Source organism: Meiothermus sp., assembly GCF_025060375.1.
In the GTDB taxonomy this organism is placed as follows: domain Bacteria; phylum Deinococcota; class Deinococci; order Deinococcales; family Thermaceae; genus Meiothermus.
The window spans coordinates 1-55,126 of sequence record NZ_JANXCG010000015.1 but is presented as its reverse complement, the minus strand read 5'-3'; the positions used below and the strand labels follow the sequence as shown (position 1 = coordinate 55,126).

The following is a 55,126-nucleotide window of genomic DNA, read 5'->3' as shown; positions in this document are numbered from 1 at the left end:
GCCCACCGTAGTCCACCCGGTGATCCGGGAGAGGGGGGGGCTCCTCGGGTTCTAGCCAGCCCTTGGCGAAGAAAAGCCTGGGGTCTACCAGGTAGGGGTTCCCCGCGAAGGCCGAGAAGGACTGGTAGGGGGAGTCGCCATAGCCGGTGGGCCCCAGGGGCAGCACCTGCCACCACCGCGCGCCCGCGGCGGCCATCCAGTCCACAAACCTCCGCGCTTCTTCTCCCAGGGTGCCAATGCCCCAAGGGCCAGGAAGGCTGGTGGGGTGAAGGAGCACCCCGAACGAGCGGGGAAGCCGCATAGCAGGGGTAGTCTACCCCAGGCGCCTCCCTTTTGGAAACGCTTCTTTGGCCTTCAGTCGGCCGCGGCGCGGGCCACCCCCAGCATCTGGTCCACCTCCTCGAGAGCTTCCTCGATAATGTCCAGGCCGTACTTGAGCTCCTCCCGGTTGATGACCAAGGGGGGGCAGATCCAGAGCATGTGAAAGCGGGTCATGACGTAGATGTGCTTGGACTTGAGGTAGGCGGCCAGCCTCTGCATCTCGGGTGAGGTGCCGTTGTAGGGGGCGAGGGGCTCCTTGGTGGCCTTGTCCCTTACCAGCTCAATCACGCTGAAGAGGCCTTTGTACCGCACATCCCCCACGCAGGCGTACTTTCTCATGGCCTCGAGCCGCTCGGCCAGGTAGCGCCCTTGGACTTCGGTGTTCTCGAAGATGCGTTCCTCCTCGTAGACCTCCAGGTTGGCCAGGGCCGCGGCACAGGAGACCGGGTGGCCGGAGTAGGTGAGCCCACCCCAGAGCATGTTCCTCTCGAAAAACTCAGCGATCGGGGCAGAAACGATAACCGCCCCTAAAGGCATGTAGCCGCTGGTCAGACCCTTGGCGCAGGTCACGATGTCGGGCTTGATACCGTAGTGTTGGGTGGAAAGCCACTTGCCGGTGCGGCCGAAGCCGCTCATTACCTCATCGGTGATGAGCAGGATGCCGTACTTGTCGCAAAGCGCCCGCAATCTGGGGTAGTAGTCGTCGGGAGGCACCAGCACCCCGTTGGAGCCGGTGATGCCCTCTACCATGATGGCGGCGATGGTGTGGGGCCCCTCGAGCTCAATGACCTCCTCAATGTGGCTTACGCACTCCCGCCTGCAGCTGTCCACCGTTTTGCCGAAGGGGCAGCGGTAGCAGTAGGGGTCAAAAACCCGGACAATACCCGGTATACCGGGTTCCACCGGCCAGCGCCGGGGGTCGCCAGAGGCGGTCATGGCCCCCATGGTGGCCCCGTGGTAGCTGCGGTAGCGGGTAATGATCTTGTCCCGGCCGGTGTACAGCCGAGCAATCTTCATGGCGTTTTCATTGGCCTCGGCCCCGCCCAGCGTGAAGAAGCTCTTGGCCAGGCCGGTTACCTCGGCCAACCGCTTCCCGAGCCGACCCCGCGGCTCGGTGGCGAAGCCGGGGCCGGCAAAGCAGAGCTCGTCTACCTGCTTCTTTATGGCCTCCAGCACCTTGGGGTGCTGGTGTCCCACGTTCATGTTGATGAGCTGGGCGTTGAGGTCAAGCCACTTGTTGCCGTCCCCGTCCCAGAACCATACCCCCTGGGCGCGGGTCATGTGGATGGGGTTTGCGGTGCTCTGCACTGACCAGGAAAACAGCGTGTAATCGCGGTTCTCCTGCACGACTTCCCTGGACGAACGCTCCATAGGGCCTCCTCCCCGCAGGTTTGGCTCAATGTTAGACCCTTTGCCTTCGCCAGGGCAATGGACAAAGTGTCAAAGTGTTGCTGGACGGAAACCCTTTCTGCCCCTATCCGCTGCGCAGAGGGTTAGGGGTGAGCCTAAGCTCCACCCGGAAGGTCTGGTTGCCCCGACGTATGGTGAGGGTGACGCTGTCGCCCACTTCCTTGCTGCGGATGTAACGTTGTAGCGAGGTTACGTCGTTGAAGGGGCGGCCGTCGGCCTCTAGGATTACGTCGAACTCGTAGAACTCCCGGCCGTTCTCCCGCCGCACCGTGAGCCCCCTCAGCCCGGCCCGCTCGGCGGCCCCGCCCCGGAGCAGGCCCCGGATTAGCACGCCTTGCTTGGGGATTCCGAGGAGCGCGGCGGTCTCGTCGTCAATCTGGGAGAGCTGCACCCCAATGTAGGGCACGTCCCGCTTGCGCCCAGCCTGGAGCTGGGTGAGGAGCTCATCCAGGCCCAGCAGCGGCGAGAGGAAGCTCTCAAAGACCCCGTTGGGCTGGCCGATGGCCACCACCACCGCCACCACCCGCCCCGCCTGGTTGAGCACCGGGCCGCCCGAGTCGCCCGGGGCCAGGGGGATGTTGGTGGAGATGGCGATGGAGTTGAAGAAGGGAAAGATATCGCGCTCCACGGTGTTGACCAGGCCGTAGCGGGGAGCGATGAACTCACCGCGGGAGTTGCCAATGGCCAGCAGGGGTTCCCCTGGACGGGGGCTGGTGGCGGTTTCTAGGGGCAGAGAGGGAACTGTTCCCCTCACCTGGGCCCGTAGGACAGCCAGGTCGCGAAACTCGTCGTATCCCACCAGCTCCGCTGGGAAGCTTTCCCGCAAGGCGTTGACCACCCGCAGGCTGCGGCTGCCCTCCACCACGTGGTAGGCGGTCAGCACCAAGCCGCCTGTGCTGATGAAAAAGCCGGAGCCGGTGCCCTCGGGAGTGGTTTCGATGCGCAAGGCGGCCGGAAGGGCCCGATTGTAGACGGGCTCGAGCGCGGCCCGAATCTCCGCGGGTCTGAGAGGTTGGGCCTGGATGACCGCGGCCAGAGCAACCAGCGGTGCTGCAATCCACATCCATCTGCGCCGCATCTTTCCCCCCTCGTATGCTTCAGCCTACGCCGATGAGGGTTGGGGTTGAATGCTGGGAAGCACAATTTTGGGGGAGCCGTTTACGCTGTGGTCATTCCCCAGGTGTATAATGTGCGAGGGAAGCGCTTCTGGGCGCTTTTTTTGTGCGGCTTGAGGAGAGTGGAATGTCCCAAATTCTTCCCGTTGAGATTACCGACGAGGTCAAGCAGAGTTTCATCAACTACGCCATGTCGGTCATCGTGGATCGGGCTTTGCCTGACGTGCGCGATGGCCTGAAGCCGGTTCAGCGCCGCATTTTGTATGGGGCTTACCAGGATGGGGTGTTGCCTAACCGCAAGCACGTGAAGTGCGCCAAGATCGTGGGTGAGGTGATGGGTAAGTTCCACCCCCACGGGGACGCGGCCATCTACGAGACGCTGGTGCGGATGGCCCAGCCGTGGAACCTGCGCTACCCCCTGATTGACGGCCAGGGTAACTTTGGCTCCTTGGACGGCGACCCTCCGGCCGCCCAGCGCTACACCGAGGCTCGGCTTTCGGCGGTGGGCCTCGAGCTGCTCCAGGACCTAGACAAGGAGACCGTACCCTTTGTGCCCAACTACGACGGTACCCAGGAACAGCCCGAGGTGTTGCCCGCGGCACTGCCCAACCTGCTGGTGAACGGTTCAGCGGGCATCGCGGTAGGCATGGCCACCAGCCTGCCCCCCCACAACCTGGGGGAGGTGGTGGACGCGCTGGTGCTGATGATCGAAAACCCGGGGGTTTCGCTGGAAGAGGTGATGAAGGTGCTTCCTGGCCCCGACTTCCCCACTGGGGCCAAGCTGTCACGGCGGGGCATAAAAGAGGCCTACGCCACCGGCCGCGGTAGCCTAAAGGTGCGCGCCCGCGTGCGCAACGAGGAGAAGAACGGGCGGGCCATGCTGGTCTTTACCGAGATTCCCTACCAGGTCAACAAGGCCGACCTTATCGCTCAGATAGCTGGCCTGGTCCGCAACAAGGTTTTGGACGAGATAGCTGCCTTGCGCGACGAGTCCGACCGGCAGGGTCTGCGCATCGTGGTGGAGCTAAAGCGGGGGGCCAACCCACAGGTGGTGCTCAACAAGCTCTACAAGCACACCCGCTTGCAGACCAGCTTTACCGTGAACCTTCTGGCCATTGTGAAAGGCGAGCCCCGGGTGCTTACCCTGCTGGAGATGATGCGCCACTACCTTGACCACCGCGGCGAGGTGGTGCGGAGGCGCACCGAGTTTGACCTGCGCAAGGCCAAGGAGCGGGCCCACATCCTGGAGGGCCTTCTCATAGCCCTTGACCACATCGACGAGGTGATAGCGCTGATCCGGGGCTCCCAGGACGCCGCTGAAGCCCGCTTGGGGCTGATGGGCCGTTTTGGTCTGACCGAGATTCAGGCCCAGGCCATTTTGGATATGCGCCTTCAACGCCTGGTGGGTCTGGAGCGGGAGAAGCTGCAGGAGGAGTACCGGGAGCTGATGGAGGAAATCGGTCGGCTCGAAGCCATCCTAGGGAACGAGGGGCGGCTTTGGCAGGTGGTGAAGGAAGAGCTCCTGGAAGTCAAGCGCAAGTACGCTGACCCGCGCCGTACGCTGATTACCGAGTTTGAGGAGGGCTTCAGTCTAGAGGACCTCATAGAGGACGAGCCCATGGTCATTACCCTCACCGCCCAGGGCTTCATCAAGCGCACCCCGCTCGAGGCCTACCGGGCCCAAGGCCGGGGCGGGGTGGGGGCCCAGGCCGGAAAGCCCAGGGAGGAGGACGAGGCCATCTCGGTTTTCGTGGCCTCCATGCACGATACCCTCCTGGTCTTCACCAACCGGGGCCGGGTCTACGCCGAGAAGGTGCATGGGCTTCCCGAGGCCAGCCGTCAGGCCCGGGGCACCCGCGTGGTGAGCCTGCTGCCGCTGCAGGAAGGTGAGGAGGTGGCGGCCTTGCTCAACGTGCGTGACCTTGGTCAGGAGGGATACTTCGTCTTTGCTACCCGGAACGGCCTGGTCAAGAGGACCCCCATACGGGAGTACCAGAACCTTTCCAGCGCTGGTCTCATCGCCATCAATCTCCTGGAAAACGACGCCCTGGTGGGTGTGGCCATCGCCCAGGAGGGCGACCAGGCCATGTTGGCTACCCGCACCGGCCAGGCCATCCGCTTTGAGCTTTCCGACGTGCGGGTTACCGGTCGGGCCAGCCAAGGTGTCACCGGAATCCGCTTCAAGGAGGGGCGCGAAGACCAGGTGGTGTCCTTGGTCATCCTTCCCAAGGGCGAGGAGGGGGAGGTGTTGGCGGTGGGCACCCATGGTTACGGCAAGCGCACCCCGGTGAGGGAATACCCCCTGCAGGGCCGGGGTGGGATGGGGGTCATCACCTTCAACACCAACGAGAAGGTGGGCCATTTGGCGGCCCTTTTGCGAGTGCAGGGCAACGAGGACCTGCTGGTGCTGTCCAAAAAGGGCATTGCCATTCGCACCAAGGTGGCTGAGATCGCTCAGTATGGCCGGGCCACCAGCGGGGTCAGGATCATGAATCTAGGTGAGGGCGATGAGCTGGCCTCGGCCTTTGTGGTAGCGCCTCAGGACTGAGAATGAAGCGCGTGGTCATCGCCTTTGGTACCCGTCCGGAGGCCATCAAGATGGCCCCGGTGATTTTCGCCATGCGGCGCTGGCCCTCCATACACAGCATCCTCCTCTCCACGGGCCAGCATCGTACCCAGCTCGAGGACGCCCTGCGGGTTTTTGGGCTGGTTCCCGATACCGATTTGCAGGTAATGACCGAGCGGCAGACCCTACCCGACCTGATGGGTCGCATTGTCCCGGCCGCTGCCTCCCGGCTCAGGGAGCTGGAGGCCGACTACGTGATGGTGCACGGGGATACCCTGACCACCTTCGCGGTTACCTTAGCGGCCTTCTTTGAGGGGATTCCGGTGGCTCATGTGGAGGCGGGGTTGCGCAGTTTCAACCTCAAGGAGCCCTTTCCTGAGGAGGCCAACCGTCGGCTAACCGATGTGCTAACCGACCTTGACCTGCCCCCTACCCCGACTTCCAAGGCCAACCTCCTGCGTGAGGGAAAGCCCGAGGAGACCATCATCGTGACCGGGCAGACCGAGGTGGATGCGGTCTTGTATGCCAGCGCGCGGGGGGTTCCTCCACCCCTTCCCTCGGACAAGCGGGTGGTCACGGTGACCATGCACCGCCGGGAGAACCTGCCCGTCATGCGCGACCTGGCCCTGGCGTTGGCCCGGGTGGCCCAGGCCCATCCGGAGTGCCACTTCGTCTACCCTGTGCACCTGAACCCGGCGGTGCGCGAGGCCGTCTATCCGGTGCTGGAGGGGTTGGCCAACTTCAGCCTGCTCGAGCCCCTGGATTTCGGCACCATGGCGGCCCTAATGAAGCGTTCGGTCCTGCTGGTGACCGACTCGGGTGGTGTGCAGGAGAGTGGGGCCACGCTTGGGGTGCCGGTGGTGGTGTTGCGGAACGTTACCGAGCGCCCGGAGGGGCTGGCGGTGGGGGCTTTGAAGCTGGCCGGAACCGACCCGGAGCAGGTCTTCGCCACGGTGCATGGCCTGCTTCGTGACGAGGAGGCCCTGGCCGCCATGCGCAACCGCCCCAACCCCTACGGCGACGGGCGGGCGGCGGAGCGCTGTGCCCAGGGGGTGGCCTGGCGGCTGGGCTTTTGCGAGCGGCCGGCGGACTGGGAGGGGGGGCCGCTGGTCTAGGCAGGAAGCCGCGGGGTGTGTTAGACTCATGGGCGGTTTGCCTCGAGGCTGCACAGGGTGCAGCCCTGGCCTTTTGAGTTTGGAGAGCTATGGCACAGAAAAAGACCGCACGCAACCCTTCGGCCATGAAGCGCCACCGCCAGTCGCTCAAGCGGCGGGCCCGCAACAGGTCCAAGATGTCGGCCATTAAGACCGTGAGCAAAAAAGCGGTGGCCTTGGCGCAGCAGGGCAACGCCGAAGAGGCCCTGCGGGTCATGCGCTACGCCGAGAGCCTGATTGACAAGGCGGCCAAGGGTTCAACCCTGCACAAAAATGCGGCCAGCCGGCGCAAGTCCCGTCTGATGAGCAAGGTTCACCAGCTCCTACAAGGAGCCAAAGCCTAAGGAGCTAAGTATGGGTAAAGGGGATCGTCGTACCCGTCGGGGCAAGATCTTCCGGGGTTCGTACGGTAAGTACCGCCCTCGCAAGAAGCAGTGAGAACCCGCCGCCGAAGGTTTCCCTTCGGCGGCCTTGTTCTAGCGGTTGGGCTCGAGCCGCTCCTTGCCGAAGTAGGGTTGTAGCGCCTTGGGCACGTTTACCGTTCCGTCCTCGTTCTGGTGGTTTTCCAAGAGCATCACCAGGATGCGAGGGGTCGCCAGCGCGGTGTTGTTGAGGGTGTAGGCATGGTGCACCCTGCCGCGCTCGTCCCGGTAGCGCAGGCTGGCCCGCCGCGCCTGCCAGTCCAGCAGGGCTGAGCAGGAATGGGTTTCGCGGTAGCGGTTTTGGCTGGGAACCCAGGCCTCGAGGTCAACCTGGCGGTACTTGCCCAGGCCCATGTCTCCGGTGGAGACCTCCACCACCCGGTAGGGAAGCTCCAGCGCTTGGAGGATTCCCTCAGAGATGGAGAGCAGGGTCTCAAACCATCGGTTGGATTCCTCCAGGTCGGCCCGGCAGAGGACGTACTGCTCGACCTTGTTGAACTGGTGTACCCGCATCAAGCCGCGGACATCCTTCCCCGCTGAGCCGGCCTCGCTGCGGAAGCAAGGGGAGAGAGCGCAGTAGGTCTTGGGTAGCTCCTCTTCGGGCAGAATCTCCCCGGCGTGCAGGTAGTTGAGCAGCACCTCAGCGGTGCCCGCCAGGTAGGCCTCCCCGCCGTTGACCTCGTAGACCTGGTCGCGGCCGGTAGGAAACTGCCCGTGCCCATAGAGGGCTTCTTCTTTGGTCAAGCTGGGTACCGAGAGGGGAGTGAAGCCGGCCTCTATCATCCGGTCCAGGGCGAAACGCAGAAGGGCCAGCTCGTAGAGCATCAGGTCGCCCCGCAGGATGTAGGAGCGCGAACCCGAAACCTTGGCGGCTCGCTCGAAGTCGCCCCAGCCGTTTTTCTCCACCAAGGCCACGTGATCGAGAGGCTCAAACAGGAACACCCGGGGGTTACCGTGAACCCGGGTTTCCACGTTGAAGGAGTCGTCGGGGCCCACCGGGGCCCCCTCCCAAGGGGGGGTAGGGGTGAGGTAGAGCAGCTCCTTGAGCTCGGCCTCCATCTCGCGGAGCCTCGGCTCGAGCCGGGCCAGCTCCGCTCCAATGGCCCGCCCCTTTTCCACCAGGGCTGCTCGCTCCTCGGGCCGGGCCCGGGCCACCGCTTTGGCGTTGGCGTTGCGCTCCGCTTGAAGTTGCTCAATTTGGCGCTTTAGCGCCAGCACCTGCTGGTCTAGGGCCAGGAGCCGCTCCAGGTCGAGCGGCGCATTTTTCAACTCAATGGCCCGCCGGACCTGCTCGGGGTGTTCGCGGATAAACTTTAGGTCTAGCATGGCTACTCGATAACCCGGGGCACCTTGAACTGCCCGTCCTCTTCCTCTATGGCCACTGAAAGGGCTTCCTGCTGCGCTAAGGAAGGCTGCACCTGGTCGGGGCGAAGGCGGTTGGTCAGGCCAATCGGACGGGCCATCTCCGGCAGGCCTTGGGTGTCCAGCTCCTGCAGCTGCTCAAAGAAATTCACAATCGAGCGAAGCTCTCCCTCAAGCTTTCTGGCCTCCTCTGGCTCGAGGGAGAGCCGGGCTAGCCTGCTCAGGCGCTCTAGGAGTTCGGGCGTAATCTCCACGGGCGTCATTCTACTGGCAAGGGCAGGGGTTTGTGGCCCTTGTGCGGGAAATGGGTATGATTCGGGTATGTCGCCCGAGGAGTTCAAGCGGCTGGGCTATGCCCTGGTCGACTTCGTTGCCGAGTACCGCGAGCGGATGGAGGCTTTTCCAGTGATGGCCCAGGTGGAACCGGGAGCGGTGCGGGCCCTTTTCCCCTCTGCACCGCCCCAGCAGGGCGGAGGGCTTTGGGGGGTGGTAGAGGAGTTGAAAAAGCTCTTGCCGGGCCTGACCCACTGGCAAAGCCCCCGCTTTTTCGCCTGGTTTCCCTCCAACGCACCCCTCTCTTCGGTTCTGGCCGACCTGGTGGCCACCGGCCTGGGCCAGACCGGGATTACCTGGCTGGCCAGCCCGGCCCTCACCGAGCTGGAAGAGGTAACCACCGACTGGTTGCGCCAGATGTTCGGTCTGCCCGAGGTCTTCCAGGGGGTTATCCAGGACACCGCCTCCACCGGTACCCTGGTGGCCCTGCTGGCTGCCCGGGAGTGGGCCACGAACTTCTCCCAGGAGCGCGGAGGGCTTCAGGCCGAGGAGCGCCCCCTCACCGTCTACGCCTCGGATCAGGTCCACAGCTCGGTACCCAAAGCGGCCCTGCTTGCGGGGTTTGGCCGGGAGAACCTGCGGCTCGTAGAGACCGATGCGGACCACGCCTTGAGGCCGGAGGCGCTCGAGGCAGCCATTGTGGAAGACCTGGCGCGGGGAAGGAGGCCCTGTGCGGTGGTGGCAGCGGCGGGCACCACCGCCACCCTGGCCTTTGACCCGCTGACCGAGGTTGCCAAGGTGTGCCGGCGGTACGGGCTTTGGCTTCACGTGGACGCGGCCATGGCCGGCTCGGCCCTAATCCTTCCCGAATGCCGGCCGCTTTTTGCGGGCATCCAAGAGGCCCATTCCATCGCCATCAACCCCCACAAGTGGCTGGGGGTGGCCTTTGACTGCTCCCTTCTATACGTGCGCGAACCCGAGGTTCTGGTGCGGGCCATGTCCACCCAGCCCTCCTATCTGAGCTCTGCGGTGGATGGTCGGGTGCGGCAGTACAAGGACTGGGGCATCCCTTTGGGACGGCGCTTCCGGGCCCTCAAGCTGTGGTTTGCCCTGCTGGACGAGGGGGTGGAGGGCTTGCAGGCCCGGTTGCGGCGGGATATTGCCAACGCCCGGTGGTTGGCCGAGCAGGTGCGGCGCACCCCAGGCTGGGCGCTGCTGGCTCCGCTTACCCTGCAGACCCTGGCCCTGCGCTACGACCCTGGGGGGTTGAGCCCTGAGGCTCTGGACCGCCATACCCAAGACTGGGTCCAGCGGGTCAACCGCACCGGCCAGGCCTTCCTGACCCCAGCCCTGCTCAAAGGGCGCTGGATGGTGCGAGTTTCAATCGGCGCGGAGAGGACAGAACGGGCCCACGTGGAGGCCTTGTGGGCCCTCATGCAGCGGGAAGCCCAGCGGGTGGAAATTGAGGCCTGAGCTTCTGATTACCCAGGATGGCTCGCCCACCCTGGTGCACCCTCACTTCCAGGAGGCCTACAGCTCCCGCTATGGGGCCTGGACCCAGGCCAACGCGCTCTACCTGCGCCTTACCCGTACCCACGAACACCCCTCTCCACGGATTCTCGAGGTGGGCTTCGGTCTGGGGATGAACTTCCGCGCGGCGCTGGACAGCTGCCTCCGCCGTGGGGTGCCCCTGGATTACCTGGGCTACGAGGCCTTTCCGGTGGAGGCTGAGGTGCTCGGATGGGTGGAGGCTCCACTGACGGGAGGGGCAGCCCGGGTCTGGGCGGAGGTTCGGGCCGCTTGGGCAGCCGGGCCTCGCCCTTTGGTGCTGGAGGGGGGTTGGGGGCGGCTCGAGGTGCGCTTTGAGGACGTGACCCAGGCCGCCTTTCCCCGGGAATGGGCCAGCGCCATCTACCTGGACCCCTTTAGCCCGGCGGTCAACCCTGAGCCTTGGGGGCTGCCCGTTCTGCGCTCGCTTTACGCTGCGGCCACACCCGGGGCCTACCTGGCCACCTACTCGGTGGCAGGAAGGCTGCGCCGCGCCCTTGCGGCGGTGGGGTTTGAGGTCGAAAAGGTGCCTGGGGTGGGCAAGAAGGCCTGGACGCGGGCTTGGCGGCCCCTCTGAGGAGCCAAAAGGCCTAGGTGGGGTTTCCCTCCTCGGCTTCCTCTACCAGGTTAAGCCCCAAAGCCCGTTCGGCCAGCCGCTCCCCTGCCTCGGCGAAGGGGCGAGAGATGAGGGTGACCCCGGCTGCTTGTAGCTGTGGGTCCTCCTCGCGGTGGTAGCTGGTGGCGGCCACGATGCCCTCAAAGCCACGCCGCTTTAGCCCTTCAGCGGCCCGGAGCTTGGCCTCAAGATCGGGGAGGGTGAGCAGAACCCCTTTTAGACCGGCGAGGTCTAGGCGCTCCCAAAGCTCGGGGTCCTCGGCATCGCCGTAACGGACGTTGCGGCCTTTGGCTTGGTGAAACTCGAGCTTGCCCTCGTCGGCATCGAGTCCCAACACCTTGTGCCCCTTTCCAGCCAGCATCTTGTAGGCGGCCCCGCCGGTGCGGCCCATACCCACCACCAGCCATTCGGCCCCTTCCAGGCTGGTGGGCTCATCGTCGGCGTGGCGGCCTTTGCGCTCAAAGCGGAGCAACAAGGGTTCGTAGCGCTGGTACAGCCGGTGCACGGCCCGGTTGAGGGGGGCGGCCAGGGCCAGCGACAGGGCCACCGCCAGGCTTATGGTCTGGCTCGAGGAGGCCGGCAGCAGCTGGCTCTCCACCGCCGCTACGCTGGTGATAAGGGCGAACTCGCTGTAGCTGGTCAGGGAGATGCTGGATACGAAAGCGGTGCGGGCCCGCAGTCCGAAGCTCACAAAGAGGAGGAAGAAGAGCCCTGCCTTCAGCGGCAGCAGCAGGATTAGCCCGGCGGCCAGAGGTAGCTGCTGGCTGCTGGGCAGGCCCATCGCCCCGATTTGCAGGAAGAAAGCCACCAGGAAGGCTTCCCGCAAGCCCCATAGGGTGCGGGAAAGCTCGGCGGTCTGAGGGTGTCCAGCCAGCGCCGCCCCCATGAGCAGGGCCCCAAGCTCGGGGGAGACCCCCAGGCTTTGCGCTAGGCTGCCCCCCCCCAGGGCTAAGCCCAGTCCATAGAGCAGCAGGAGTTCTTCGTGCCCGCTTTTCTCCAGGACAAAGCCCACCAAGGGGCGCAGCAAGGGCAGGGCCAGCAGCAGGAGGGCCCAGGGGGTGGGATTCTTGACGCCGGCGTAGGCCATTAGCCCGATGGCCACCAGGTCCTGCAGGATTAGGATGCCCACCGCAATGCGGCCGTGAAAGGTGCTCAGCTCGCTCCGGTCGTCCAGGAGCTTTACAGCCAGGACGGTGCTGGAGAAGGCCAGCCCAATGCCCATGAAGAGGGCGGCCTGGCTCGAGAGGCCGGTGCCCAGAACTAGCAGCCCTACCAGCAGGGCAAAGGCGATGAGGTGCAGCCCCCCTACCCCCAGTACCTCCCGGCGCACCAGGCTGGCGAAGCGCAGCTTGAGGCCAACGGTAAAGAGCAGGAGCAGAACCCCGATTTCGGCCAGGTTTTCCAGCAAAGGGCCGGTTTTTTGCCCCAGCCCCCAGAGGACGAACCCTGCCCCCAGGTAGCCCACCAGCGGGGGCCAGCCCAGGCGGTTGGCTAGCCAGCCCAGGCCAAAAGCCGCCCCTATCCAGAACCACTCCATGGGGTTCATCATAAGGCCAGGCTTCAGCTCCTCTTTCTGGTCAGCAGGCCAAAGGGCGGACGGCCAAAGCGGTGGGCCAGCCGGGGCATAACCACCAGGTCCTTGTTTTGCATCCAGAGCGCGTCCAGCAGGGCCTGCGCCAGCTGCTGGGCGTTGGCGTAGCGCCGCAGGGGTACTCGGATGGCCTCCCGTCCTTGGCCCAGGAGCACTACCTGCCACCCCCCACCCAGGATGTCCCGCAGGCCATCGGCGGCATCAAGCCCCTTCAGGGTATACTCGCTCCATCGGCCAAAGCTTCGCACGCGCAGGGTGGTGGGGGTGACCTCGAGCCCCGAGAGCCATCCCTCGTCTACCCCCAGGGCAGCTGTGTAGAGCCCCAGCAGACCGAAGAGCACCACCGACCAGCGCGGTTCTACCCCCTGAAACCAAGCCCAAAGGCACACGGCTGTGAGGGCCAGACCCATCAGAATGAGGCCCAGCGCCAACGCGTAGGTGGTTGGGCTGGGTTTTGAGGTGATGCGCCTGCCTTCCATAGGCTACTTTCCCACGCAGAAGTTGCGGAAAACCCGCTCGATGACCTCCTCCGAGACATTTTTGCCCAAAATTTCCGAGAGGGCCTCCAGGGCCATCTCAATTGAGAGCCCGGCCAGGTCTAGAGGGGCTTCCAGAGCTGCCTGAAGGTGGGCCTCGGCCCGTCGCAGGGCTTCAACGTGGCGTTCGTTGCTAATCCAGATTTCGCCCTGAGGGGCTTCTCCCAGCAGCCGGCGGTGTACCTCTTGGCGCAGCGCCTCGAGGCCCATTCCGGTGAGGCTCGAGACCGGTAAAAACGCCTCATCCTGCCAGGCCGGGGGCAGGTCGGCCTTGGTGGCCACCCTGAGGGTGCGGGGCCAGGGCAGGGGCGGGGGCGGGGGCTTGGGCTGGCTCTGGTCGGCCAGATAGAGCACCAGATCAGCTTCCTGGGCAATCTGCAGCGCTCGTTCCACCCCGCTTCTCTCCACCGGATCGTCGGTCTCTCGCACCCCCGCAGTGTCTATCGCCGTCACCGGTACCCCGCCGACCTCCAACGGGGCCTCGAGGTAGTCGCGGGTGGTCCCAGGTATGGGGGTTACGATGGCCCGTTCGTAGCCCAAAAGGGCGTTGAGTAGACTTGACTTGCCGGCGTTGGGGGCGCCCACCAGGGCTACCCGGGCCCCCCTGCTGGCGATACGACCCGCAGGGGCAGTGGCAAGGAGCCGGCGCACCTCGGTTAGAACCGGCTCGAGCCGGACGGCCACCTCCACCGGCTCCACTCCCTCCTCAGGGTAGTCCAGCCAGGCCTGGATGTGCGCCAGAAGGTCAAACAGCCCCTCGGAGAGGGCCCTTATCCTTTTGGAGAGGCCTGCACTGAGCCCCCGCAAGGCTTGCCGCCGGGCCGCTTCCGACTCGGCCTCTACCAGGCTAAGCACCGCCTCAGCCTGGGCTAGGTCCATCCGGCCGTTCAGGTAGGCGCGCAGGGTGAACTCCCCGGGTTGCGCTGGGCGGGCCCCGTTTTGGAAGAGCACCTGTAAAACCCGCCGCAGCACTGCGGGTGAGCCATGGGTTTGGAGCTCGGCGCTGTCCTGGCCGGTGTAGGAGTGAGGGGCACGAAAGACCAGAAGCAAAGCCTCGTCCACAACCTCCCCACTCCTGGGGTCGCAGACCTTACCAAAGGTGAAGCGCCCACCCGGAAGCCGGCTGGGGTCCTTTCCCTGCCAGAGCTTTCCAACGAGTTCCAGGCTGCCTGGGCCCGATACCCGCACGACGCCTACTGCTCCCCGGCCTGGAGGGGTGGCGATGGCGGCGATGATGTCCTGCAAGGAAGGTAGGCCCATAGCCCCTAAGTCTAAAGGGTTTCCCACGGGGCTGGGTAAGCGTTCGCGTAAGGTTTCGCCGCTTTGCCGCTTCCCGAATCCCAACGCTTTCCCGTAGGGGCTCCCTCAGTTGGGGGGATGGGGGGGGTAGCGGCGGTGCAGGGCCTCAGCCAGAATCCAGGCCCCCTTTTTGTCCAGGTGTTGGTTGCCATTGCCGCACTTTGGGGAGAGGATGCAGCGCGGACAGCCCGCCTCACATGGGCAGCTTTGCAGCAGGTCGCGGGCGGCCTGAACCCAGCGGGCAAAATGGCGCGCTGCGGTTCGGGCGTAGCCCACTCCACCGGGGTAGCCGTCGTAGATGAAGATGGTGGGCCCGCCAGCGGAGGGAAGGGGGCGGGGATAGAAGGGGTAGGAAACTCCGCCCACATCCTGGCGCTCGGCTAGCACAAAAAGGGGAAGCAGGCCTATCAGGGCGTGCTCGAGGGCGTGCAGGGCGCTGGGTATCAGGGCCTCAGTGAAGCCGTTCGGGGCTTCCTTGGGCACCGCAACCCCCTCGCAGGGGTGAAACCAGATCGCCTCGGTCTGGAAGGTGAGCTCGGGCATGCACAGGGGCACCTCTTCCAGCACAGCTTCGCTGTAGTAGCGTTTTTTGACATACCCCACCACCCGCTCCCGCAGGCCCACCGCCCCGACCCAGACCCCTGGCAGCACCTCCTCTCCACCCAACACTTCCAGCTCGGTCTGGGCCCGGGGCTCGGTGTAGTAGTCTTCCAGGCTTGGCAGTAGCACCACCTCCCGCCTCTCGGGGTCGAGGTTGCGCACCAGATAGCTTTCCCCCTGGTGTAGGTAGACCGCCCCGGGGTGGGCCTCCCAGTAGGCCTGCCGCTCGTCCAGGGTGCCCAGGAGTTTCCCCTTGGCATCGCGCAGGCTGTAGTTCTGCCCCAGCCCGCGCAAAGCTAGCTCGCGGTGGGGGTTGCGCTTAGGAGAGTAGAGCCGGCCGTTCCTTTCTACCAGCGGAGGTACCGCGGAGGATGCGCGGTGGAAGGGATCGGAGGGGGAGCGGAGGGGGATGGGTAGCTCGAGCGCGGCGCAGTGGGCGTGAAGGGGGTAAAGCACGGGGTTTTCGGGGTCGGCGACGGCTGCTTCGGGTGGGCTTTCCAGCAGAAGCTCCGGGTGAGCCTCAAAAAAAGCGTCCAGCGGGTCTTCCCGGGGTATCCAGAGCAAAAGCGCCCGCCGACCAGCCCGGCCAGCCCGGCCGGCTCGCTGCCAGAAGGAGCTGAGCGAGCCGGGGTAGCCCAGCAGCACCGCCGCGTCCAGCTCTCCGATGTCTACCCCCAGCTCCAGGGCGCTGGTGCTGACCAAGACCCGCAGATCGCCCTCCCGCAGGGCCTTTTCTAGGCGCCGGCGCTGGGGTGCGGTGTAGCCTGCCCGGTAGGGGCGCACCCGGTCGTCCCCGGCGTAGCGGGCCACCAGCTCGGCGGTGCGGCGAGCGTTGGTGAAGATGAGGGCCCGGAGGCCTTGTTGGGCGATGGAACGGGCCAGGAGGGCTGCTTCCAGATTGGGGCTACGGCGGATTTTCCCCTCCCGGTCCAGCGCCTTGGGCACCCACACCCCAAACTCCAGCTCCGCCCTGCGCGGGTGGGCCACCACGGCCTGGAAGGGCAGGCCGGTGAGGCCCAGGGCATGCTCGGCTGGGTTGGCAATGGTGGCACTGGCCGCGACAACCTGGGGCTGGGCGCCGTAGTGCCAGGCTAGCCGCAGAAGCCGGCGCAGGATGAGCGCAGCGTGGCTACCAAACACCCCTCGGTAGGCGTGGAGCTCGTCCAGAACTATGTAGCGCAGCCGGCCTAAAAACTGCGCCCACTCGCCGTGCCGGGGCAGCAGGCCGAAGTGAAGCATGTCCGGATTGGTGAGCAGGGCCTGGCCTTCTTCCAAGGCCTTCCTGCGGGCCTTGGCGGGGGTGTCGCCGTCGTAGGGGTGGATGCGCTCAGCAACTCCCAGGACCTCCCCCATCCTGCGCAGCCGCTCGAGCTGGTCGTGGGCCAGGGCCTTGGTGGGGTAGAGCAGAATTGCGGTTTCACCCTCCATCAGGGCCTTGAGCACCGGTACCTGGAAGACCAGGCTTTTGCCCGAGGCGGTGGAGGTGGCCAGCACCACATGCCGCCCCCTTTCCAGCAGGGCGAAAGCCTCGGCCTGATGGGGGTAGGGCCTCAGCCCTAAAGCCGCCAGCAGGCCGGCAAAAACCCCTTGGTAGTCCACAAACGCGGGCGGGTTGGGGGGGAGAAGCCGGACAAAGCGAAGCTGCCCGGCGTAGCCTTCCAGGCTGCGCAGCCAGTCGCCGTAGGAGGGGTAGGGGGCAAGTTCCTTGGGTAGCACACCAAGACCAATCTCAGGCCCTGGGCGCCCAGCGTCAAGGCTGAAATACCCCTGGGGCAACCTCCCTCAGGCGGTAGACCAGGGGCAGCGGGAGCAGGGCCAGGAGTGCACCGAAGTAGCCCAAGGTGGGTAGTCCAAGGGTCTCCACCACCAGCCCCCCCAGAATAGGCAGGATCATTCCCGAAAGGTTGGCCCACGCCTCCAGGACCCCCGTGGCCCGCCCGCGTTCGGCGGGGGGGGTAACATCGGCCAGCGCGGTGTTGGCCGCAAGGAAGGCCCCCGACCACCCTAGCCCTACCAGAAAGGTCCCTGCGGTGATGGCCCCGTAGCCCTGGCCCAGCCCCACCAGAAGGGCCCCCAGGGCGGCCACTGCGAGGCCGCCCCCCATCACCGGTTTGCGCCCTATCCGGTCGGCAAGGCGCCCGATGGGCCAGGAGAAGGCGAACATGCCCATCACGTGCAGCGCCACAGAGAGGGATATCTGGGCCAGGCTGCACTCCAGGGCCTTCAGGGCTAGGGCGGTCATGGCCATCATCATGACCATCTGGCCTTGCGCGGCCACCGCAGAGGAGAGAGCGGCGATCCGCGGCTGGACCTGGCGCTCCCCTCTCGGGGTAGGGTCGGGGCCGGTCTGGAGGTCTTCTGGGCGGTAGTAGGCTTCCAGGTGCTGGGCTATCCGCTTCGGGTCGGGCCGGATGCCCCTCACCATCAGAAAGCCCGGGAGCACCAGAAGCGGCACCAGCAGCCAGGCCAGGGCAATTTCGCTGAACCCAAGCCTCCGCCCCAGCCACTCCGCCAGTGTTACCAGCATAGGGGAGAGCCCAGCGCCCAGGAGCGAACCCATGGCCACCAGGCTCAGCCCTTCCCCCCGCCGGCTGGGCGGGTACATGTCGGCTGCGGCCACCCGCATCTGCTGTACCGCCCCCACCCCGGTGCCAAAGACGAGAATGCCCAGGGCAAAGAGGGCCAGGGAGCCTGCCAGGGTTGCCCCGCCGATGAGCAGCGCCCCCATCAGGGTGAGCCACAAGCCCAGGTACAGGGTGGGCTTGCGGCCCCAAAGGTCGGAAAACTGCCCGATGCTGTAGGCGGTCAGGGCGCGGGACAGCCCCATCAGGCTGGTGGCTAGGCCGGCGAAGACCGCGCTACCCAGAAGGGTGACCACCTGGATGGCCCCGAAGGTGGGCACGAGCTGGATTCCAGCTCCGTTTATGGCCTGGACCATGGCCAGCAGGAGGGTATTCCTCCTGACGGAAGGGGGTATGGGAGGGGGGCCAGACACAGGGGAGAGTATACGCTCCCACCCCTGCCAGCCTGCTAAACTGGCGTTGTGGAGAAGATACCTACAGGCCTCTCCCCCAGCTTGCGGCTGGGGTTGGTGGGCTTGATTGTGGGAGGGCTGGTGGCCCTGGCCCTTCTCCCGGCCCCTCACCGGGGGCTGGCTGGCGACCTCCCCCAGGCTACCTTGGTCCGGCTGGACGGCACCCCGGTGCGTCTTCAGAGCGGCAAGCCCACCGTGCTCACGGTGTGGGCCACCTGGTGCGGCTACTGCCAGCGCCAGCTTCCGGAATTTGAGGCGGTGGCTCGAGCCCACCCGGAGGTGCGCTTTGTGTTCGTCAACGATGGCGAGCCTGCCGCTCTGGTACGCCAGTTCCACGATGCCCGGGGCTTCACCCACGCCGAGGTCTATCAGGACGCCCTGCGAGCGGTGGCCCAGGCCCTTCGGGTAAACGGCTACCCCTCCAACTTTTTCTACAACGCTCGCGGCGAGCGGGTGGGGGAGGTGCGGGGCTACATGAGCCCAGAGCAGCTTCGGGCTGCCCTTGCCCAGCTCAGGTGAGGCCCAACGCGGTCAGCTCTCCCTACGCTAAGCTCAGCGCCTGCTCCTCAAAGGCGATGCCGCCCTCCTTTAGGGTTACGTAGAGGGTGCGGCCGGGCCGCGAGAGGAGCTCGAGGGAGAGGGGATCCTCGATTTTCTCGCGGATGAGGTTGCGCAGAACGCGGGTGCTGCCCTGCTTGGGGGCCTGCTCCACCAGCCAGCCGGCTACAGAGGGGTCGAAGCGCACGATTTTCTCGCGCGACTCCAGCTCTTTGCTGATGTCCTGGAGCATGATTTGGGCCACCTGCACCAGCTCGGCTGGCTCGAGCGGGCGGAAGCGGATCACCTCGTCTAGGCGGTCCAGGAACTCCGGGGTGAAGAGGGCTTTGAGGGGGGACTCGGTGTCCACCTCCCGGCTGGTGAAGCCGATGGCTGGCCCTACGTTGTAGCCGGTGTTGGAGGTCATGATGAGGATGACCCGCCGGAAGTCCACCGTGCGCCCCAGCCCGTCCGTAAGGCGGCCCTCATCCATCACCTGAAGGAAGGTGTTGTAAATGTCCGGGTGGGCCTTTTCTATCTCGTCCAGGAGCACCACACTGAAGGGTTGGCGGCGCACCGCCTCGGTCAGTCGCCCCCCTTGCTCGTAGCCCACGTAGCCGGGCGGGGCCCCGATCAGCTTGGAGATCGAGTGGGGCTCCTGGAACTCGGACATGTCAAAGCGAATGAGGGCCCGCTCTGAGCCGAAAAGCACCTCAGCCAGGGCCTTGGCCAGATGGGTCTTGCCCACCCCCGAGGGCCCCACGAAGAGGAAGCTGGCGGAGACCCGGGTGCGCCCACCCAGGCCCACCCGGCTTCTTCTTAGGGCTGCAGCCAGGGCCTGGATGGCCTCTTTCTGACCGATTACCCGCTTGCTCAGCTCCTCTTCTAGGTGGAAGAGCTTGCTGTCGTCCTTGTCGTCGATGTAGACCCCGCCCCAGGAGTCCACCACGCTCTCGATGTCCTCTCGGGCCACCAGGGGGGTGCCGTCCTCGTCCACCGCCACCGGCAGGCCCAGGGAGTCGTTCAAGCGCACCCGGCTGGCCGCTTCGTCGATGAGGTCGATGGCCTTGTCGGGAAAGTTGCGCCCAGGGAGACTGCGGATCCCGATTTTAACCGAAAGGGAGAGGATTTCATCGGGGATGACCACCCCGTGGTGCGCCTCGTAGCGCGGGCGCAGGCCCTTCAGAATCTCCAGGGTTTCCTCGGGGGTAGGCTCGAGCACAATTACCGGCTGGAAGCGGCGTTCCAGGGCGGCGTCTTTTTCAATGTAGCGGTGGTACTCCCCGGTGGTGGTGGCCCCGATGACCTGGATCTCCCCCCGGCTCAGGGGTGGCTTCAGGATGTTGGCCGCGTCCAGGGTGCCCTCGGCCCCGCCGGCGCCGATCAGGGTGTGCAGCTCGTCAATAAACGCCACCACCTTGGCGTTTTTGAGCTCCTCGATGATCTGGCGCAGCCGCTCCTCAAACTCACCACGGTATTTGGTGCCGGCCACCACCCCGGCCAGGTCGATGGAGACGATACGGGCTCCCCGCAGCACTGGGGGAACCCGCCCCTCCACGATGGCCTGGGCCAGCCCCTCCACGATGGCGGTCTTGCCTACCCCGGGGTCGCCCACCAGCACCGGGTTGTTTTTGGTACGCCGGGCTAAGATCTGGATTACCCGGTTGATCTCCTCAGTACGGCCGATGACGGGGTCGAGCTTGCCCTCACGGGCCTCCTTGGTTAGGTCGCGACCGTACTCGTCCAGGAAGGGGGTGGCCACGGTTTTCTCCTTGGTCTCCCCAGCTTGGGAAAGGATGCGCCAGCGGATGGTGTCCACATCCTTGGCGTAGTGGGTCAAGATGCGGTAAGCAATTCCGTCCCCCTCGCGGATGATGCCCAGCAGGATGTGCTCCGTGCCGATGACCTGGCTTGACATGTTGCGGGCTTCGGCTCCGGCCAGCTCCATAACCCGCCGGGCCCTGGGGGTGATGGCGGGGGGCTCGCCGGTGCGGCTGCCCTCACCGCGGCCCACCAGCTCCTCTACCATGCGCCGCATGGCCTCGAGGCTCGCGCCATACTCCATAAGGATGCGGGCGGCCGTGCCCCCTTCGCGCATCAGGCCCAGAAGCAGGTGCTCGGGCCCGATCATGCTATGACCTAGCCGGCTACCCTCTTCTCTGGCGTAGTGGAAAACCAACCTGGCGCGGTCGTCGTACCTGTTCAAGGGCGAACCTCCTGGTGTGTCGGACGAGTCAACATGGCGCGGCGATCTTCCCTACCCCAATGATACAGTATGGCGGGTCTGTCCTGGGTGTTTGCGCCGCACGTTACGAAGCGTTGCTGAGGGCCTCGGGCCCTTCCGTTGGGTTTGGCCTTGCTCGTCGGGGTGATTTGTGTTAGCTTTTCCCTTGCGCTGAACCGCAGGAGTAGCCTGGTTCCAGCCGCAGCGAGCCCGGGAGGGTGGAAGCCGGGTGGCCAAGGGCCGGGTGAAGGGCGGCGGTGTTTGCCACAAGGCCAGCGCACCGAGAGGTGCCCGGGAAAGCCCGGGAACTGGGGTGGAACCGCGGAAGTGTACCTTTCGTCCCCAGGCCGGCATGGCCGGGGATTTTTACATGAGGTGCGCCTCGCCTTTCTTGGAGGAGAACCATGCCTGCTGAAACGCTGGAGGAACTGGTCAGCCTGTGCAAACGGAGGGGCTTCATCTTTCCTGGCTCGGACATCTACGGGGGTTTGCAGGGTACCTACGACTACGGCCCTCTTGGGGTTGAGCTCAAGAACAACCTCAAGGCGGCTTGGTGGAAGGCCATGGTCTATGAGCGGGACGATATGGAGGGGCTCGACTCGAGCATCCTCACTCACCGCTTGGTGTTGCATTACTCAGGCCACGAGGCCACCTTCTCCGACCCTTTGGTGGATAACCGCATCTCCAAAAAGCGCTACCGCCTGGACCACCTGCTCAAGGAGCAGACCCCTGCAGTGCTAGAGGCGGTGGCTAGGGCTATGGGCCTCCCTGAGGCGAGCCTGGCCGCCCTGGTGGCCCAGATGCTGGCTGAGCCCGAACGGGCCGCCTCGGCCATGAACGCGGCCGGCGTAGTGGACCCTGCTGATGGGGCTAAGGGCGACTGGACGCCCCCTAGGCCCTTCAACATGATGTTCAAGACCCAGATTGGCCCGGTGGCTGATGAGGAGTCGTTCGGCTACCTGCGGCCCGAGACCGCCCAAGGGATTTTCATCAACTTCAAAAACATACTGGACGCTACCTCCCGCCGCCTGCCCTTTGGTGTGGCCCAGATTGGCAAGGCCTTCCGCAACGAGATTACCCCCCGCAACTTCATCTTCCGGGTGCGTGAGTTTGAGCAGATGGAGATCGAGTACTTCGTCAAGCCCGGCACCGATGAGGAATGGCACCAGCGCTGGCTGGAGATAAGGCTCGCTTGGTGGGAGGCGCAGGGGATTCCCCGCGAGCAGATTCGGGTTTTGGATGTTCCCAAGGAAGACCTCTCCCACTACTCCAAGCGCACCTTTGATCTGATGTATAACTTTCCCACCTTGGGGTTTGAGGAAATCGAGGGCATCGCCAATCGCAGCGATTACGACCTGGGCAGCCATACCCGGGGCCAGTCGGAGCTCAGGATTCAGGCCAGGGTGATGGAAAACCGCCACTCCACCGCCCGGCTGGCAGTGCAGGACCCCGAGACCAAGGAGTGGTTTGTGCCCTTTGTGATCGAGCCTTCGGCAGGGGTTGACCGCGGAGTGCTGGCGCTTCTTTCCCAAGCCTACACCAAAGAGCGTCTTCCCAATGGAGAAGAGCGGGTGGTGCTGAGGCTCAAGCCCCACCTGGCCCCCATCAAGGTGGCGGTGATCCCTTTGGCCAAAAACAGGGAGGAGATCACCTCCTACGCACGCCGACTCAAAGCCGAGCTGCAGGCCTTGGGTCTGGGCCGGGTATTCTACGAGGACACCGGCAACATCGGTAAGGCCTACCGCCGCCACGACGAGGTGGGTACCCCCTTCTGCGTGACGGTGGACTACGACACCATTGGCAAGAGCCAGAGCGGTAGTCCCGCTTTGAAGGACACGGTTACGGTGCGCGATCGCGACACCATGCAGCAGGAAAGGGTCGCGGTGAGCGAGCTGGCCGCCTACCTGCAGGAGCGCCTCAGGTTTTGAGGCTAAGGCCAGTGGAGGCTACTCTTCATCCCCCACTGCGGCGGTCTCTCGGCGGCCGGCCTTCCACTCCAGCCCAGCCCAGATTAGGCTCTCCAGGTCTCCGTCCAGCACGTTCTCAGGGTCGTGGCGCAGCTCCCCGGTGCGGTGATCCTTGACGTACTGCTTGTCCAGCACGTAGCTGCGAATCTGGCTACCCCACTCGATGGGGCGGACCTCGCCGCGGAGACGGGCCAGCTCCTCCTGTTTCTTCCGGAACTCAATTTCAAAGAGCTTGGAGCGGAGGATGCTCAGGGCCAGCTCCTTGTTCTTCTGCTGGCTGCGGGTGATCTGGCACTTGACCTGAAGGCCCGTGGGTAGGTGCACCACCCGAACGGCTGAGTCGGTGGTGTTGACCCCCTGGCCGCCCTTGCCCTGGGAGCGCATCACTTCAATGCGCAGGTCCTCGGGGTTGATCTGGACCTCCACGGTGTCGTCTACCTCGGGCATTACCTCCACCGCGGCAAAGCTGGTCTGGCGCTTGCCCTGGGCGTTGAAGGGGGAGGGGCGGACCAGGCGATGTACCCCGGCCTCTGCAGAGAGCAGGCCGTAGGCATTCTCGCCGCGCACGATGAACTGAGCGTGATCGATGCCCGCCTCGGGCCCGGGTTCCAGGTCAACCAGCTCCACACTAAAGCCCTTTCGCTCGGCAAAGCGGGTGTACATGCGGTAGAGCATCTGCGCCCAGTCGCAGGCCTCGGTGCCCCCTGCGCCTGGCTTGATGGTTACGATGGCCGGGTTCTCGGCGTAGGGGAAAGAGAGCAGGGTCTGGTGGTAGAGCTCCTCGAGCTCCTGTCCGGCTCGCTCGAGCTCAGGCGCTAGCTCGGCCCGCCCCTCGGCCCCCATCTCTGCCCAGAGTTCCAGAAGCCCTTGCAGGTCGGACTCCAGGCGCCGATAGCCCTCCACCGCCTTGCGCAGCCGGGCAGCCTCCTGGGAAATCCTTCGGGCCTTTTCGGCGTCGCTCCAAAGGTGGGGGTCATTCAGGAGGGGCTCGAGTTCCTTCAGCCGTGCTTCCTTGCCGGCGATGTCAAAGATACCCCCGGAGGGTGTCCAGGCGATGTCTGAGGGTCTCCAGCTCCATAGCACCCAAGTCTAGGACCTGGAGGGAAAGAGGTCAAACCCCGGCTTTCCCAGGGCGCACCACGCCTCCTTTGCTCCGGCCCCAGCCTATGGCGAACTCACCCACGCGGGTCCTCAGGGTAACTAGAACCCAGCCTTCCGGGCTGTCCGCCTCGATGGGCTGGCCCTGGGCAAAGGCCAGAGCCTGGGGGGCTTCGGGCGGTAAGGCTACGCGGCGGCGGATCTGCCCGGGGGACAGGTGGTGGGCCAGGGGCAAAGCAGGCAGGAAGCGGCCTCCTTCCCTGCCCCGGGCGGGTCGGGCCTCCCCCAGGTAGAGCCCTGGGGATGGGGCCTTGATCCCATTTAGACTGGGTAGTCCGGGGGGGAGCAGGTAGAGGTGGCCGGCCCGTTCGGTGAGGTTCCCCTCCAAGGGGCCTTCCAGGTGCTCCTCGGCCCAGGCCTGCCAAAGGGCCTGGGTCCCGCGCGAGAGGGGGTCAGTGCGCTCCGGGGGGGGCTGGTGCGGGCGTCCCTCCTCTTTGCGGAGCCGGGCCAGGAAGTGCCCCTCACCCCTTAGCCGGTGGGGCCACAGGCGGGCGGTCTTGCTCAGGCTGGGGTGCCCCCCGCCCCACTCGGGCACACCGGGGCTGAAGGATGGGTGGAGCCGGGCCTCCTCCAGCGCCCAGCCGCCTCGCCGCAGCAGCTCGGCCACCACCTGTTCGTTTTCCTCCGGGGAGAAGGTACAGGTGGAGTAGACCAGCACCCCGCCCGGCCGGACCAGCCGGGCGGCTTCTAGGAGGAGCTTTTTCTGTACCTGGGCGGCTCGCTGGGGGGTACTGGGCCCCCAGCGGCGCGCAACCTCGGGGTCCTTGCGGAACATCCCCTCTCCAGAGCAGGGCGCGTCCAGCACCACCCGGTCGAAATAGGCCCCCCAGCGCTCGGCCAGGTTTTCCACGGGGCTCGAGACCACCGCCACCACCGCTCCCCAACGCCCCAGGTTGTCCAGCAGCCCCCAGAGCCGCTTTCCGTCCACCTCGTTGGCCACCAGTAGGCCCTGGCCCCGCATGCGGGCCGCCAGGTGGGTGGTCTTGCCACCCGGGGCTGCAGCCAGGTCGAGCACCCGCTCTCCTGGCTGGGGGTCGGTCAGCGCGCCCACCGCTTGAGCCGAGGGCTCCTGGATGTAGTAGAGTCCGGCGTAGTAGAAGGGGTGGGGTCCCGGCCGGGCCTCGGCGGGGTAATAAAAGCCCTCGGGTGACCAGGGAATGGGCTCCAGGGGCCAGGGACTGATTTGCTGGAACGCCTCGGGGCTGAGCTTCAGGGTGTTGACCCGCAGCCCGTAGCTTCGCTCGGATGCGGAGAGTGCCTGCAGGAATAGGGGAAACTCCTCCCCCAGTAGGCTGGACATGCGCTTTAGGAAGGCCTTCGGCAGCACAGCATACAATGCTAACCGATGGCTGTTGTGGCGGTTGGAACCGACTTGGTGGATTTGGCCCGGCTGAGGAAGGTTTGGAGTCGGCATCCTAGGCGCTTTTTGGAGCGTCACTTCGTCCCAGAGGAGATTGCCTACTGCCTGGCTCGAGCCGACCCCCTACCCTCCCTAGGGGCCCGTTTCGCGGCCAAAGAGGCCTTTCAGAAGTGCTGGCCGGAGGCGTTGGGCTGGCTCGAGGTCTGGGTGGAGGTGGAGGGGCGGCGGCCCCGGCTGGGTTTTGCCCCCCGGCTCGCCGCTGAGATGCACAGGGCTCAGCTCAGGGCCCACCTTTCGCTGGCCCATGAGCGGGGGTACGCCCTGGCGATGGTGGTGCTCGAGGCTCTAAGCTAGCGGGGTATGGAGGCCCTGCTCAACACCATCGTCCCCGTGGCCTTTATCGTGCTCACCGGCTACTTGGTGGGGCGGCGCATTGAGTTTGACCTGCCGACCCTTTCCAAGCTCTCCATCTACGTGCTGGTGCCGGTGCTCATCTTCGACGCCATGCTCAGGGCCAGGCTGAGCAGCGCAAGCGTCTTGGGCATTACCCTGGCCTTTTTTCTAGCCTCCGCCGGCCTCTATGCCCTGGCCCTGCTCCTAGGCCGGCTGTGGCGCTTGGACGCGGGTTCAACGAAGACCCTGGTGGCCTCAGCGACTTTCCCTAACTCGGGCAATATGGGCCTCTCGCTCACCTTTTTTGCCCTGGGGCAGCCGGGGTTGGACCGGGCGGTGGTGTATTTCATCGCCAGCAGTGTGCTGATGTTTGGCCTGGGGCCGGCGTTCTTGCGGGGGGGAGGGTTTTTGCAGGGCCTGCTCTTTACCCTGCGGCTGCCGCTTTTTTGGGCGCTGGCAGGGGGAATTCTGGTGCGGGGGTTTTCCATCCCGCTGCCGCTTGGCCTGGACGAAGGGGTTCACCTGCTGGGGCAGGCCTGTATCCCGGTGATGCTTCTCACCCTAGGTATCCAGATTGCCCGCTCAAAGCCGGAGTGGGGGGTTTTTGAGCTCAAGGCCAGCGGCCTGCGCCTACTGGCTGCGCCGGGGCTTGCCGCTTTGGCAGGCTGGGCTTTGGGGCTGGAGCGGCTGGACCTCCAGGTCCTGGTCCTACAGAGCGCCATGCCCATTGCGGTCAATGCCTTTCTGATGGCGGGGGAGTTCGGGGGCAACGCCCCCAGGGCGGCCCGCGCGGTGGTGGTCTCCTCGGTGCTCTCCTTCGCGACGGTTCCTCTGGTGTTGCTCCTGATCGGGGTGGGCTAGGGTATGCTTAGCCCGATGCGCCTTGTGGGCCTCACCGGTAGCATTGGCAGCGGGAAGAGCACGGTGGCGGAGCTTTTGCGCAGGCGAGGGGTGCCGGTGTTGGATGCCGACGCGCTGGCCCGCGAGGGAGCGGAGGTGCTCAAGGCCGAGATTTGCCGCATGTTTCCAGAGGCCTGCCGCTCAGGGGAGGTGGACCGTCGGGCGCTCGGGGCCTTGGTCTTTGCCGATGCGGAGGCCCGGCGGCGGCTGGAGAGCCTTCTGCACCCTTACGTGCGGGCCCGGCTCGAGGAGGAGACGGAGCGGGCCCGGGCTCGGGGGGTTCCCCTTCTGGTGCAGGAGATACCTCTGCTCTTCGAGTCTGGACGGGAGGGGGAGTTTGACGGGGTGTTGGTGGTGGCCGCGCCGGAGGAGCACAGACGGCGGCGGGTGGTGGCGCGGGGGCTTTCCGAGGCGGAGTTTGAGGCTCGGGATAGGGCCCAGCTTCCCCAGGAGGAGAAGTTGCGCAGGGCCACCTGGGTGATCTGGAACGAGGCCGACCTAGGGACCCTGCAGGCCCGGGTGGCGGCCTGGCTCGAGGAGGCCCTGGGATGAGAATCGTGCACGACTGGTTGGGGCCCATTGAGCTGCCTGAAGCCCCAGAGAGGATTGTCTCCCTAGCGCCAAACGCCACCGATACCCTCTTCGCGCTGGGGCTGGGCCAGCGGTTGGTGGGTCGCAGCGCCTTTTGCTACCGGCCAGCGGGGGTTTTGGGGCTGCCGGTGGTCTCGAGCTACACCCGGGTTCGCTGGGAGCTTTTGGCATCCCTGGAGCCCGATTTGGTGCTGGTCAGCACCGGGGTTCAGCGAGAGCTGCTGCAGGCGCTGGTGGAGCGGGGTTTTCCCGTGTACCCGCTGCCGTTGCCGCAAAGCCCCTACGGGATTATGGAAAACGCGGTGCTGCTGGGGGCCCTGCTGGGTGTGCCGGAGGCCGCCACTCAGCTTGCCCAGGGGTTGGCCGAGCGGTATGCCCGGCTTTACCGGGCCCTGCCCTCCCGGAGGGTGTACCTCGAGCTCGACCTGGGCGGTCCCATCACCGTAGGCCGGGGCAGCTATGTGGATGAGGCCTTGCGGCATCTGGGGTTGCAGAACATTTTTTCCCAGCACCCCCAAAGCTACTTCGCCCCTGAGCTGGCCGAGGTGCCCTGTAGGGCTCCTGAGCTTTTCATTTATGAGCCCAAGCCGCATCGCTCGAGGGCCCGGGAAAGGGCCGAGCAGCTTATGGCTGAGCGGGGCTGGGCGCTGCCCTTGGTGGTGACCGGTGGGGATGAGCTGGCCCACTACGGGCCGCTCTTCTTTGGGTACCTGGAGCGGCTGGTGGGGCAAATTAGGGGGGTGCTAGACTAGGTCCATGCACGTCTTTCGCCTCAGGGGCGACTTTGAGAGCCTGGATCCCTACACCCCCTTGCTCTTTGAGCTGGGGGCGAGGGGCTTGGAGGAGAAGCCGGGTGAGGTCTGGGCCTATTTTCCCTCCCGTGTGGAGCTGTCCCTGCCGGGGGAGTGGATGGAGCTTCCCGACACCGACTGGCTGGAGGCCTACCGGCGCGACCTGAAGCCGGTGCGGGCTGGGTCCTTTGTGGTGCTAGCACCTTGGCACCGCTGGGAGGGCCCTGAGCGCCGCTTGGTGATCGAGCCGGGCATGGCCTTTGGTACCGGCCACCATGAGACCACCCGGATGGCCCTGGAGGCCCTCTCCCGCCGGGTGGAGCCCGGTATGCGGGTGCTTGACCTGGGCACTGGCTCGGGCATCCTGGCCATTGCGGCGGCGATGCTGGGGGCGGAGGCTTGGGGGGTGGACATCGACCCAGCGGTGATTCCTCAGGCAAGGGCCAATGCCGAGCGCAACCGGGTGGAGGTGCGCTTTGCGGAGGGAAGTCTTGCCGACGTGGAGGGGCCCTTTGACCTGGTGTTGGCCAACCTCTACGCTGAATTGCACGCCCATCTGGCCGAGGATTACCGGAAGGCTTTTGGGATGTGCGGCCTGCTCGTCGCCACGGGCATCCTGGTTGAGCGGGAAGGGATGGTTCGGGAAGCCTTGGAGGCCTGCTCGTTCCGGCTGCTTGAGCGGGAGCAGGAAGGGGAGTGGGTCTGCCTTACCTGGGCGGCGGTTTAGTATGCGGCCACATCGGGCCCATGTTCCGAGCCTGGCGCCAGAGGTGGAGCTTCTGGGCAGGGAGGCCCACCACCTGGTGGAGGTTTTACGAGCCCGGCCGGGGGATGCTTTGAGTGTGTTTGATGGAAAGGGCCGGGAGGGCCGGGCCCGGGTGCTGGCGGTGGGCCGGGGTTGGGTACGGCTGAGGGTGGAGGAAACCTGGGCGGCAGGGCGGGAGCCCCCTATCCCCATCGTCCTCTATGTGCCCTTGCTCAAGGGGGACCATCTGGCCGAGGTGGTTCGGGCTGCTACCGAGCTGGGAGCGACCCAGGTGGTTCCGGTGCTGACCCGGCGCTGCGTGGTGCGTGAGCTGAGCGAGGGCAAGCTCTTGCGCCTTCGCCGGGTGGCTCAGGAGGCGGCTAAGCAGTGCCTGCGCAGCGTGGTGCCCCAGGTGGAGCCCCTTTGCCCCCTGGATCAGGTGCCCCCAGTGGAGCAGGGTTTTGTGGCTCACCCCTACGCGGTCGGGCGGGTGCGGGAGGTTTTTGACCCCACCCGGCCCACCGCCCTCATCACCGGCCCTGAAGGGGGGCTCACGGAGGAGGAGGTGGGGTTTTTGAGGGCGCGGGGGTTTATCCCGGTGGCCTTGGGCCCCCGCATCCTGCGGGCCGAGACCGCTCCCGTAGCCCTTTTGAGCCTTATCACCGCCGCGGAGGGCCTATGAGGTGCTGGCTGTGTCTTCTTCTGCTCCTGTCGGCTTGCCGCTACACCTTCGTCCCTCTTGACCCCGGCCGGGCCAGTTTCCCGCCCCGGTTGGGCCTGAGCGGGCGTCTCGAGGCAGTTCCCGGTGGGGCAGTGGCCTACCTCACGGTGCGGCGGGTGGGTGAGCCTGGGTACCTCGAGCTGCGCTGGTACAAGGACGACCGGCTTTTCGAGGAGCGCTCCATCTGGGTGGAGGCCCCCGGGAGCTACCAGGCCCGCTTCAGCCGCCTGGACGAGGGGTACTACCGCCTGGTGGTGCTGGTGGGGGGTGGCCCGGTGCTCCAGCTCGAGCTGGGGGCTCCCCTGCTGCCGGCCCCACCCCCCTGACCGGCTTTATGTTTTAGACCGAATCCGGGTAGAATACCGGGGTGGAGCAGCCCAGTTTGTTCGCCCAGAGTTCGCAACGGGCCCGGCCCGAGCGCGTCTGGCTGGTGGACGGCCATCACCTAGCCTACCGCAGCTACTTCGCCTACGAGCGGCTAACCACCTCCCGGGGCCAGCCTGTCCAGGCCATCTACGGCTTCATGCGCAGTCTCCTCAGGCTCCTCAAGGAGGATGGCGACTGCGTGGTGGTGATTTTTGATGCTCCGGCCCGAACCTTTCGCCACGAGGCCTATGAGGAGTACAAAGCGGGTCGGGCCTCCACCCCTGAGGACTTTCCTGCCCAGCTCGAGCAGATCAAGGAATTGGTGGACCTGCTGGGGCTGGGCCGGTTGGAGGTTCCCGGCTACGAGGCCGACGACGTGATTGGCACCTTGGCCCGCCGCGCCGAGGCCCAGGGTTACCCGGTGCGCATCCTCACCGGCGACCGGGATAGCTTTCAGCTCCTTTCTGAGCGCATTACGGTGGTGCTGCCCGATGGGCGGGTCATGACCCCGGCGGCCCTGCGGGAAAAGTACGGGGTCCAGCCGGAGCAGTGGGTGGACTTCCGGGCCCTGGTGGGCGACCCTTCCGACAACCTGCCGGGGGCCAGGGGAATTGGGGAGAAGACCGCGGCCAGGCTGTTGCAGGAGTGGGGCTCCTTGGAGCGGCTGTTCGCCCACCTGGGTGCGCTCTCCCCCAAGCTGCGCAGGGCCTTGGAGGAGGGGCGGGAGGGCGTGGAGCTTTCCCGGCGGCTGGCCCAGGTGCACACCGATCTCCCCCTTGGCTTTGAGTTTGAGGGGTGCCACCGGCGGGCGCCCGACCTGAAGGCCTTGAGGGTGGTGCTGGAGCGGCTCGAGTTTGGCTCTATTCTGCGTGAGCTGGGGCTTTTGGGGACCCTGACCGGGGTTGAGGAGGCCCCCTGGCCGCCCCCGCCGGAGGCCTTTTTGGGCTACACCCTGGATCGGCTCCAGCCGATGTGGGCCAGCCTGACGGGCCTGGCCGCCAGTGCGGAGGCCCGGGTTTACCAGGCCAGCCCTCAGGTGGAGGAGCTACGGCGTTTTCCCGAGTTGCGCGCGCTTTTGGCCAAGGACCTGTCGGTGCTGGCCCTGCGGGAGGGGGTCTGGGTACCCCCAGGCGACGACCCCTTGCTTTTGGCCTACCTCCTCGACCCCTCCAACACCGAGCCCGCTGGCACCCTGAGGCGCTATGGGGTGGGTGACTGGACCCCAGACCCTGCTGAACGGGCCCGGGCGGCCGCGGCCCTTTGGGAAGCCCTGAGGGGCCGTGTGGAGGAGGACGGGCGGCTAAAGTGGCTTTACTGGGAGGTTGAAAAGCCGCTTTCTGCGGTGCTGGCCCGTATGGAGGCCCGTGGGGTTGCGCTGGATACGGCCTACCTGCAGGAGCTTGCGGAGGAGCTGGGCAAGGAAATGGGCTATTTGGAGGCCGCCGTTCACCGCCTGGCTGGACGCCCTTTCAACCTGAACTCCCGCGACCAGCTCGAGGTCGTCCTCTACGACGAGCTGGGGCTAGCTGCGCCGGGGCGCAAGACCCAGACCGGAAAGCGCTCCACCGCGGCCAGCGCGCTGGAGGAGCTGAGGGGCCAGCACGAGATCATAGACCACATCCTGGCCTATCGCGAACTCAGCAAGCTCAAGAGCACCTACCTGGAGCCGCTGCCCAGACTGGTCCACCCCAAAACCGGCCGTCTGCACACCCGATTTATCCAGACTGGTACCGCTACCGGGCGGCTTTCCTCCCAGGATCCCAATCTGCAGAATATTCCGGTGCGCACCGAGATGGGCCGCAAAATTCGCAAGGCCTTCATCGCTGCTCCGGGGATGAAGCTCATCGCCGCCGACTACTCACAGATAGAGCTGCGGGTGCTTGCCCACATATCGGGCGATGAGAACCTCATCCGGGTCTTTCGGGAGGGAAAGGATATCCATACCCAGACCGCGGCTTGGATGTTCGGCGTTCCTCCTGAGGCGGTGGGCTTTATTGAGCGTTACTTTGCCTCCTACCCTAAGGTTCGGGTCTGGATTGAGCGCACCCTGGCCGAGGCCCGTGAGCGGGGCTATGTGGAGACCCTCTTCGGCCGTCGCCGCTACGTGGCCGACCTGGACTCCCGGGTGCGGAGCGTGCGCGAGGCAGCCGAGCGGATGGCCTTCAACATGCCCATTCAGGGTACCGCGACGGGCGACCTGATGCGGCTGGCTATGGTTCGGCTCCAGCCTCGGTTGGAAGCCTTGGGGGCCTACCTGGTCCTTCAGGTCCACGACGAGCTTCTGGTGGAAGCCCCAGCTGAGCGGGCCCTCGAGGTAGCCGGGGTGGTCCGGGAGGTGATGCAAAGCGCCTGGACGTTCGAGGTGCCCCTCGAGGTGGGGGTGGGAATTGGCGACAACTGGTTGGAGGCCAAGTAGTATGCTTGGGCCGTTGGAGGTAGGCTATGACCCCGCCAAGTGAGGCCCCCGAGTTTGAGCACCTGAGCTACCAGGTAGAAGACCGTGTGGCCATCGTCACCCTTCGTCGGCCCCAGGCCCTCAACGCCCTCAACCAGGATGCGCTCATTGAGCTGGCCGATGTGGTTGAGGTCATCGCCCAGGACCCGGAGGTGCGGGTGGCCATCTTCACTGGGGAAGGCCGGGCCTTTGTGGCCGGGGCCGACATCGGTGAAATTGCGGCCTTGCAGGACGTCTTCGCCGCGCGGGAGTTTGCAATCCTGGGCCAGTCGGTTTTCAACGAAATCGCCGCCTTGCCCCTGCCTACCATCGCGGCCATCAACGGCTATGCGTTGGGTGGGGGGCTCGAGCTGGCCCTGGCCTGTGATCTGCGGGTGGCCAGCACCAAGGCCCGGCTCGGACTGCCCGAGGTAGGGCTGGGCATCATCCCGGGGTTTGGCGGTACCCAGCGGTTGCCTCGCTTGGTGGGCCGGGGCCGGGCTTTGGACCTTATCTTTACCGGTCGGCACCTGAGCGCCGAGGAGGCTTTGAGCCTGGGCTTGGTTAACCGGGTGGGGGAGGACGCTCTGGAGACAGCCAAGGAGCTGGCCGCGGTCATCCTCAGGAACGGACCGGTGGCCTTGGCGCTGGCGAAGGAGGCGGTGGGCCGGGGGGAGAACCTGGACCTGCAGGAGGCCTTGGAGATTGAGGCCGACCTCTTTGGGCTGGCCTGCGCTACCCAGGACATGCGGGAGGGCACTCGGGCCTTTCTGGAAAAGCGAACCCCCCAGTTCAGGGGCGAGTGAGGGGCTTGTGTTCCCTGTCACCGCCTGTGGGGCCTTCTAGGCCTACCATCGGTTGTGGAAGGCGGTTCGGCCATGAACGAGCGCACCGTGCAGGTTACCCAGCCCAAGGCCAAGCTCTATGTGGAGGCCGACCTGGCAATTCGCGAGGGGTTGCGGCGCTACCCGAGGGCGCTGGCGGCCTACGAGATGCTGAGCAGCGACCCCGAGGCCCGGGGCCACTGGGACATGGCCAACTACATCACCGTGCGCAAGCTGGGCTACAACGACCACGGACGGGTGCACGCCCTTCTGACCGGTGCGGCCAGCGTGACCATTCTGCAGCTCCTTGCCGACCATGGGGTCAAGCCGGACGTCATCGAGAGCGGGGTGGGTGACCTGGACGACGCTTTTTTGGTGGTGCTCCTCTCCACCATGCTCCACGATATCGGCAACCAGGTGCACCGGGTGCGTCACGAAGCCTTCAGCGTGATGCTGGCCATACCTATCCTAGACCGCATCCTCGATAAGATATACCGCGACCCTGAGCAGCGCACCGAGCTGCGGGCCTTCATGCTCCACGCCATCCACTGCCACGACCTCGAGCCCGAACCCCTCACCATAGAAGCGGGCATCACCGCTGTGGCCGATGGCACCGACATTACCAAAGGCCGGGGACGCAAAGCCTTCGCCCTGGGCTCGGTGGACATCCACTCCATCAGCGCCCTGGCGGTGGACGAGGTGCAGATTCTGAAGGGGGAGCGGGTGCCCGTGGAGATCCGGGTGGTCATGAACAACTCCGCTGGTATTTTCCAGGTGGAGGAGGTGCTCACCAAAAAGGTCTTGCGGAGCCCCATCCGCGACTACGTAACGGTTATTGCCAGCACCCACGATGGTGAACACGACCAGCGCATCATCCAGCGGGTGCGCTTGCACGAGACTGAGCCCCGCTTCCGGCTGGACTGAGTGCTCCCGGTAAGCCCCGCCGGTCGCTTTGGCCCAATCCCCCATTGGCGCGCAGACCAGCGTTCCCCACAGGGGCGGGTAAGCGAAGGGCTTTTAGGGCCAGCTTTGGTCTGTTTCGTGTTATATTCCCGCAGGATATGGAACTCACACTCAAGTCTGCGCGCCGGTCCTTGGACGAGATTCACGCTCCTTTGGCAGTGGTTGGGGTCTGGGGGGGCGAGCTGAGCGAGGAGGGGAGAAGGCTGGACATCCAGCATCGGGGGCGGCTTTCGCGGGCCATGGAGGCCCTTCACTTCAGGGGGGAGTTTGGGGAGACCCTGCTGGTCTCTTTGGAAGAGGGGAGGGAGCCCGGCTTTGCCCTGCTCTTTGGGCTGGGCAAAAAGCGCGGCGTGAGCCTGGAGACTGTGCGGCAAGCAGGGGCCCGATTGGTGCGGGAGGTGGCCCGGCTGGGCTTCAGGGAGGCCGTCGCCGAGACCTTCTTGGCAGAGAAATTCGGCAAGAGGGAGGCCAGCTACGCCCTGGCTGAAGGGGCCTTTCTGGGGGGGTACAGGTGGAGCGGTTACAAGACCGAGGTGAGGAGGGCTGAGCGGCTGCGCCTCTGGTTGGCCCGCTCTTCCGGCCCGGCAGTGGCGCGGGCTGAGGTGGTGGCCGAGGCGGTCAACTACGCCCGCAACCTGGTGAACGAGCCCCCCAACATCCTTACCCCGGTTGAGCTGGCCCGGCGGGCCGAGGGAATGGCCCAGGAGCTGGGTCTTCAGGTGGAGGTTTGGGATGAGGGGCGAATACAGGAGGCCGGCATGGGGGCGTTCTATGCAGTGGCCCAGGGGTCGGCCAACCCCCCCCGCTTCATCCAGCTCACCTACAGGCCTGAGGGTCCGGCGGAGCGGGTCGTCGCCCTGGTGGGTAAGGGGCTGACCTTCGACACCGGGGGATACTCGCTGAAACCCTCCGAGAGCCAGATCACCATGAAGGGCGATATGGCCGGTGCGGCGGCGGTGCTGGCGGCCATGCGGGCCATTGCCAAGCTGAAGCCCCCGGTTGAGGTACGGGCCTATGTGGCCGCGGCCGAGAACATGGTCTCGGGGCGCGCCTACCGGGTTTCGGATGTGCTGAAGAGCCTTTCCGGGAAGACCATTGAGGTCCTCAACACCGACGCCGAGGGGCGGCTGACCCTGGCCGATGCCATTACCTACGCGGACCGTCAGGGGGCTCAGGCCATTGTGGAGCTTTCCACCCTGACCGGGGCCTGCGTGGTGGCCCTGGGGGAGAAGGTGGCCGGGCTTTTTGCCAACGACCCTCGCTGGGGCCGTGAGGTACGGGAGGCGGCCGAGCGGGCCGGCGAGAAGGTCTGGCCCTTACCCCTGGAGGAGGAGTACCGGGAGATGCTCAGGTCGGAAACCGCCGACCTGAAGAACACCCATGGGCGTAGCCGCTCGGCGGGGGCCATCACAGCGGCCTTGTTCTTGAGTGAATTTACCGAGAAACCCCTGGCACACCTGGACATCGCGGGCCCAGCCTACAGCGAGAAGGAGCACCCCCTGGGCCCGGCCGGGGGAACCGGTTTTGGGGTCCGGACGCTGGTGGAGCTCCTGAGCAGGCAGTAACGGGTGGGGGTGGTCCGAAGCTCACCGCGTTGGGTTGTTTACTCATAGGCTTTGGGGGATTGACGGGTATCATGACCTCTTAGCTATGCTTCGCACCCTGGGTGGGCTTGTTCTAGAGGGGAGTCCCTTTCGCCGAAACAAGCCCTTGCTCCTTGTGGCCTACCTGGCCATTGAGGGGCCGCAGCCCCGCCGCAGGCTGGCTGAGATGTTTTGGCCCGGGGCTCAGGATGGGCTCAACAGCCTGTCGGTCGCACTCAACCAGCTCCGCCCGCTAGGGCTGGTGGAGGGGGGTGAGGTCTTGCGGGCTCGGGTTCCCACTGATCTTGAAGCCCTCCGCCAAGCTGTGCGGTTGGGCGATTTGGAGGCCCTGCGCAGGCTCTATCGGGGGGCTTTTCTAGAAGGGGTGGAGCTGTTGCTGGGAGAGGAGCTAGGGGAGTGGGTTTGGTCCCTGCGGGAGAAGGTGGCCTTGGAGGTCTATCAGGTCTTTTCCAAGCAGGCTCGAGCCCACTTCGCCTTGGGCTTCCCGGAGAGAGGGCAGGCCTTGTTGGAAGAGGTGCTGGGCCTCGGGGGGGTGCGCTGGGCGGTAGAGGGGCACGAGCTTTCTCCTCCTGCCTCCGACCCGTTGCCCCGGGAGGTGCGCCGGGCCTACTGGGCTTTTTTCCACCTGCCTGGGCGGGCTGGGGAGGTGCTTTCGCTGGAACCGTGGGCTATGGAGCACCTCTACGCGGAGGGTTTGTTGGGGGACGACGGACAAACGTCGCCCTTGCTGGGCCTGGACTCTAAGCGGCTGCCCCTCGAGGCCCAGGAGGTGGCTTTGGAGTTGGCCCGGTGCTTGCCCCTTCGGGAGGCCCTTCCGTTCTACCGGCTGGCCCGGTCGCTGTGGGAGGAGGAGGACTGGCCTAGAGCGACCCAGGCCTTCTTGACTGAAGCCCACCGGCTGCTTTCGGAGGACCCTCAGGGGACCTACCGCCTTCTGGAGGGGCTGGGCCGGGTGCCCCAGGCCCGCTTGCTGCGGGCTAGGGCTTTGGAGCGGATGGGACGCTACGTGGAAGCCTTGGAGGAGCTCGAGGAGGGAAACCTGGAAGGCCCCGAGGCGGCGGCGTTGCGGGGTGCTCTGCTCTTCAGGCTGGGCCGGGTGGAGGAGGCCAAGGGGTTGGTCGGCCAGGCTGCAAGGGGGGGTGCCTGGGCGCAGGGGGAGGCCCTCAACCTGCAGGGCCTGCTGGCCTTTAGCGAAGGGCGCTTCCAGGAGGCTGCAGCTCTTTTTGCCCGCTCTGCGGTGCGCTTTTTTGCCGCAGGAGAAGCAGGGCGGCAGGTGGATGCACTCAACAACCGTGCGGTGGCCCTTTTGGAGGCAGGAAGCCCAGAGGCCGAGGAGGTGCTGGGGGAAGCCTTGCGGGCTGCGGGTGAGGTGCCGCTTTTGCGGTCCAGGGTTTTGCTCAACTTCGGCGTGGTGCGGGAGAAACAGGGCCGGGTGGAGGAGGCCGAGAGGCTGTACCGGGAGTCTTTGGAGGCGGCCCAGCAGGCGGGAAGTCTAGAGGCGCTGGGCCGGGCATGGAACAACCTGGGGGCCCTCTACCATCGGCAGGGGCAGGGGGCCCGGGCTGAAGCAGCTTACCGCGAGGCCCTGCGCTCGGCTCGGGAGGGCCGAGAGTGGATGTTGACGGCGGCGGTGATGGCCAACCTGGCCGAATTGCAAAACGATCCAGAGAGCCTGAAAGAGGCCATTGCCCTTTTGAGGGAAGCCCAGTACACCGCGCTGGCTGAGCGGTATCAGAGCCGGCTGGGGGTGTTCAGGCCGCGTTGAGACCCCCTGTGTTAGGCTGTCTGCCGTGGGGGTGGGCCTGTCCGCGGTGGTTTTTCTGCGCCTGCCTCACCCCAGAGGGTTAGGGAAGGGGTGGGGTAGCGGTGCCCGTCTGGATACTGGACTTCTTCAGGGAAAGCCGATTCGCCTCCCCTGGCTGGCAGCCCGCTCTCTACAGCACCCAAGGCCCCTACATGGATCTGGCTGTGCCAGGCACCGACCGCAACTGCGCCCAGCCCGGGGGGTCACGGGCAGCTGCACCGGTACCTCCTTTGCTACCCCGCTGGTGGCTGGGGCCGTGGCAGTCTGGCTTTCGGCCCGGTCCAGCCTGAGCCCGGCCCAAGTCCAGCAGGCCCTGCAACAGCACGCCAAACCCCTGCCCTATCCCCCCCAGGCGGTAGGTGCGGGGATGCTCGACCTGAGCCAGGCTCCTTGACCCCTTGTTTTGTCCGGTTAAGGCTGAGTTAAGCCCCTTTCTGCTAGCCTTTGAGGCCGATTGGGTATGAGGGAGAAGGTCTTTCCGGTGGGCTTGTTCCAGACGCTGCAGGAAACCCTCTTGTCGCCTTTGGTGCTGGCCTTGCTACTGCTGTTTATGGGCTAGGCGGGCTGGTTCTGTTAGGATTTTAGGGTATGCCAGGCGATACACCCTACGAGCCAATACAGGAGGTCGTAAGCCACATCCGGGTCCGCACCGACTTTGTCCCCGAGGTGGGCATTGTGCTGGGGTCGGGTCTGGGGCCCCTGGGCGATGAGATAGAGGTGGTTGCGGACTTCCCCTACACCGAGCTGCCCTACTTCCCCCGCTCCACCGCCCCGGGGCACGAGGGAAGACTCATATTGGGGCACTTGGAGGGTAAACGGGTACTTGCCTACAAAGGCCGGGTGCACGTGTACGAGGGCTATACCCCAGCCCAGGTGGTCTTCCCCGTGCGGGTGGGCTTCTTCCTGGGCGCGAGGACTTTTCTGGTGACCTCGGCGGCTGGCGGTCTCAACCCGGCTTGGAACGCTGGGGAGCTGATGCTGCACAGCGACTACATCAACTACGCGGCCCTCTCGCCCCTTACCGGTCCCAACGACGAGCGGCTGGGGCCGCGTTTCCCGGTGACCTTTGACGCCTATGACCCGGGCCTCAGGGCCTTGGCCCAAAGGGTGGCCCGCGCACAGGACTTCACCCTGCGGGAAGGGGTTTACGCCTGGTGGCCAGGTCCGCAGTTTGCCAGCCGGGCCGAGCTGAGGGTGCTGCGCAGCCTGGGGGCTGATGCCATCGGTATGTCCACGGTACCGGAGGTGATTGCCCTGCGCCATTTAGGGGCGCGCGTCCTGGGCCTCTCCACCATCACCGATATGGCCATACCTGAGCGGGACCACCACGCCACCGAGCAGGAGGTGCTGGCCACTGCGGCCCGCAGTGGCGCCCTTTTCCGCCGTTTTGTGCGGGGAATTCTGGCGGCGATGTGAGGATGGGTCTGCCTGAGGTTTTGGATCGGATTGAGCGTGCCTGCCGGAGGGCTGGCCGGGACCCCCGAGGGGTACGGCTAGTTGCGGTAACCAAGGGCCACACCGTGCCGGAGATTCGGGACCGGGTATTGCGGTACGGGGCTTTTGCCTTGGGTGAGTCGCGCATTCAGGAGGCCCTGCCCAAGCTGGCGGAGCTGGCGGCGGAGTGGCACTACATCGGTCCCCTTCAGCGGAATAAGGCCAAGTTTGCGGTGCGCTTTGAGCTGGTCCATTCGGTGGACTCGCTCCGCTTGGCTGAAACGCTGGCCCGTAAGGCCCGCGAGGTGGGTAAGGTGCAGCGGGTGCTGCTCGAGCTCAACCTGGGCCGCGAACCGCAAAAGCACGGTTTTCTGGAAGAGGAGTTGCCCGAGGCGCTGGCACAGGTGCGGGAGCTAGAGGGGCTTAGGTTGGAAGGCTTGATGACCGTGGCCCCCTACACCGAGAACCCTGAGGAGGTGCGGCCCATCTTTGCCCGTCTTTCCCGTCTGGCCGACACCTTTGGCCTGGCTGAGCGCAGCATGGGGATGTCTGGGGACTTTGAGGTGGCGGTGGAGGAAGGGGCCACCTTGGTCCGCGTGGGCCGGGCCCTTTTCGAGCCGGGCGCGGGGGTGTAGTAGTCTGGGGCCTGTGGAAGGGCGCAAGACGGGTGAGTTTCAGGTGGGAAGCGACCTAACCCCGCTGGACATCCGCTACCAAGAGTTTCGCTTGGGGTTGCGGGGCTATGCGGTGGCTGAGGTACGGGAGTACCTGGCCCGGGTGGCCGATGTACAGACCGCGCTCATAGAGGAGAACGAGAGGCTCCGCAACCGCATACGGGAGCTCGAGGCCGAGCTTTCCAAAGCCCGCGAGGGGGAGGCTGAACTCAAGCGGGCGGTGGTGGCAGCGGAGCGCATTGCTCGGGAGATCAAGGCCCAGGCTGAGCGAGAAGCGGAGCTCATCAAGCGGGAGACCGAAGCCGAGCGTCAAGTGGCCCTGCAGGAGCTCATCGAGCAGATGAAGCGCATCCGAACCGAGATTGAGCAGGTACGCAACGAGCGTGACCTGTTTGTGAGCCAGTTCCGCGCCATGCTGGAAAGTTACCTGGCCTCCCTCGAGCGGTTCAAACGCTAGGGGGGACCTCTCGGGCGGAAGACCTGCCCCAGCGGGTTGGGCTGGCCTCTGCTGGGGTTGGCGTCCCTTTTCTGCCGCTATGCGCAGAGCGGCTGGCAGCACGTGGGCCTTGCAGCTCAGCACGCACACCTCGAGGTGCAGCAGGCCGCCAGGTCGTCGGCCCACATCCCGCGTCTGTAGACCTCAAGGGGCCCCGGGTCTACCCCCAGCCGCTCGGCAATGGCCCGGGCCACTATCGGGAAACGGGCCCGGAACTTGTAGATGAAGCAAAAGGCTGTACCCCGGTGGCTTACCTTGGGTCCTACCAGGAAAAGCCCCGGCGTGCGGGTGGATTCGTCCGTCTCCTCCCTGAGGAGGGGCGTGGAGCCTTCCCAGTGGAAGAGCTCCCTGACAGGGGCGAAGCCCCCGGAAAAGCCGGTGGCCAGGATGGGCGGGGTGGAGGTGTGCAGCGCCCCTTCGCCCAGCTGAAGCCTGTACCCCTGGCCGTCTTGCTGGATGGCCTCTACCCGGGTCTTCACCAGGCGAATCCGTCCCGTGCTCAGGGCCTGCGCCAGACGCTCGCGGGTGTAGGGCGAGAGGTCCACGCTGGGCTCGCCGGTAGCCTTCTCCCAAGGGGCCTCGGGGTCCAGCACCCAGACCTCCTTCCCCAGGGCGGCCAGGTTGCAGGCTGCGTCCAGCCCCGACTCGTACCCTCCCACCACCACAAAGCGCTCCCCCTTTGGGTCTGCCCAGCTCCTCACCTGGGCGTAGTGCAGCCCCAGGTCAAAGGGGCGGTGAGGAAACTGGAACTCGCCCGTAGCCCAGATGAGGAAGCGGGCCTCTAGAACTCCGCGAGAGCTTTGGATGCGGAAGCCCTCGGACAGGACCTCAACCCGCCGCACCGCGGTCCTGCTCAAAACTGGAAGGTGGTAATGCCCTGCCAGGGCCTTCAGGTACTGGGCGTAGTCCGGCCCGCCCAGCCGCTCTTTGCCCAGGGTGTAGGCGGGGGAGGTATCTGGGGTGATGGCGTTGAGGTCGGGTAGGCCAAAGGCGTTGGCGGTGAAGCTGGGGGTGATGAAGCGGGTTTCCCTCGGCCAGCGGCGGAAGGAGGCGCCGACCCCATAACGCTCCAGCACACGGAACTGGACGCCTAGCTTTTGCAAGGCTAGGCCCACGCCGATGCCTGCGGGCCCAGCCCCTACAATGACCACATCGGTTCGCTCCATGTTCGGCAAAAACGCCCCCATACTGGGGGCAACTGGGATGATTTGGGCACCTGCTTGGGAAGGTAATCCAACCGGCAAAGCCTCAGTGGCGCACGCCCTTCACCCACAGCCAGGCCAGGCTGCCAGGGGTGCCGCCCACGTTCAGTCGGCGTTTGAGCTCCATCCCATCCAGCTCAATCTCGAGAACCTCCCCTTTTTCGGGCAGGGCCACGTAGGCCACGCCGTCACCTAGGGCCATGCTAGGCCGCACTGCGCCCTCGCCGGTGGCCGTGATGGGCTCGGCGACCTTAAGGCTTCTCAGCACCTTGCCGGTGGCCGGCTCGAGGGTGTGCAGGTGGCCGTCCGCGGTGAGCACCACCAGCCGGCCGCCCTGGTCAAAACCAAACCTGACCGGCCTGGCTGGCAGAGGGTAGACGCTTAGGGTGCTGTCTACCCGAACCAGACCCTGCCCGAAATTTCCGATAAAGAAGGGGTACTTGGGGTGCGCGACCAGGGTGCCCACCCGCGCCCCTTGGGGTGCGCTGGCGGGGTTGGCCAGCTTGCGGGCTGCGAAACCGCTGCCCCGCTGCTCCACGAGCAGCACCCCATCGGCGCAGCCGTAGGCCACGGTGTTGCCCAGCACAGCCTGCCCGTGTAGGCGCGGGCAGCCTTCGAACTGGGTGACCTTACGCCCGCCGTAGGTGTAGACCTCTACCACTCCCCGGTTCAAGCTGCCCACCAGCACCACCTGGGCCAGCGGAACCGGGGCTCCGTGGTCGGGGGCGCCGGTGGAGATCTCGCTGAAGTCGGCTACTAGACCTAGCTTCCTAGCGTCAAACAGGGCTACGGTGCCATCGCCGTCGTTGTAGATGGCTATCCGGTCGCCGTGGCTTTTGAGATGGGTGGGCTTGGGGCCGGTGTTCAAGGTGGCCCAGATGTAGGGGGTTTGCAGGACCAGGTCCTTGTGGTCCCCGTGGTCTTCTAGGCCCAGCCCGCTGTAGACCACGCTTACCCGGTTTTGCTCGCGGTGGACCGCGAAGGCGTACTGGCCGCCCGGAGCGGTGTAAACGCTGGCCGGTCCTGGAACGGTAAATCGGCCCACCACCTCACCCTTCTCCAGGTCAATCACCTGCAGCAGGCCGGTTTTGCCGTCCGCCACTACCAGCCGCCCGGGGTGGTGCTCCTCCCCGGCCATGGCCTGGACCCCCAGGATTCCTAACGCGATGGCTAAAAGCACTGGTCCTCTCACAGCTCACCTCCTAGATATTGATATATCATTATCATAAAAGACACAAGCCCTACCTGGCAAAGGCCTCGCACAAAGCCCGCCCGTTGTGGCTGAGCAGGGCCAGATAGGTGGGTACCTGGGGGGTAAGCGTGTCTGAGAGAAGGGTAATGACCCGTGCCCCGGTGGCCTCGGCCAAGGCGCGGGCCTGGGCTGCGCTGAACTGAGGCTCGGTGGCGATGACCCGTACTCCTTCCTGGCGCATCCGTCGGGCTAGCTCGCTCAGGGCTTGTGGACCCCGCTCCTGGCCGCTGAAATGGGCCAGGCTACCCACCACCTCGAAGCCATAGTGACGTGCAGCGTAGCGGAAGGCATCGTGCTGGACCACCAGCCGCCGTCGGTTTTGCGGAAGGGCCGTAAGGCAGGCCCTGATCTCGGCGTCGATGGCCTCGAGCCGCCGCAAGAAGTCCGCTGTACGCCTCGCGTAGAAGGCCCGACCCCCAGGGTCAAGCGCGCTTAGGGTGGCCTGGATGCCCTCCGCGTAGTGGCGGGCGTAGCTGGGGTCAAGCCACAGGTGGGGGTCGCAGAGGCCGTGGCGGTGTATGTCCAGCCCCTGCTCGAGCTCCCGCCTCCGCTCAGCCTCGCTGATGCAAAGCAGGTTGGATGCTCCCTCCGCCAGGAACACCGTTTGGGCACCCCGGGGCAGTGCGCCCTGGAGCTTGGGTAGGAAGGTTTCCAGATGGAGGCCGTTGGCAAAGAGCACCTTTACCGACGCCAGGGCCCGCACCGTGGAGGGGCGTGGCTCGAAGCTGTGGGGGTCAGCCCCCATGGGTACCACCCCTACCACCCCGACCCGTTCGCCCCCTATTTCTCTTACCAGGTCAGCCAGAATGGGCGTGGTTGCGGCCACCCGCAGGGCTTGGGCGAGGCCTGGGGTGAGCAGCAAGAGGAAAAGCCAGAGGAAAAGGCGCATAAGCTATTGATAATCAAATATCAAGAGAGGCAGGGTGAGTGAGCGCCCAATTTTTCCGGTTGGCCCCTGGTGCGAGTAGTTATCGTTTGCAAAACTTTAAAAACCGAGCGGAATACTTGACTTTAACACCGGGGCGTTCTAGCCTTGGCTCCGTGGAGGTAAGCATGTTCGTGACCATGAACCGCATCCCGGTAAGCCCGGAGTATGCCGAGCGCTTTGAGGAGAACTTTCGCGGGCGGGCCCGCCTGGTAGACCGCATGCCGGGCTTCATCCGCAACCTGGTGCTGCGTCCGGCCAATCCAGCCGAGGAGCCCTACATCGTGATGACCTTCTGGGAAAGCGAGGCCCATTTCCAGAACTGGGTGAATAGCCCCGAGTTCAAGGAGGGCCACGCCCGAAGCGGCACCCTGCCGCGGGAGGCCTTCCGCGGGCCAAGCCGATTGGAGAGCTTCTCAGTGGTCACCGACTCGGCCTTGAAGGAGGAGCGGGCGTGAGGGGGCTTCTGCTTGCCGCTTTCCTGGCCCTGGGGCTTGGCCTGGCCCAGCCCTTTACCGTCAAGGATGCCCGGGGCCAGACCATCACGGTGCGCTCCATTGAGCGCATCGTGAGCCTGAATGGGGTGACCACCGAGATTCTCTTTGCCCTGGGGGTGGGGGACAAGGTGGTGGGGCGCGACACCAGCAGCTACTACCCGGCCGCGGTGAACAAGCTCCCCACCGTGGGCTACCAGTTCCAGCTCAACGCCGAGGGCATCCTGGCCCTGAGGCCCACCCTAGTGCTGGGCCGGGAGGACGCCAGGCCGCCGCAGGTCTTCGACCAGCTCGCCGCCGCCGGGGTGACGGTGGTGCGGGTGCCCGATAAGCCCACGCTCGAGGGGGCCAAGGAGAAGATTCGCACCATCGCCGCGGCGGTGGGCCAGGTGGAGCGGGGCGAGGCCCTGGTGCGGGCCTTGGAGCGCGACCTTCTGGTGCTGCGCTCCAAGCAGCGCCAGGCCACCAAGCAGCGAACCCTGAAGGGCCTCTTCCTCTACCTGCGGGGCACCCAGGTGACCTACGTGTGCGGGGAGGGCTCCAACCCGGTGGGGATGATGGAGCTGGCTGGGATTGCCAACGCCGCTAGGGGCATCAAGGACTGCAAGCAGATGACGGCTGAGGCGGTGGTGGGGGCCCAGCCCGATGTGATCGTGGTCTTCACCAAGGGGCTGGAGAGCGTGGGAGGCCTAGAGGGCCTGCGCAAACTGCCCGGGGTGATGCAGACCCCTGCCGGTCAGGCGGGACGGGTGGTGGCCATTGACGACCTCTACCTGGGCGGCTTTGGCCCCCGGGCTGGGCGGGCCGCGCTGGACCTCTTCATCGGGGCCTACGAGCGCCAGGGGCTCTACATCGCCGGGGAGCCAGCCCAGCCATGACGGCCATTTCCGCCTACGAACTATTGCAGGCCGCGCGGGCCCGCGCCTACACCCTGCCGGAAGGCTTTGGGGGCTTTGAGGCCGAGTTGCACCTGTTCCAGGAGGGAGGCTGGCACCAGGGGAGGGTGCAGGCCGATGGGCCCCGCGCGGTGGCGGTGGCCCTGCCGGAGCCCCTGCGGGCCTGGCCCGAACGCGAGCTGGCCTCCATGCTGGCCCACCGCTCCCCCCGGCCCTTTGAGGAGGGCGAGGGGCGGTACCCCATGCGGGTGGTGCAGGAGAGCCCGCTGGGGGTGGCCATCGCCCTGGAGGACCCCCTGCGCTCGGTGCTCTGGGTGCGGGACGGGCGGGTGGTGCTGGTGGAGCGGAACCCTGAGGGAGTCTCCTTCCGCATCCACGTGCAAAGCCACCTGCCGGCGGGGGAGAGGTACCTGCCCCACCACTTCACCGTGGTCTACCGACGGGGCGAGGTGCTGGAGGCTGTGGAAAACTACACGGACACCTATACCGAGGTGGAGGGGCTCTGGCTGCCGCAGGGCCGGGCGGTACTGCGGCAGGACCGGGAGGGCCTGAGCTACCGGGCCTTCCGCCTCGCAAACCACCGGCTTCTGCCATGATAGCCCTGCCCCGTTCTGTTCTGCGCTATCGCTCGGCCCTGCTGGCCCTGGGCCTGCTTCTGCCCGCCGCTCTCCTGCTTGCCGCGGGGATAGGGGCCTACTACATCCCACCCTGGGAGATTCCCCGCGTGCTTTTGGAGAAGGCCGACCAGGCCTACGCGGTGCTGGTCTCCATCCGCTTTCCCAGGGTGGTGCTGGCCGCGGCGGTGGGGGCCCTGCTAGCCCTTTCGGGGGCGGTGCTGCAGGGCCTCTTTCGCAACCCCCTGGCCGACCCGGGGCTGATTGGGGTGACCTCGGGGGCCGGGCTGGGGGCGGCCATCTTCATCGTTTTGGTGCCGGGGGCGGGGGCCCTGCAGGTCTTCGCCCTGCCCCTGATGGCCTTTGTGGGAGGGCTTCTCACTACCCTTTTGGTCTGGCGGCTGGCCAGCAGCGGGGGGCGGGTGCAGGTCTTGACCCTGCTCCTGGCCGGCATCGCCCTCAACGCGGCGGCGGGGGCCCTGATTGGCCTTCTGATCAGCCGGGCTACCGACGAGCAGCTCCGCAGCCTCACTTTTTGGACCCTGGGGGGCTACGGCGGGGCCACCTGGACCACCCTGCTGGCCATGGCCCCCACCGGGCTGGTGGCGCTTTGGGGCCTGCTGCGGCTGGGCCGGCCCCTCAATGCCCTGGTGCTGGGGGAGCGGGAGGCTTTTCACCTGGGGGTGAACCTCGAGCCCTTCAAGCGCCAGGCCGTGGCCCTCTCGGCCCTGGCGGTGGGCACCGCGGTGGCCGCGGCGGGCGGGGTGGGCTTCATCGGGCTGGTGGCCCCCCACCTCTTCCGGCTCTTGGCCGGGCCCGACCACCGCTACCTGCTGCCCGGGGCCACCCTGCTGGGGGCCTCCCTGAGCGTGCTGGCCGACCTGGTGGCCCGCACGGCGGTGGCTCCGGCGGAGCTGCCGGTGGGGGTGGTGACGAGCCTTCTGGGGGCTCCCTTCTTCATCTGGCTGCTGCTGCGCCACAAGCGGGAGGTGGCCCGGTGAGCCTGTTGGTGGCCGAGGGGCTCGGCTACACCGCGGCGGGGCGCGTCCTGCTGGAGGGGGTGGGCTTTGCCCTGGAGGCCGGGGAGGTGCTGGCGGTGCTGGGCCCCAACGGGGCCGGCAAGACCACCCTGCTGCGCCTTCTGTCGGGCGAGCTGCGGCCCAGCCAGGGCCGGGTTGAGCTCCTGGGGCGGCCCTTGGAGCGCTATGGGGCGCTCGAGCTGGCCCTACTGCGCGCGGTGCTGACCCAGCGGCGCGAGGTGGGCTTTCCCTTCAGCGCCTACGAGGTGGCCTTCCTGGGCCGGCTGCCCCACCTGGAGCGCCGGGCCGAGGGGCCTTTAGACCACGCCCAGACCGAGCAGGCCCTGGCCCATACCCAGGCCCTCCCCTTCGCCCCACGCCCCTACCCCAGCCTCTCCGGCGGCGAGCAGAGCCGGGTGGACCTGGCCCGGGTGCTGGCCCAGGAGCCCAAGCTGCTCTTCCTGGATGAGCCCACCAACCACCTAGACCCCCGCCACCAGGTGGAGGTCATGGCCCTCTGCCGCCGCCTGGCCGGGGGAGGTTTGGGGGTAGTGGTGGTGCTCCACGACCTGAACCTGGCGGGGCTTTTCGCCGACCGGCTGCTGCTGCTGCACGAAGGGCGGATGGTGGCGCTGGGCCGCCCCGCCGAGGTGCTGCGGCCCGAGCGGCTCGAGGCGGTCTACGGCCTGCCCTTCGCCCTGGCCCAGCACCCCAGCGGCCGCCCCTGGGTGATGCCGCTGGCCCAGGCGGAGCCCACCCCGGTAGCGGGCTGATAAGAGGTTTTGCCATGCAAGCGACCCTTCCTTCTGTTTTTGAGGTCATTCGGGCCCGCCGCTCGCTGGCGGTGGGCTACCTGGACAGGCCGGTGGAGCGGGAGAAGCTCGAGCAGATCCTGGAGGCGGCCCACTGGGCCCCCTCGCACGGGCGCACCGAGCCCTGGCGCTGGGTGGTTTTTGAGGGGGAGGCCCGGCGCCGATTGGGCGAGGCCTTTGCCGAGAGCTACGCCCGCTCCTTCAGCGGCCCGGACTTTCGCCCTGAGCGCTACAAGGCCCAGCTCGAGCGGGTCTGGCAGGCCCCGGTCTGGATTGGTCTGGGGCTGGAGCCCAGCGGCCGCTTTCCCGAGTGGGAGGAGGTGGCGGCGGTGGCCTGTGCGGTTCAGAACGCCTGGCTGGCCGCCACCGCTTTGGGCCTGGCGGGCTTCTGGACCTCGGGGAGGCCGGTGGTGCACGAGCACACCGCGCGGGTCTGTGGCCTAACCCCACCGGCTCGGCTTCTGGGGTTTTTGTACCTGGGCTACCCGGCTGAACCGCTCCCCCAAGGCGTGCGCAGCGACTGGCGAAGGAAGGTGGTGTGGAACCCATGAGCTGCCCGCACCTGCGCAGACTGGCCACCCTGAGCGAGTTTCGTTACATCGACAGCTGCCCTTGCAACGGGGGCATTGTGCACCTTTCCTGGGATGTGGCTACCCTCCACCTGAGCCTGAAGGACTTCGGATGGCTGGCGGAGGTGGTTGCCCAGGCGGTGCGGAGGGAGGAAGAGGAACCGGAAATACCCTTTGTGCTCTGGGTGGGTAGTGTGGCCCTGCGGATGAGCTTTGAGGAGCGGCATGGACTCCACACCATGATTCAGGCCGCCCTGGCCGAACTGCAACAGGGGGGATTGGAGAAAAAGAGTCCAGAGGTTTTCAGGTTCCTCAACTGAGGCGGGGTATGTGGCGGAGTCTGTTCTACTGGTTCTGGTCGGATTTTGTGGTGGGCGAGCGGGGTTGGTGGGCTCTGGCGATTGAAGAGGCCACCTGCTTGGGGCTGGGTTGGGATTGGGACTGGGAGGGGGTGGACTAAGGGTGTTCAGGCTGGGAATTTTCTTTGGCTCCACTTACGGCAATACGCGCGACGCAGCTTTCGAGATTGCCGAAGAGATGAGAAAGCATATTGCGGGCGAAATCTGGCTGCACGACGTGGCTGACCGAGGACTACAGCGGTTGGGGGAGTGTGATGCGCTGCTGCTGGGGGTCTCGACCTGGAACATCGGTGAGCTACAGGACGACTGGGCTCGCTGCCTGGAGGAATTGGGCAAGGTCTCGCTAAAGGGGAAAAGGGTGGCCCTTTTTGGGGTAGGCGATCAGTCGAGCTACCCCGACAGCTTTCAGGATGCCCTGGCCATTTTGGCGCAAGCAGTGCGCGAGGCCGGTGGCGAACTGGTGGGCTTCACTTCCACCGACGGCTACTTTCACTCGCAAAGCCTGGCCGTGGAGAACGGCCAGTTTGTAGGGCTTGCGCTGGACTACGACAACCAGCCTGAACTTTCCACCCCGCGCATCCAGGCCTGGGTGAAACAGCTTTTGGAAGAAATGGCCCTGCCACAGCTTGCGAGGTTAGAAGGAGGTTTGGCGTGAAGAAGATTTTTGGGTTTTTCCTTACGCTTCTGGCTGGCTTAGCCCTGGGACAAAACGCAGGACTTCGGGTGGCCCACCTTTCCCCCGACGCCCCCGAGGTGGATGTGTGGGTAAATGGCAGCAGGCTCGAGGTTCTGAGCAAGCTGGCCTTCAAAGCGGTTTCGGACTACCAGAGCCTGCCCGCCGGAGAGGTCACGGTCTGGCTGGTGCCGACGGGAAAAACCGAGCCCCGCGTTATGGAGGCCCGGCTGCGGATTGAGGCGGGCAAGCGCTACACCCTGGCCGCTACCGGATTGCTGGCCCAGCTTAGGGGCATCCTGCTGGAGGATGCTGCCGCCAGCCCTGCCGGCGGCCAGGCCAGCCTTAGGTTGGTGCACGCCGTGCCGGGATTCCCTGCGGTGGATGTGCGGGTGGGTGGAGGCTCGGGCAGCCTGGTGGCCCAGAACCTCTCCTTCGGCCAGGCTGGGGCTTACCAGGGGCTAGGGGCGGGTGGCTTATCCCTGGTGCTTTTCGCAACAGGGGATACCACCCGAGGCATTCCCCTGCCTTCGCTGCGCCTCGAGAGCGGAAAAAGCTACACCCTCTTCCTCTCGGGGCAGTACAGCCACCGGGCTGAGAACTTCGGGCTGGCCTTTGTGCTGGTTGAGGAGCGGTGAGGAATGGGCCGGTGGGTGGTGCTCCTTGTCCTGCTGGGCCTGGCCCAGGCCCAGGGAATCGAAGCGGTCAAGGGCTACCTGATTGAGCGGGTGGAGCAGCAAAAAGCCGCTACCGCAGCCTTGGTCAAGGCCAGCCAGGACTACTTTGCCCTGGCCCAGAAGGCCGGCTTCGACTACCGACGGCTGGCCCAGACCCAGCCCGGTCCGCTGCGCCAGAGCCTGCAAGCGGCCAGGGCGGCCTGGGTGAAGGCCAGCCCCATCTACGAGAGCGTGGAGGGGATTGTGGCGGGGGTGGAGTCGCTCGCCGACTTCGACCTGAACCTGGACGCCGGGGCCTCCGCCGCCGAGGGGGGCGACGCGGTGGTCACCTTCGACCTCAAGCTGGAGGATGGCCGGGTGCTCAGGCGCCCCGGCAACGCCTTTGGGGTGCTGGAGGGCACCCTCTGGGGTACCGAGCGGGCCTTTAGCAGCGGGGTGCGCTTTGACGTGGATGGCGACGGCAAGCTGGGCTTTGGCGACTACCTGCCCGACGCCCATGTGCTCAAGGCGGGGGCGGCCAAGCTCGACGAGCTGACCGGGGGGCTTTTGGCGGCGGCCCGGGGGTGGAAGCCGACCCCCAGCGACGTTTTTGGGGCGCTGGTGGCCAACGTGCCCACCGCCGCTTCGGTCTTCGTGGCCCGGTGGAAGACCTCCCGCTTCGTGCTGGGCGAGAAGGCCACCCGCCGCGACTTCAACGTGATCTCCTCGCTGGACGACCTGGTGAACAACATCCGCTCCTGGCAGGCGCTCTATGCGGGGGTCTCGAGCCTGGTTCGGGCCAAAAACCCCGCCCTGGATCGCCAGATCACCGAGGGGCTCTCGGGCCTCAAGGCCTACGCCGAGCGGCTGGTGGCCCAGGAAAAGGTGCGCCGCTTCAGCCTGGAGCAGGCCGAGCTCATCTACAAGGAGACCGACAACCGGGCCACCGCCGTCACCGGCAAGCTGGCCCAGGCTGCGGCCCTGCTGGGCCTTAAGGTGGGCCAATGAGGCGCTGGGTGGGGCTTTTATTGGGGCTTGGGCTGGTGCTGGCCCAGCCCACCCCTGCCGAGCGGGCCGAGGGGCTTAGGGCCAGGCTGGTGGAGGCCCAGCTCGAGCTGGCCTTCGACCCTCAGGCGGCGGCTGGGCTGCTCCAAGCCGCCCAGGCGGAGGCGGCGGCTTTGGCCAAAGCCGGGCTAACCGTAGACCTGAAGCCCCTCGAGGAGGCCCTCGGCGCGCGGGACGAGGCGGCTTTTGCGAGGGCACGGGCCCGCCTGTGGACCGACCTCCTGCGCCAGGGCTACCTAAGGCTGGAGGAGGCGGTGCGCTCCGGGGACCTCGCGGCGGCCCGGGGCTGGGCCCTGTTGCGCGAGTACCGGCCTGCCACCCGCTACGCCGCACCCGAGGCCGAGGCCACCTTGGCCCTGGAGGAGCTGCGCCAGGGCCGCCTAAAGCCCGAGGAGGCCCTCCTGGCGGTGCGGGCCGACCTGCTGGGGGCCTACCAGGCCCGGCTGGAGGCCGCGTTGCGCGACCTCGAGGAGGCCCAGTCCCAGGGCCAGCCCGTCCGGGCCGCCGAGCAGCGGGCCCTGGCCCAGGGCTACTTTGAGATTCTGGCCCCGGCCTACCGGGAAGCCCGGGGGGCGGCCAGGCTGGCCGAGGCCCGCCAGGCCCTGGCGTCGGGCCCGCTTGGGGCCATCCGGGAGGCCCTCTCCGGCTTCCAGGCGGCCCCCCTCTCCCCCCGCGAGCGGGCCCGGCGGGCCAACCAGACCCTGCGCTTTTTGGACCTGGTAGCCGTGGAGTACGGCCGGGGGGTGGTGGGCCCGGCGGGGGCGGTGCGGGTCACCAAGTCCTTGGAGATTGAGGAGGCCACGGCCTTTTTGGAAAGCGCCCGTGCGGCCTGGAGCGCTTTAGAGCCGATGTTCCCGGCGGCCAAGGTGGAGGGGGTTCGTCAGGGCTTCAAAGGGCTCGAGCAGGGGCTGCAAGCCGCCCGCCAGGGGGACAACCCCCCCAGCGCCCAGGCCCTGGAGGAAGGGGTGAGGGCCCTGCGTCAAGAGCTCGAGGCCCTTCTGCCCGCCGAGTGGCGCCGGGCCGACCCCGCGGGTGACCTGGAGGTGATCCGTCAGCAGCTCAAGGCCCTGGAAAACGCGGTGGCCCAGGGCCGCTACGACCTGGCCGAGACCGCGCGCATGGACGCCTACGCCCTCTTGGAGTCGGGGCCCGAGGCCCGGCTCAGGGTCTTCGCCCCGGCCCTGGCCCTGGAGATTGAGGACCTGTTCTGGAATGGGCCGGATGGCCTGGCCCGCCTAATCCGGCAGAAGGCCCCGCCCAGCGAGGTGCGCGAGACCCGGCGGCGGCTGGAGGCCAAGCTGCACGAGGCCAGCGGCTTCCTCTCGACCCAAAGCGCCCCCGCCGCCACCCTGGCCAACGCCGCGGTCATCGTCTTCCGCGAGGGGCTCGAGGCGGTGCTGATCCTGGCCGCCCTTTTGGGGAGCTTGAAGCGCCCCGAGGTGCGCCGCTTCCGCCGCCCGCTGTGGCAGGGGGCCTTGCTGGCTTTTGGGGTGACGGTGCTGACCTGGTTTGCCATGCGGGGGCTTTTGACCCAGTTCGCCCGCTACGGCGAGCGGCTCGAGGCGGTGGTCTCCTTGCTGGCCATTGCGGTGCTGCTCTTGATCATGAACTGGTTCTTCCACCAGGTCTACTGGACGGATCACCTGGCCGGCTTCCACCAGCAAAAACAGCGCCTCCTGCGGGCCGAGACCGGGCAGTATCTGGGGCTCCTCAGCCTGGGCTTTGTGAGCGTCTACCGCGAGGGCTTCGAGACGGTGCTCTTCTTGCAGTCCTTGGTGCTCCAGTCCAGCCTGGCCCCGGTGCTCCTGGGCATCGGGCTGGGCCTGCTGGCCACCGTGGGGGTGGGCCTCGGGGTCTTTGCTTTGCAGGCCAAGCTGCCCTACAAGCGAATGCTCATCGCCACCGGTGTGCTGCTCTTGCTGGTGCTTTTCACCATGGTGGGCACCACCGCGCACGTCTGGCAGGTGGTGGGCTGGCTGCCCGTGCACCCCATCGGGGGGCTGGCCCTTCCTTACTGGGCGGGGATGTGGCTCGGGCTTTACCCCACCTGGGAGGGCCTGGGCTTGCAAGTGCTCGCTGTGGTTGCGGTGCTGGGCAGCTACTTCCTGGCCGAAGGACTCAAGCGCCGGGCACTGCCCAACAACCTTCGCCATACCTAAAGGAGGTTTCCCATGATTAGCCAAACCCTACAGCAGATGCTCAACGAGCAGCTCACCCGCGAGCTCACCGCCAGCCAGCAGTACCTGGGGATGGCGGCCTACGCTGGGTCACAGAACCTGGAGGGCTGGCAGGCCTTTTTTGAGCGCCAGTCCGAGGAAGAACGCGAACACGCCCTGAAGATTTTTCGCTTCCTGGTTGAGGTGGGCGCCCCGGTCAAGCTCGCTGCCCTGCCGGAGGTGAAAAGCGAGTACGCCAGCCTGCTCGAGGCCACCCAGACCGCCCTGGCCTACGAGCAGAAGGTCACCCGCGACTTCCAGGCCATGGCCCAGGCCGCCCTGGAGGAAAAAGACCACACCACCTACCAGTTCTTGCAGTGGTACTTAGAGGAGCAGATCGAGGAAGAAAGCCAGTTTGGCCGCCTGGTAGCCCTGTTGGAAAGCGGCCTCAACCCGTTTTTGGCTGAGAGCCTTTTGAGCAAAGGAGAAGAGAAATGAACCTTAAGAACCTTCTTGTCGCAATCGTCCTCTCAGGCTTTGCCCTGGCCCAGACCCTTACCATCGAGCACGATGAGGGCACCAGCCGCGTGCCCCTCAACCCCAAGCGGGTGGTGGTGATGGACGAAGAGGCCCTGGGCTGGTTGGCTGCTTTGGGGGTAGGTGACCGCATCGTGGGGCTGGCCAGCGCCTACCTGACCCCTGCCGATATCAGCGGAGGCCATATCAAGCCTGAGGTATTGCAGAAAGGCTTTCTAGCCCGGGCTAAGCTCAACAATCCTACCTACATCGGCACCTGGATGGAGCCCAATCTGGAAACCCTGCTGACCCTAAAGCCCGACCTGATCGTGCGGCTCACCTGGAAGGGCAACAAACACTACGACAAGCTGAGCCAGATCGCCCCCACCTTGGGCTATGAGGAAGGCGGCAAGGGCTTCTGGGAGCGGGGTCTGCGCGACCTGGGGCGCATCTTCGGCAAGAGCACCGAGGCCGAGCGCATCATCGGCCAGGTGCGGGGGGCTTATCAGGCCGCCCAGGCCCGCCTGAGGAATGCGGGGGTCTTCCAAAAGTACCCCAAGGTGATTGTGGTAGCCCCCTTCGCCGGAGGGGCCAACTGGGTCTACACCAACGTGCGGCTGATCCCCGACCTCAGGGCCATGGGCTTCAAGGACGGCTACACCCCTAAAGACGTCACCCTGAATGTGGGGGCCCAGATCAGCGACGAGGCCCTGATCAGCCTGGACAAGGAGACCCTGGTGGTGGTCTTCCCGCCCGGCGGCCAGTACGACGGCTCCAAGGCCTTCTTCAGTAGCCCGGTAGGGCAGAAGCTCAAGGATCAGGCCATCCTCTACACTCCCGAGCCCTTCAGCCCCTACAGCGGCCCGCTGGTGAGCCTGCGCAACGTGAGCGAGCTGACCCGGTTGATTCTGGAGAAGGTGAAGTGACTACCGACCTGACCCCCGAGCGGCTTTCGGCCTACCTCGAGCACATCAACGACGACCACGCCGAGGAGCTTCTGGCCACCATCAAGGCCCTGGGCGGCCCGGAGTGGGCCGAGGGGGCCGAGATGACGGAGCTCAGCCCCGAGGGCTTTACCGCCCTGGTCTGGGACGGCGAGCAGAGCGCACGCTTTGAGCACCGCTTTGCTGAGCCCGCCAGGGATGCCCTGCACCTGCGGGAGATGCTGGTGGCGCTGATGAGCCAGCCCAGGCTGCCCCACCGGCCCTACCCCAGTTTTGATGCGGATGCCCTCGAGGCCATCATCCGGGGGCGGCGCAGCTACGGGGTGCAGGCCCTGAGGCCCGACCCCGTACCCCGTGCCCTCATCGAGCGCTGCCTGGATGCGGCCCGCTACGCCCCCAACAACGGGCGCACCCACCCCTTCCGCTTTGTGGTCATTACCGGCCCCGAGGCCAAGGGAAGGCTATGGGCTAAGGTGCAGGAGGTGTTCCCCAAGGCCCTGCCGGGCTATGAGCCACGCTGGCTGGAGAGCTACCGCAAGCTCATCTTTGGAGCCCCGGTCTGGATCGCCATCGGGATGCAGCCCCGCCGGGAGCGGCCCATGCCGGAATGGGAGGAGCTGGCTGCGGTGAGCATGGCGGTGCAGAACCTGCACCTGATGGCCGCAGCCCAGGGCCTGGGGGGGCTTTGGGCCAGCGGCCCGGTGGCCACCCACCCCGACCTGGCGGCCTACTTCGGCTGGGCCGAGCCCCCCGACCGGCTGCTGGGGCTTTTCTACATGGGCTTCGCCAAGCGGGCCCTGGCCCCGCGCAAATACCCCAGCCTGGAGAGCCTGGTGCGCTGGGAAGAGGTCTGAAGCGGGAAAGCGGGGAGGCAAATCCGGGCAATAATCTTTAGTTTATCGCTAGGAATATGCAAGATAAGAACCTCGAAGCTACGAGACTTATTCATGAGGGATAGACTTCAAACCCGAGTAAGTTGATTGAAATACTCATGCTAGGCCGCCCCGCCCTTCCCAAACCCGCCCTGATTCCCCTGCTGGCCCTGGCCCTACTGACCCTGGGCGTTTTGGCCCTGGGCACCGGGGCGGTGCGGATGGGCCCATGGGAGGTTCTTCAGGCCCTGGGCGCCCCGCGCGACGAG

Annotated in this window: 54 protein-coding genes and 1 pseudogene (1 of these 55 cut by a window edge); 39 read left to right on the top strand and 16 right to left on the bottom strand. The window is 66.1% G+C overall.

Annotation, left to right across the window (positions count from 1 at the left end; genetic code table 11):
- From malQ to NZ849_RS02170, 3 genes are all read right to left on the bottom strand, one after another.
- Nucleotides 1-301: the 5' portion of a 4-alpha-glucanotransferase gene (gene malQ / locus NZ849_RS02180; protein WP_295386956.1), read on the bottom strand. The gene continues 1,202 nt to the left of window position 1, outside the view; only the first 301 of its 1,503 coding nucleotides appear in the window; its start codon is at nt 299-301; its stop codon lies off the left edge, out of view.
- Nucleotides 302-354: 53 nt separating this feature from the next.
- Nucleotides 355-1,692 carry an aminotransferase class III-fold pyridoxal phosphate-dependent enzyme gene (locus NZ849_RS02175; protein WP_295386953.1) on the bottom strand — a complete coding sequence of 446 codons (1,338 nt, stop codon included), beginning with the start codon at nt 1,690-1,692 and terminating at the stop codon, nt 355-357.
- A gap of 103 nt (nt 1,693-1,795) precedes the next feature.
- Nucleotides 1,796-2,809 (bottom strand): S1C family serine protease, encoded by a 1,014-nt coding sequence (locus NZ849_RS02170; protein ID WP_295386950.1) that lies wholly within the window; start codon nt 2,807-2,809, stop codon nt 1,796-1,798.
- A gap of 164 nt (nt 2,810-2,973) precedes the next feature.
- On the opposite strand from NZ849_RS02170, the gene gyrA reads away from it, so the two are divergent.
- The 4 genes from gyrA to NZ849_RS02150 all read left to right on the top strand — a co-directional run bounded on the left by gyrA (nt 2,974) and on the right by NZ849_RS02150 (nt 7,004).
- The gene (gyrA, locus tag NZ849_RS02165) at nt 2,974-5,394 is read left to right on the top strand and encodes a DNA gyrase subunit A (protein WP_295386947.1); all 2,421 of its coding nucleotides are present in this window, start codon (nt 2,974-2,976) and stop codon (nt 5,392-5,394) included.
- Nucleotides 5,395-5,396: 2 nt separating this feature from the next.
- On the top strand, nt 5,397-6,527 hold the full coding sequence (wecB, locus tag NZ849_RS02160; RefSeq protein ID WP_295386944.1) for a non-hydrolyzing UDP-N-acetylglucosamine 2-epimerase: 1,131 nt from the start codon (nt 5,397-5,399) through the stop codon (nt 6,525-6,527).
- A gap of 89 nt (nt 6,528-6,616) precedes the next feature.
- Nucleotides 6,617-6,910 carry a 30S ribosomal protein S20 gene (gene rpsT / locus NZ849_RS02155; RefSeq protein WP_295386941.1) on the top strand — a complete coding sequence of 98 codons (294 nt, stop codon included), beginning with the start codon at nt 6,617-6,619 and terminating at the stop codon, nt 6,908-6,910.
- A 10-nt stretch (nt 6,911-6,920) separates the two neighbouring features.
- The gene (locus tag NZ849_RS02150; RefSeq protein WP_295387026.1) at nt 6,921-7,004 is read left to right on the top strand and encodes a 30S ribosomal protein THX; all 84 of its coding nucleotides are present in this window, start codon (nt 6,921-6,923) and stop codon (nt 7,002-7,004) included.
- A 38-nt stretch (nt 7,005-7,042) separates the two neighbouring features.
- Here NZ849_RS02150 and serS read toward each other — a convergent pair whose 3' ends face one another.
- Complete coding sequence (gene serS, locus NZ849_RS02145; RefSeq protein ID WP_295386938.1) at nt 7,043-8,314, bottom strand: serine--tRNA ligase; 1,272 nt, start codon at nt 8,312-8,314, stop codon at nt 7,043-7,045.
- A gap of 2 nt (nt 8,315-8,316) precedes the next feature.
- Nucleotides 8,317-8,613 carry an Asp-tRNA(Asn)/Glu-tRNA(Gln) amidotransferase subunit GatC gene (gene gatC, locus NZ849_RS02140; RefSeq protein ID WP_295386934.1) on the bottom strand — a complete coding sequence of 99 codons (297 nt, stop codon included), beginning with the start codon at nt 8,611-8,613 and terminating at the stop codon, nt 8,317-8,319.
- A gap of 58 nt (nt 8,614-8,671) precedes the next feature.
- Here gatC and NZ849_RS02135 point away from each other — a divergent pair, with 58 nt between their 5' ends.
- Together NZ849_RS02135 and mnmD are read left to right on the top strand one after the other, a co-directional pair.
- The gene (locus NZ849_RS02135; RefSeq protein WP_295386930.1) at nt 8,672-10,096 is read left to right on the top strand and encodes a pyridoxal-dependent decarboxylase; all 1,425 of its coding nucleotides are present in this window, start codon (nt 8,672-8,674) and stop codon (nt 10,094-10,096) included.
- Complete coding sequence (mnmD, locus tag NZ849_RS02130) at nt 10,086-10,748, top strand: tRNA (5-methylaminomethyl-2-thiouridine)(34)-methyltransferase MnmD (RefSeq protein ID WP_295386926.1); 663 nt, start codon at nt 10,086-10,088, stop codon at nt 10,746-10,748. Before NZ849_RS02135 ends, mnmD begins: the two co-directional genes overlap by 11 nt.
- 13 nt (nt 10,749-10,761) lie before the next feature.
- On the opposite strand, the gene NZ849_RS02125 is transcribed toward mnmD, so the two are convergent.
- The 5 genes from NZ849_RS02125 to NZ849_RS02105 all read right to left on the bottom strand — a co-directional run bounded on the left by NZ849_RS02125 (nt 10,762) and on the right by NZ849_RS02105 (nt 17,808).
- On the bottom strand, nt 10,762-12,324 hold the full coding sequence (locus NZ849_RS02125) for a cation:proton antiporter family protein (RefSeq protein ID WP_295386923.1): 1,563 nt from the start codon (nt 12,322-12,324) through the stop codon (nt 10,762-10,764).
- A gap of 23 nt (nt 12,325-12,347) precedes the next feature.
- On the bottom strand, nt 12,348-12,857 hold the full coding sequence (locus NZ849_RS02120; RefSeq protein WP_295386920.1) for an amino acid ABC transporter permease: 510 nt from the start codon (nt 12,855-12,857) through the stop codon (nt 12,348-12,350).
- 3 nt (nt 12,858-12,860) lie between these two features.
- Nucleotides 12,861-14,174: a tRNA uridine-5-carboxymethylaminomethyl(34) synthesis GTPase MnmE gene (gene mnmE, locus NZ849_RS02115; RefSeq protein ID WP_295386916.1), complete on the bottom strand. Its 1,314-nt coding sequence runs from the start codon at nt 14,172-14,174 to the stop codon at nt 12,861-12,863.
- Between the two features lie 105 nt (nt 14,175-14,279).
- Complete coding sequence (locus tag NZ849_RS02110; protein ID WP_295386914.1) at nt 14,280-16,529, bottom strand: DEAD/DEAH box helicase; 2,250 nt, start codon at nt 16,527-16,529, stop codon at nt 14,280-14,282.
- 34 nt (nt 16,530-16,563) lie between these two features.
- A complete protein-coding gene (locus NZ849_RS02105; protein ID WP_295403523.1) occupies nt 16,564-17,808 on the bottom strand; it encodes an MFS transporter in 1,245 nt (414 codons plus the stop codon).
- Between the two features lie 48 nt (nt 17,809-17,856).
- Between NZ849_RS02105 and NZ849_RS02100 the strand changes: the two genes are divergently transcribed.
- A complete protein-coding gene (locus NZ849_RS02100) occupies nt 17,857-18,366 on the top strand; it encodes a TlpA disulfide reductase family protein (RefSeq protein WP_295386908.1) in 510 nt (169 codons plus the stop codon).
- A 22-nt stretch (nt 18,367-18,388) separates the two neighbouring features.
- Here the strand turns inward: NZ849_RS02100 and NZ849_RS02095 are convergent, their stop codons facing one another.
- On the bottom strand, nt 18,389-20,590 hold the full coding sequence (locus NZ849_RS02095; RefSeq protein WP_295386906.1) for an ATP-dependent Clp protease ATP-binding subunit: 2,202 nt from the start codon (nt 20,588-20,590) through the stop codon (nt 18,389-18,391).
- Nucleotides 20,591-21,012: 422 nt separating this feature from the next.
- On the opposite strand from NZ849_RS02095, the gene NZ849_RS02090 reads away from it, so the two are divergent.
- Nucleotides 21,013-22,536, top strand: a complete 1,524-nt coding sequence (locus NZ849_RS02090) for a glycine--tRNA ligase (protein WP_295403520.1) — start codon at nt 21,013-21,015, stop codon at nt 22,534-22,536.
- 18 nt (nt 22,537-22,554) lie between these two features.
- On the opposite strand, the gene prfB is transcribed toward NZ849_RS02090, so the two are convergent.
- Together prfB and rsmF are read right to left on the bottom strand one after the other, a co-directional pair.
- Nucleotides 22,555-23,653, bottom strand: a protein-coding gene (prfB, locus tag NZ849_RS02085) for a peptide chain release factor 2 (protein WP_295403517.1) whose coding sequence is annotated in 2 segments (ribosomal slippage) — nt 22,555-23,601 and nt 23,603-23,653 — 1,098 coding nt in all. Because the reading frame shifts where the segments join, the coding sequence is not laid out codon by codon here.
- 33 nt (nt 23,654-23,686) lie between these two features.
- Nucleotides 23,687-25,060 carry a 16S rRNA (cytosine(1407)-C(5))-methyltransferase RsmF gene (gene rsmF / locus NZ849_RS02080; protein WP_295403515.1) on the bottom strand — a complete coding sequence of 458 codons (1,374 nt, stop codon included), beginning with the start codon at nt 25,058-25,060 and terminating at the stop codon, nt 23,687-23,689.
- An 18-nt stretch (nt 25,061-25,078) separates the two neighbouring features.
- Between rsmF and acpS the strand changes: the two genes are divergently transcribed.
- From acpS to NZ849_RS02000, 16 genes and pseudogenes are all read left to right on the top strand, one after another.
- Nucleotides 25,079-25,447 (top strand): holo-ACP synthase, encoded by a 369-nt coding sequence (gene acpS / locus NZ849_RS02075; RefSeq protein WP_295403512.1) that lies wholly within the window; start codon nt 25,079-25,081, stop codon nt 25,445-25,447.
- Between the two features lie 6 nt (nt 25,448-25,453).
- Entirely contained in the window at nt 25,454-26,347 is an 894-nt protein-coding gene (locus NZ849_RS02070) for an AEC family transporter (protein ID WP_295403508.1), read from the top strand.
- Nucleotides 26,348-26,362: 15 nt separating this feature from the next.
- Nucleotides 26,363-26,938 (top strand): dephospho-CoA kinase, encoded by a 576-nt coding sequence (coaE, locus tag NZ849_RS02065; protein WP_295403505.1) that lies wholly within the window; start codon nt 26,363-26,365, stop codon nt 26,936-26,938.
- Nucleotides 26,935-27,729: a helical backbone metal receptor gene (locus NZ849_RS02060; RefSeq protein ID WP_295403502.1), complete on the top strand. Its 795-nt coding sequence runs from the start codon at nt 26,935-26,937 to the stop codon at nt 27,727-27,729. Before coaE ends, NZ849_RS02060 begins: the two co-directional genes overlap by 4 nt.
- Nucleotides 27,730-27,733: 4 nt before the next feature.
- Nucleotides 27,734-28,495 (top strand): 50S ribosomal protein L11 methyltransferase, encoded by a 762-nt coding sequence (locus NZ849_RS02055; RefSeq protein WP_295403499.1) that lies wholly within the window; start codon nt 27,734-27,736, stop codon nt 28,493-28,495.
- Between the two features lies 1 nt (nt 28,496).
- Nucleotides 28,497-29,195, top strand: coding sequence for a 16S rRNA (uracil(1498)-N(3))-methyltransferase (locus NZ849_RS02050; protein ID WP_295403497.1), 699 nt, complete (start codon nt 28,497-28,499; stop codon nt 29,193-29,195).
- Entirely contained in the window at nt 29,192-29,560 is a 369-nt protein-coding gene (locus NZ849_RS02045) for a hypothetical protein (RefSeq protein WP_295403495.1), read from the top strand. The genes NZ849_RS02050 and NZ849_RS02045 overlap by 4 nt, the downstream gene beginning before the upstream one ends.
- 41 nt (nt 29,561-29,601) lie before the next feature.
- Nucleotides 29,602-32,016 (top strand): DNA polymerase I, encoded by a 2,415-nt coding sequence (locus tag NZ849_RS02040; protein WP_295403492.1) that lies wholly within the window; start codon nt 29,602-29,604, stop codon nt 32,014-32,016.
- A gap of 26 nt (nt 32,017-32,042) precedes the next feature.
- Entirely contained in the window at nt 32,043-32,840 is a 798-nt protein-coding gene (locus tag NZ849_RS02035) for an enoyl-CoA hydratase-related protein (protein ID WP_295403489.1), read from the top strand.
- Nucleotides 32,841-32,912: 72 nt separating this feature from the next.
- Nucleotides 32,913-33,782, top strand: a complete 870-nt coding sequence (locus NZ849_RS02030; RefSeq protein ID WP_295403485.1) for a phosphohydrolase — start codon at nt 32,913-32,915, stop codon at nt 33,780-33,782.
- Between the two features lie 137 nt (nt 33,783-33,919).
- A complete protein-coding gene (locus NZ849_RS02025) occupies nt 33,920-35,386 on the top strand; it encodes a leucyl aminopeptidase (RefSeq protein ID WP_295403482.1) in 1,467 nt (488 codons plus the stop codon).
- 85 nt (nt 35,387-35,471) lie between these two features.
- Nucleotides 35,472-37,190 carry a tetratricopeptide repeat protein gene (locus NZ849_RS02020; RefSeq protein WP_295403478.1) on the top strand — a complete coding sequence of 573 codons (1,719 nt, stop codon included), beginning with the start codon at nt 35,472-35,474 and terminating at the stop codon, nt 37,188-37,190.
- A gap of 155 nt (nt 37,191-37,345) precedes the next feature.
- Nucleotides 37,346-37,623 (top strand): annotated as a pseudogene (locus NZ849_RS02015) (S8 family serine peptidase); the annotation flags it as partial.
- A gap of 194 nt (nt 37,624-37,817) precedes the next feature.
- On the top strand, nt 37,818-38,645 hold the full coding sequence (locus tag NZ849_RS02010; RefSeq protein ID WP_295403474.1) for a purine-nucleoside phosphorylase: 828 nt from the start codon (nt 37,818-37,820) through the stop codon (nt 38,643-38,645).
- A gap of 2 nt (nt 38,646-38,647) precedes the next feature.
- Nucleotides 38,648-39,298: a YggS family pyridoxal phosphate-dependent enzyme gene (locus NZ849_RS02005; protein WP_295403557.1), complete on the top strand. Its 651-nt coding sequence runs from the start codon at nt 38,648-38,650 to the stop codon at nt 39,296-39,298.
- A 13-nt stretch (nt 39,299-39,311) separates the two neighbouring features.
- Nucleotides 39,312-39,794, top strand: a complete 483-nt coding sequence (locus NZ849_RS02000; RefSeq protein ID WP_295403471.1) for a DivIVA domain-containing protein — start codon at nt 39,312-39,314, stop codon at nt 39,792-39,794.
- 116 nt (nt 39,795-39,910) lie between these two features.
- Here NZ849_RS02000 and NZ849_RS01995 read toward each other — a convergent pair whose 3' ends face one another.
- The 3 genes from NZ849_RS01995 to NZ849_RS01985 all read right to left on the bottom strand — a co-directional run bounded on the left by NZ849_RS01995 (nt 39,911) and on the right by NZ849_RS01985 (nt 43,176).
- Nucleotides 39,911-40,999, bottom strand: a complete 1,089-nt coding sequence (locus NZ849_RS01995; protein ID WP_295403555.1) for an NAD(P)/FAD-dependent oxidoreductase — start codon at nt 40,997-40,999, stop codon at nt 39,911-39,913.
- A gap of 82 nt (nt 41,000-41,081) precedes the next feature.
- A complete protein-coding gene (locus NZ849_RS01990) occupies nt 41,082-42,227 on the bottom strand; it encodes a hypothetical protein (protein ID WP_295403467.1) in 1,146 nt (381 codons plus the stop codon).
- Between the two features lie 49 nt (nt 42,228-42,276).
- Nucleotides 42,277-43,176 carry a metal ABC transporter substrate-binding protein gene (locus NZ849_RS01985; protein ID WP_295403464.1) on the bottom strand — a complete coding sequence of 300 codons (900 nt, stop codon included), beginning with the start codon at nt 43,174-43,176 and terminating at the stop codon, nt 42,277-42,279.
- A 164-nt stretch (nt 43,177-43,340) separates the two neighbouring features.
- Here NZ849_RS01985 and NZ849_RS01980 point away from each other — a divergent pair, with 164 nt between their 5' ends.
- The 15 genes from NZ849_RS01980 to NZ849_RS01910 are packed head-to-tail and all read left to right on the top strand — an operon-like array spanning nt 43,341 to nt 54,839.
- Nucleotides 43,341-43,670, top strand: a complete 330-nt coding sequence (locus tag NZ849_RS01980; protein WP_295403552.1) for an antibiotic biosynthesis monooxygenase — start codon at nt 43,341-43,343, stop codon at nt 43,668-43,670.
- Complete coding sequence (locus tag NZ849_RS01975) at nt 43,667-44,584, top strand: hemin ABC transporter substrate-binding protein (RefSeq protein ID WP_295403460.1); 918 nt, start codon at nt 43,667-43,669, stop codon at nt 44,582-44,584. Before NZ849_RS01980 ends, NZ849_RS01975 begins: the two co-directional genes overlap by 4 nt.
- Nucleotides 44,581-45,198: a DUF3386 family protein gene (locus NZ849_RS01970; protein ID WP_295403455.1), complete on the top strand. Its 618-nt coding sequence runs from the start codon at nt 44,581-44,583 to the stop codon at nt 45,196-45,198. Before NZ849_RS01975 ends, NZ849_RS01970 begins: the two co-directional genes overlap by 4 nt.
- Entirely contained in the window at nt 45,195-46,217 is a 1,023-nt protein-coding gene (locus NZ849_RS01965; RefSeq protein ID WP_295403451.1) for an iron ABC transporter permease, read from the top strand. The genes NZ849_RS01970 and NZ849_RS01965 overlap by 4 nt, the downstream gene beginning before the upstream one ends.
- A gap of 2 nt (nt 46,218-46,219) precedes the next feature.
- On the top strand, nt 46,220-47,008 hold the full coding sequence (locus tag NZ849_RS01960) for a heme ABC transporter ATP-binding protein (RefSeq protein ID WP_295403550.1): 789 nt from the start codon (nt 46,220-46,222) through the stop codon (nt 47,006-47,008).
- A gap of 14 nt (nt 47,009-47,022) precedes the next feature.
- Nucleotides 47,023-47,598 (top strand): nitroreductase, encoded by a 576-nt coding sequence (locus NZ849_RS01955; RefSeq protein ID WP_295403447.1) that lies wholly within the window; start codon nt 47,023-47,025, stop codon nt 47,596-47,598.
- Nucleotides 47,586-47,936 carry a hypothetical protein gene (locus tag NZ849_RS01950; protein ID WP_295403444.1) on the top strand — a complete coding sequence of 117 codons (351 nt, stop codon included), beginning with the start codon at nt 47,586-47,588 and terminating at the stop codon, nt 47,934-47,936. The genes NZ849_RS01955 and NZ849_RS01950 overlap by 13 nt, the downstream gene beginning before the upstream one ends.
- A gap of 8 nt (nt 47,937-47,944) precedes the next feature.
- A complete protein-coding gene (locus tag NZ849_RS01945; RefSeq protein ID WP_295403440.1) occupies nt 47,945-48,076 on the top strand; it encodes a hypothetical protein in 132 nt (43 codons plus the stop codon).
- Nucleotides 48,077-48,078: 2 nt separating this feature from the next.
- The gene (locus tag NZ849_RS01940; protein ID WP_295403436.1) at nt 48,079-48,630 is read left to right on the top strand and encodes a flavodoxin; all 552 of its coding nucleotides are present in this window, start codon (nt 48,079-48,081) and stop codon (nt 48,628-48,630) included.
- The gene (locus NZ849_RS01935) at nt 48,627-49,286 is read left to right on the top strand and encodes a DUF4397 domain-containing protein (protein ID WP_295403432.1); all 660 of its coding nucleotides are present in this window, start codon (nt 48,627-48,629) and stop codon (nt 49,284-49,286) included. The genes NZ849_RS01940 and NZ849_RS01935 overlap by 4 nt, the downstream gene beginning before the upstream one ends.
- Before the next feature lie 3 nt (nt 49,287-49,289).
- Entirely contained in the window at nt 49,290-50,312 is a 1,023-nt protein-coding gene (locus tag NZ849_RS01930; RefSeq protein ID WP_295403430.1) for an imelysin family protein, read from the top strand.
- On the top strand, nt 50,309-52,528 hold the full coding sequence (locus NZ849_RS01925) for an FTR1 family protein (protein WP_295403428.1): 2,220 nt from the start codon (nt 50,309-50,311) through the stop codon (nt 52,526-52,528). The genes NZ849_RS01930 and NZ849_RS01925 overlap by 4 nt, the downstream gene beginning before the upstream one ends.
- Nucleotides 52,529-52,540: 12 nt before the next feature.
- The gene (locus NZ849_RS01920; protein WP_295403425.1) at nt 52,541-53,023 is read left to right on the top strand and encodes a ferritin; all 483 of its coding nucleotides are present in this window, start codon (nt 52,541-52,543) and stop codon (nt 53,021-53,023) included.
- Complete coding sequence (locus tag NZ849_RS01915; RefSeq protein WP_295403422.1) at nt 53,020-53,967, top strand: ABC transporter substrate-binding protein; 948 nt, start codon at nt 53,020-53,022, stop codon at nt 53,965-53,967. Before NZ849_RS01920 ends, NZ849_RS01915 begins: the two co-directional genes overlap by 4 nt.
- Nucleotides 53,964-54,839, top strand: coding sequence for a nitroreductase family protein (locus NZ849_RS01910; RefSeq protein ID WP_295403419.1), 876 nt, complete (start codon nt 53,964-53,966; stop codon nt 54,837-54,839). Before NZ849_RS01915 ends, NZ849_RS01910 begins: the two co-directional genes overlap by 4 nt.
- The last annotated feature ends 287 nt before the right edge of the window (nt 54,840-55,126 follow it).

Bases quoted from the DNA above. Each gene is read 5' to 3' on its own strand.
- NZ849_RS02045 (WP_295403495.1), top strand. From the start codon at position 29,192: ATGAGGTGCTGGCTGTGTCTTCTTCTGCTCCTGTCGGCTTGCCGCTAC.
- NZ849_RS02030 (WP_295403485.1), top strand. From the start codon at position 32,913: ATGAACGAGCGCACCGTGCAGGTTACCCAGCCCAAGGCCAAGCTCTAT.
- NZ849_RS02135 (WP_295386930.1), top strand. From the start codon at position 8,672: ATGTCGCCCGAGGAGTTCAAGCGGCTGGGCTATGCCCTGGTCGACTTC.
- NZ849_RS01945 (WP_295403440.1), top strand. From the start codon at position 47,945: ATGTGGCGGAGTCTGTTCTACTGGTTCTGGTCGGATTTTGTGGTGGGC.
- rpsT (WP_295386941.1), top strand. From the start codon at position 6,617: ATGGCACAGAAAAAGACCGCACGCAACCCTTCGGCCATGAAGCGCCAC.
- NZ849_RS01995 (WP_295403555.1), bottom strand. From the start codon at position 40,999: ATGGAGCGAACCGATGTGGTCATTGTAGGGGCTGGGCCCGCAGGCATC.
- NZ849_RS02025 (WP_295403482.1), top strand. From the start codon at position 33,920: ATGGAACTCACACTCAAGTCTGCGCGCCGGTCCTTGGACGAGATTCAC.
- NZ849_RS01955 (WP_295403447.1), top strand. From the start codon at position 47,023: ATGCAAGCGACCCTTCCTTCTGTTTTTGAGGTCATTCGGGCCCGCCGC.
- gatC (WP_295386934.1), bottom strand. From the start codon at position 8,613: ATGACGCCCGTGGAGATTACGCCCGAACTCCTAGAGCGCCTGAGCAGG.
- NZ849_RS01985 (WP_295403464.1), bottom strand. From the start codon at position 43,176: ATGCGCCTTTTCCTCTGGCTTTTCCTCTTGCTGCTCACCCCAGGCCTC.
- NZ849_RS02070 (WP_295403508.1), top strand. From the start codon at position 25,454: ATGGAGGCCCTGCTCAACACCATCGTCCCCGTGGCCTTTATCGTGCTC.
- NZ849_RS02060 (WP_295403502.1), top strand. From the start codon at position 26,935: ATGAGAATCGTGCACGACTGGTTGGGGCCCATTGAGCTGCCTGAAGCC.
- NZ849_RS02170 (WP_295386950.1), bottom strand. From the start codon at position 2,809: ATGCGGCGCAGATGGATGTGGATTGCAGCACCGCTGGTTGCTCTGGCC.
- NZ849_RS02175 (WP_295386953.1), bottom strand. From the start codon at position 1,692: ATGGAGCGTTCGTCCAGGGAAGTCGTGCAGGAGAACCGCGATTACACG.
- mnmE (WP_295386916.1), bottom strand. From the start codon at position 14,174: ATGGGCCTACCTTCCTTGCAGGACATCATCGCCGCCATCGCCACCCCT.
- NZ849_RS01980 (WP_295403552.1), top strand. From the start codon at position 43,341: ATGTTCGTGACCATGAACCGCATCCCGGTAAGCCCGGAGTATGCCGAG.
- NZ849_RS01930 (WP_295403430.1), top strand. From the start codon at position 49,290: ATGGGCCGGTGGGTGGTGCTCCTTGTCCTGCTGGGCCTGGCCCAGGCC.
- NZ849_RS02005 (WP_295403557.1), top strand. From the start codon at position 38,648: ATGGGTCTGCCTGAGGTTTTGGATCGGATTGAGCGTGCCTGCCGGAGG.
- NZ849_RS02120 (WP_295386920.1), bottom strand. From the start codon at position 12,857: ATGGAAGGCAGGCGCATCACCTCAAAACCCAGCCCAACCACCTACGCG.
- NZ849_RS02035 (WP_295403489.1), top strand. From the start codon at position 32,043: ATGACCCCGCCAAGTGAGGCCCCCGAGTTTGAGCACCTGAGCTACCAG.
- NZ849_RS02125 (WP_295386923.1), bottom strand. From the start codon at position 12,324: ATGGAGTGGTTCTGGATAGGGGCGGCTTTTGGCCTGGGCTGGCTAGCC.
- NZ849_RS02010 (WP_295403474.1), top strand. From the start codon at position 37,818: ATGCCAGGCGATACACCCTACGAGCCAATACAGGAGGTCGTAAGCCAC.
- NZ849_RS02050 (WP_295403497.1), top strand. From the start codon at position 28,497: ATGCGGCCACATCGGGCCCATGTTCCGAGCCTGGCGCCAGAGGTGGAG.
- wecB (WP_295386944.1), top strand. From the start codon at position 5,397: ATGAAGCGCGTGGTCATCGCCTTTGGTACCCGTCCGGAGGCCATCAAG.
- NZ849_RS02150 (WP_295387026.1), top strand. From the start codon at position 6,921: ATGGGTAAAGGGGATCGTCGTACCCGTCGGGGCAAGATCTTCCGGGGT.
- NZ849_RS02090 (WP_295403520.1), top strand. From the start codon at position 21,013: ATGCCTGCTGAAACGCTGGAGGAACTGGTCAGCCTGTGCAAACGGAGG.
- NZ849_RS02020 (WP_295403478.1), top strand. From the start codon at position 35,472: ATGCTTCGCACCCTGGGTGGGCTTGTTCTAGAGGGGAGTCCCTTTCGC.
- NZ849_RS01915 (WP_295403422.1), top strand. From the start codon at position 53,020: ATGAACCTTAAGAACCTTCTTGTCGCAATCGTCCTCTCAGGCTTTGCC.
- NZ849_RS01965 (WP_295403451.1), top strand. From the start codon at position 45,195: ATGATAGCCCTGCCCCGTTCTGTTCTGCGCTATCGCTCGGCCCTGCTG.
- acpS (WP_295403512.1), top strand. From the start codon at position 25,079: ATGGCTGTTGTGGCGGTTGGAACCGACTTGGTGGATTTGGCCCGGCTG.
- serS (WP_295386938.1), bottom strand. From the start codon at position 8,314: ATGCTAGACCTAAAGTTTATCCGCGAACACCCCGAGCAGGTCCGGCGG.
- NZ849_RS01925 (WP_295403428.1), top strand. From the start codon at position 50,309: ATGAGGCGCTGGGTGGGGCTTTTATTGGGGCTTGGGCTGGTGCTGGCC.
- coaE (WP_295403505.1), top strand. From the start codon at position 26,363: ATGCGCCTTGTGGGCCTCACCGGTAGCATTGGCAGCGGGAAGAGCACG.
- NZ849_RS01920 (WP_295403425.1), top strand. From the start codon at position 52,541: ATGATTAGCCAAACCCTACAGCAGATGCTCAACGAGCAGCTCACCCGC.
- gyrA (WP_295386947.1), top strand. From the start codon at position 2,974: ATGTCCCAAATTCTTCCCGTTGAGATTACCGACGAGGTCAAGCAGAGT.
- NZ849_RS01970 (WP_295403455.1), top strand. From the start codon at position 44,581: ATGACGGCCATTTCCGCCTACGAACTATTGCAGGCCGCGCGGGCCCGC.
- NZ849_RS02055 (WP_295403499.1), top strand. From the start codon at position 27,734: ATGCACGTCTTTCGCCTCAGGGGCGACTTTGAGAGCCTGGATCCCTAC.